Origin of the sequence: Pseudomonas sp. GD03858 (genome assembly GCF_029840925.1) — a bacterium.
Taxonomy (GTDB): Bacteria; Pseudomonadota; Gammaproteobacteria; order Pseudomonadales; family Pseudomonadaceae; genus Aquipseudomonas.
Map to the genome: position 1 here is coordinate 1 of NZ_JAOCDM010000002.1, position 57,671 is coordinate 57,671.

44 protein-coding genes (1 of these 44 running past the window's edge) are annotated in these 57,671 nt (G+C 64.5%); 20 read left to right on the forward strand and 24 right to left on the reverse strand.

Annotated features, from left to right (window positions below; genetic code table 11):
* Together N5D48_RS01060 and N5D48_RS01065 are read right to left on the reverse strand one after the other, a co-directional pair.
* Window positions 1-716, reverse strand: a 716-nt coding sequence (locus tag N5D48_RS01060; RefSeq protein ID WP_279880153.1) for a phasin family protein, incomplete at its 3' end; no start/stop codon positions are given.
* 10 nt (window positions 717-726) lie between these two features.
* Window positions 727-1,146 (reverse strand): phasin family protein, encoded by a 420-nt coding sequence (locus N5D48_RS01065; RefSeq protein ID WP_279880155.1) that lies wholly within the window; start codon window positions 1,144-1,146, stop codon window positions 727-729.
* 180 nt (window positions 1,147-1,326) lie between these two features.
* Here N5D48_RS01065 and N5D48_RS01070 point away from each other — a divergent pair, with 180 nt between their 5' ends.
* Window positions 1,327-6,066, forward strand: coding sequence for a DUF6543 domain-containing protein (locus N5D48_RS01070; RefSeq protein WP_279880158.1), 4,740 nt, complete (start codon window positions 1,327-1,329; stop codon window positions 6,064-6,066).
* A gap of 12 nt (window positions 6,067-6,078) precedes the next feature.
* On the opposite strand, the gene N5D48_RS01075 is transcribed toward N5D48_RS01070, so the two are convergent.
* Window positions 6,079-6,354: a polyhydroxyalkanoic acid system family protein gene (locus N5D48_RS01075; RefSeq protein WP_279880161.1), complete on the reverse strand. Its 276-nt coding sequence runs from the start codon at window positions 6,352-6,354 to the stop codon at window positions 6,079-6,081.
* Window positions 6,355-6,479: 125 nt separating this feature from the next.
* On the opposite strand from N5D48_RS01075, the gene ubiE reads away from it, so the two are divergent.
* The 11 genes from ubiE to N5D48_RS01130 all read left to right on the forward strand — a co-directional run bounded on the left by ubiE (window position 6,480) and on the right by N5D48_RS01130 (window position 16,693).
* A complete protein-coding gene (ubiE, locus tag N5D48_RS01080; RefSeq protein ID WP_050707258.1) occupies window positions 6,480-7,250 on the forward strand; it encodes a bifunctional demethylmenaquinone methyltransferase/2-methoxy-6-polyprenyl-1,4-benzoquinol methylase UbiE in 771 nt (256 codons plus the stop codon).
* Window positions 7,250-7,873, forward strand: a complete 624-nt coding sequence (locus tag N5D48_RS01085; protein ID WP_279880163.1) for an SCP2 sterol-binding domain-containing protein — start codon at window positions 7,250-7,252, stop codon at window positions 7,871-7,873. Before ubiE ends, N5D48_RS01085 begins: the two co-directional genes overlap by 1 nt.
* Window positions 7,870-9,483 (forward strand): ubiquinone biosynthesis regulatory protein kinase UbiB, encoded by a 1,614-nt coding sequence (ubiB, locus tag N5D48_RS01090; RefSeq protein ID WP_279880165.1) that lies wholly within the window; start codon window positions 7,870-7,872, stop codon window positions 9,481-9,483. Before N5D48_RS01085 ends, ubiB begins: the two co-directional genes overlap by 4 nt.
* A gap of 73 nt (window positions 9,484-9,556) precedes the next feature.
* Window positions 9,557-9,949 (forward strand): phosphoribosyl-AMP cyclohydrolase, encoded by a 393-nt coding sequence (hisI, locus tag N5D48_RS01095; protein ID WP_023632585.1) that lies wholly within the window; start codon window positions 9,557-9,559, stop codon window positions 9,947-9,949.
* A 1-nt stretch (window position 9,950) separates the two neighbouring features.
* The gene (locus N5D48_RS01100; RefSeq protein ID WP_050707262.1) at window positions 9,951-10,286 is read left to right on the forward strand and encodes a phosphoribosyl-ATP diphosphatase; all 336 of its coding nucleotides are present in this window, start codon (window positions 9,951-9,953) and stop codon (window positions 10,284-10,286) included.
* A 171-nt stretch (window positions 10,287-10,457) separates the two neighbouring features.
* Entirely contained in the window at window positions 10,458-10,730 is a 273-nt protein-coding gene (locus N5D48_RS01105) for a twin-arginine translocase TatA/TatE family subunit (RefSeq protein ID WP_279880167.1), read from the forward strand.
* A gap of 3 nt (window positions 10,731-10,733) precedes the next feature.
* On the forward strand, window positions 10,734-11,102 hold the full coding sequence (gene tatB / locus N5D48_RS01110; RefSeq protein WP_279880169.1) for a Sec-independent protein translocase protein TatB: 369 nt from the start codon (window positions 10,734-10,736) through the stop codon (window positions 11,100-11,102).
* Window positions 11,099-11,890: a twin-arginine translocase subunit TatC gene (gene tatC / locus N5D48_RS01115; RefSeq protein ID WP_279880171.1), complete on the forward strand. Its 792-nt coding sequence runs from the start codon at window positions 11,099-11,101 to the stop codon at window positions 11,888-11,890. Before tatB ends, tatC begins: the two co-directional genes overlap by 4 nt.
* Window positions 11,887-12,594: a 16S rRNA (uracil(1498)-N(3))-methyltransferase gene (locus N5D48_RS01120; protein WP_279880174.1), complete on the forward strand. Its 708-nt coding sequence runs from the start codon at window positions 11,887-11,889 to the stop codon at window positions 12,592-12,594. Before tatC ends, N5D48_RS01120 begins: the two co-directional genes overlap by 4 nt.
* A 99-nt stretch (window positions 12,595-12,693) precedes the next feature.
* Complete coding sequence (locus N5D48_RS01125; protein WP_279880176.1) at window positions 12,694-14,610, forward strand: methyl-accepting chemotaxis protein; 1,917 nt, start codon at window positions 12,694-12,696, stop codon at window positions 14,608-14,610.
* A gap of 139 nt (window positions 14,611-14,749) precedes the next feature.
* Window positions 14,750-16,693, forward strand: a complete 1,944-nt coding sequence (locus N5D48_RS01130) for a methyl-accepting chemotaxis protein (protein WP_279880178.1) — start codon at window positions 14,750-14,752, stop codon at window positions 16,691-16,693.
* A gap of 88 nt (window positions 16,694-16,781) precedes the next feature.
* On the opposite strand, the gene N5D48_RS01135 is transcribed toward N5D48_RS01130, so the two are convergent.
* From N5D48_RS01135 to pip, 7 genes are all read right to left on the reverse strand, one after another.
* Window positions 16,782-17,516 carry an amino acid ABC transporter ATP-binding protein gene (locus N5D48_RS01135; protein WP_279880360.1) on the reverse strand — a complete coding sequence of 245 codons (735 nt, stop codon included), beginning with the start codon at window positions 17,514-17,516 and terminating at the stop codon, window positions 16,782-16,784.
* Window positions 17,509-18,471 carry an amino acid ABC transporter permease gene (locus tag N5D48_RS01140; RefSeq protein WP_279880180.1) on the reverse strand — a complete coding sequence of 321 codons (963 nt, stop codon included), beginning with the start codon at window positions 18,469-18,471 and terminating at the stop codon, window positions 17,509-17,511. Before N5D48_RS01140 ends, N5D48_RS01135 begins: the two co-directional genes overlap by 8 nt.
* A 111-nt stretch (window positions 18,472-18,582) precedes the next feature.
* Window positions 18,583-19,380: a transporter substrate-binding domain-containing protein gene (locus tag N5D48_RS01145; RefSeq protein ID WP_279880362.1), complete on the reverse strand. Its 798-nt coding sequence runs from the start codon at window positions 19,378-19,380 to the stop codon at window positions 18,583-18,585.
* Window positions 19,381-19,612: 232 nt separating this feature from the next.
* Window positions 19,613-22,180 (reverse strand): glucans biosynthesis glucosyltransferase MdoH, encoded by a 2,568-nt coding sequence (mdoH, locus tag N5D48_RS01150; RefSeq protein WP_279880182.1) that lies wholly within the window; start codon window positions 22,178-22,180, stop codon window positions 19,613-19,615.
* The gene (locus tag N5D48_RS01155) at window positions 22,173-23,909 is read right to left on the reverse strand and encodes a glucan biosynthesis protein G (protein ID WP_279880184.1); all 1,737 of its coding nucleotides are present in this window, start codon (window positions 23,907-23,909) and stop codon (window positions 22,173-22,175) included. The genes mdoH and N5D48_RS01155 overlap by 8 nt, the downstream gene beginning before the upstream one ends.
* Window positions 23,910-24,171: 262 nt before the next feature.
* Window positions 24,172-24,609: a D-aminoacyl-tRNA deacylase gene (gene dtd / locus N5D48_RS01160; RefSeq protein ID WP_062362635.1), complete on the reverse strand. Its 438-nt coding sequence runs from the start codon at window positions 24,607-24,609 to the stop codon at window positions 24,172-24,174.
* Entirely contained in the window at window positions 24,606-25,577 is a 972-nt protein-coding gene (gene pip, locus N5D48_RS01165; protein ID WP_279880187.1) for a prolyl aminopeptidase, read from the reverse strand. Before pip ends, dtd begins: the two co-directional genes overlap by 4 nt.
* 203 nt (window positions 25,578-25,780) lie before the next feature.
* On the opposite strand from pip, the gene N5D48_RS01170 reads away from it, so the two are divergent.
* Window positions 25,781-31,321 carry a DUF6543 domain-containing protein gene (locus tag N5D48_RS01170; protein WP_279880189.1) on the forward strand — a complete coding sequence of 1,847 codons (5,541 nt, stop codon included), beginning with the start codon at window positions 25,781-25,783 and terminating at the stop codon, window positions 31,319-31,321.
* Window positions 31,322-31,365: 44 nt separating this feature from the next.
* Here the strand turns inward: N5D48_RS01170 and hutG are convergent, their stop codons facing one another.
* The 7 genes from hutG to hutC form a co-directional block, all read right to left on the reverse strand.
* Window positions 31,366-32,169: an N-formylglutamate deformylase gene (gene hutG / locus N5D48_RS01175; protein WP_279880191.1), complete on the reverse strand. Its 804-nt coding sequence runs from the start codon at window positions 32,167-32,169 to the stop codon at window positions 31,366-31,368.
* Between the two features lie 112 nt (window positions 32,170-32,281).
* The gene (hutI, locus tag N5D48_RS01180; protein WP_279880193.1) at window positions 32,282-33,487 is read right to left on the reverse strand and encodes an imidazolonepropionase; all 1,206 of its coding nucleotides are present in this window, start codon (window positions 33,485-33,487) and stop codon (window positions 32,282-32,284) included.
* A gap of 18 nt (window positions 33,488-33,505) precedes the next feature.
* Window positions 33,506-34,909 (reverse strand): amino acid permease, encoded by a 1,404-nt coding sequence (locus tag N5D48_RS01185; protein ID WP_279880195.1) that lies wholly within the window; start codon window positions 34,907-34,909, stop codon window positions 33,506-33,508.
* A gap of 121 nt (window positions 34,910-35,030) precedes the next feature.
* Window positions 35,031-36,563: a histidine ammonia-lyase gene (hutH, locus tag N5D48_RS01190; protein WP_279880197.1), complete on the reverse strand. Its 1,533-nt coding sequence runs from the start codon at window positions 36,561-36,563 to the stop codon at window positions 35,031-35,033.
* Window positions 36,564-36,649: 86 nt separating this feature from the next.
* Window positions 36,650-38,323 carry a urocanate hydratase gene (gene hutU, locus N5D48_RS01195; protein ID WP_166885829.1) on the reverse strand — a complete coding sequence of 558 codons (1,674 nt, stop codon included), beginning with the start codon at window positions 38,321-38,323 and terminating at the stop codon, window positions 36,650-36,652.
* Window positions 38,324-38,535: 212 nt separating this feature from the next.
* On the reverse strand, window positions 38,536-39,108 hold the full coding sequence (locus N5D48_RS01200; protein ID WP_279880200.1) for a HutD family protein: 573 nt from the start codon (window positions 39,106-39,108) through the stop codon (window positions 38,536-38,538).
* The gene (hutC, locus tag N5D48_RS01205) at window positions 39,105-39,815 is read right to left on the reverse strand and encodes a histidine utilization repressor (RefSeq protein ID WP_279880364.1); all 711 of its coding nucleotides are present in this window, start codon (window positions 39,813-39,815) and stop codon (window positions 39,105-39,107) included. The genes N5D48_RS01200 and hutC overlap by 4 nt, the downstream gene beginning before the upstream one ends.
* A 144-nt stretch (window positions 39,816-39,959) precedes the next feature.
* Between hutC and N5D48_RS01210 the strand changes: the two genes are divergently transcribed.
* The gene (locus N5D48_RS01210; protein ID WP_279880202.1) at window positions 39,960-41,324 is read left to right on the forward strand and encodes a formimidoylglutamate deiminase; all 1,365 of its coding nucleotides are present in this window, start codon (window positions 39,960-39,962) and stop codon (window positions 41,322-41,324) included.
* A gap of 148 nt (window positions 41,325-41,472) precedes the next feature.
* Here the strand turns inward: N5D48_RS01210 and N5D48_RS01215 are convergent, their stop codons facing one another.
* Window positions 41,473-42,045 (reverse strand): lipocalin family protein, encoded by a 573-nt coding sequence (locus N5D48_RS01215; protein ID WP_279880205.1) that lies wholly within the window; start codon window positions 42,043-42,045, stop codon window positions 41,473-41,475.
* Window positions 42,042-42,296: an outer membrane protein assembly factor BamE gene (gene bamE / locus N5D48_RS01220; protein ID WP_028688397.1), complete on the reverse strand. Its 255-nt coding sequence runs from the start codon at window positions 42,294-42,296 to the stop codon at window positions 42,042-42,044. Before bamE ends, N5D48_RS01215 begins: the two co-directional genes overlap by 4 nt.
* 223 nt (window positions 42,297-42,519) lie before the next feature.
* Between bamE and N5D48_RS01225 the strand changes: the two genes are divergently transcribed.
* On the forward strand, window positions 42,520-44,412 hold the full coding sequence (locus N5D48_RS01225) for a methyl-accepting chemotaxis protein (protein ID WP_279880210.1): 1,893 nt from the start codon (window positions 42,520-42,522) through the stop codon (window positions 44,410-44,412).
* 122 nt (window positions 44,413-44,534) lie between these two features.
* On the opposite strand, the gene N5D48_RS01230 is transcribed toward N5D48_RS01225, so the two are convergent.
* The 3 genes from N5D48_RS01230 to N5D48_RS01240 form a co-directional block, all read right to left on the reverse strand.
* Entirely contained in the window at window positions 44,535-45,131 is a 597-nt protein-coding gene (locus tag N5D48_RS01230; RefSeq protein WP_279880212.1) for a DUF924 domain-containing protein, read from the reverse strand.
* Between the two features lie 3 nt (window positions 45,132-45,134).
* A complete protein-coding gene (locus N5D48_RS01235) occupies window positions 45,135-46,145 on the reverse strand; it encodes a class 1 fructose-bisphosphatase (RefSeq protein WP_050707287.1) in 1,011 nt (336 codons plus the stop codon).
* Between the two features lie 170 nt (window positions 46,146-46,315).
* Complete coding sequence (locus N5D48_RS01240) at window positions 46,316-48,781, reverse strand: glycogen/starch/alpha-glucan phosphorylase (RefSeq protein WP_279880216.1); 2,466 nt, start codon at window positions 48,779-48,781, stop codon at window positions 46,316-46,318.
* Between the two features lie 198 nt (window positions 48,782-48,979).
* Here N5D48_RS01240 and N5D48_RS01245 point away from each other — a divergent pair, with 198 nt between their 5' ends.
* Complete coding sequence (locus tag N5D48_RS01245; protein ID WP_198744613.1) at window positions 48,980-49,384, forward strand: YkgJ family cysteine cluster protein; 405 nt, start codon at window positions 48,980-48,982, stop codon at window positions 49,382-49,384.
* A gap of 199 nt (window positions 49,385-49,583) precedes the next feature.
* Here the strand turns inward: N5D48_RS01245 and typA are convergent, their stop codons facing one another.
* Window positions 49,584-51,404 (reverse strand): translational GTPase TypA, encoded by a 1,821-nt coding sequence (typA, locus tag N5D48_RS01250; protein ID WP_027921032.1) that lies wholly within the window; start codon window positions 51,402-51,404, stop codon window positions 49,584-49,586.
* A gap of 127 nt (window positions 51,405-51,531) precedes the next feature.
* The gene (gene thiI, locus N5D48_RS01255; RefSeq protein WP_279880221.1) at window positions 51,532-52,986 is read right to left on the reverse strand and encodes a tRNA uracil 4-sulfurtransferase ThiI; all 1,455 of its coding nucleotides are present in this window, start codon (window positions 52,984-52,986) and stop codon (window positions 51,532-51,534) included.
* A 488-nt stretch (window positions 52,987-53,474) separates the two neighbouring features.
* Between thiI and glnA the strand changes: the two genes are divergently transcribed.
* The 4 genes from glnA to ntrC form a co-directional block, all read left to right on the forward strand.
* Window positions 53,475-54,881: a glutamate--ammonia ligase gene (gene glnA / locus N5D48_RS01260; protein WP_279880223.1), complete on the forward strand. Its 1,407-nt coding sequence runs from the start codon at window positions 53,475-53,477 to the stop codon at window positions 54,879-54,881.
* A 153-nt stretch (window positions 54,882-55,034) separates the two neighbouring features.
* Window positions 55,035-55,574: a chorismate mutase gene (locus N5D48_RS01265; protein WP_279880226.1), complete on the forward strand. Its 540-nt coding sequence runs from the start codon at window positions 55,035-55,037 to the stop codon at window positions 55,572-55,574.
* Window positions 55,575-55,828: 254 nt separating this feature from the next.
* Window positions 55,829-56,914, forward strand: coding sequence for a nitrogen regulation protein NR(II) (glnL, locus tag N5D48_RS01270; RefSeq protein ID WP_279880228.1), 1,086 nt, complete (start codon window positions 55,829-55,831; stop codon window positions 56,912-56,914).
* A protein-coding gene (gene ntrC / locus N5D48_RS01275) for a nitrogen regulation protein NR(I) (protein WP_279880231.1) crosses the window boundary here: on the forward strand, window positions 56,911-57,671 show its 5' portion. It continues 676 nt past the right edge of the window; the window shows 761 of its 1,437 coding nt (coding positions 1-761); the start codon lies at window positions 56,911-56,913; its stop codon lies off the right edge, out of view. Before glnL ends, ntrC begins: the two co-directional genes overlap by 4 nt.

Below are 57,671 nucleotides of genomic sequence, written 5' to 3' on the forward strand. Positions count from 1 at the left end.
GTGCCGCTGGCCGGAGCCGCGCTTGGTGCCGGCGCTGCAGTGGCGGCCGGTGCCGCAGTGGCGGGCTTGGCCGCAGCCGGCTTGGCTGGGGCCTTCTTCACGGCCGGTTTTTTCGCCGCAGCCGGCTTGGCCGCTGGTTTGGCCGCTACAGGTTTCGCCGCAGGCTTGGCTGCCGGTTTGGCCGCTGCGGTTTTCGCCACGGGCTTGGCCGCCGGTTTTGCTGCAGGCTTTGCCGCGGCTGTCTTGGCAGCAGGCTTGGCCAGTGGCTTGGCCGCCGTCTTGCTCGCGCTGGCCTTGGAGATCGGAGTGACCGAAGCGCCGGTCAGTTTCTCGATCTGCTTGGTCAGCGAGTCGACCTGCTGGTGCAGTGCCTTGATCTCATTGCGGCTGGGCACGCCCAGGCGCGAGATTGCACTGTTCAGACGCTTGTCGAAGGCTTCCTCGAGCTCGCTCCACTTGCCCAGCGCACGCTCCTTGACGTCCGACACCCGCGAGGTGGTCGCCGTCTTGGCGCTGTCGGCGGCCGAGTCGACGTTCTTCTTCGCCTGCTTCTCGGCCTTTTCGCCGTCCTTCACCAGCGAATCGAACAGCTTCGGACCATCCTGGTCGATCTTGGAGTAGATACCCAGGCCCGCCAGCCAGATCTTGCGGGAGTACTTCTCGATCCCGCCGACCCAGGAGCTGCTTTCTTTCTCGGTGTTCTTCTTGCCAGCCATCCTGCTCTCCTTATGGTTTGTGCGCGACGCGCTCGAGCAGCTCGTGCAGCTGTTCAAGCTTGATGGACAACGCCTCAACGTCATGTTTAGACGGAATGCCGAGGCGATTCAAGGCGCGACCGACACGTGCATCGAAGGCTTGCTCGATTTTGTCCAGCTGGACCTCGACCTTGCCACGTACGCGGGTCACTTCACGGGCGGCGTCATCGATCTGTCCATTGGCGGCGTCGAGCTCCTTGTCGAGACGCTTCTTGCCGCGCTTCTCGACGCCTTCGCCGGCCTTGACCAGCTCCTTCAGGTATTCCGAACCTTCCTGGCCGACACGGGCGTAAGCACCCAGTCCCGCCAGCCAGATCTTGCGCGCATAACCACGCACCTCACCCAGGGTGCCCTGGACTTCTTCCTTTTTCTTTACATTCACTTTGGCCATGTTCTGTACCTCATGCTCATGAGTGGAGGGAGGAACCGCCCATGGAGGTTGGGCTTGGCTACACGTTAGAGGCAGAAATTAGAATTCTCACCCTAAGCTCGCACACAGCTCTATCTAACGCAGCCAGGCCGAGCGGACACCCCAGCATGTTCGTCCCTCGATCTCCTGGAGCCTCCAGCAATGCCCGACGCATCCACCACACTCCCGCTATCGTTCAAAAGCCTGGTCAACGCGAGGTTCGCAACGCGACCAAGCCTGCGCCAGGTCGTGGCCAAGGCAGGCTTTGACAAGCTAGCCGACCGTTATCCCTGGATCCGCGTGAACCACCCCGAACTGACGTCGCTCGAGGCATTCACTTTGCTTCAGGCGCCGGATGAGCAAGGCACTGTCCGCCAGACCGCCCTGGTGGACGAGTTGTTCACGCATTTCCTTGCCAACCGCGATCTGGCGTTGAGCCCATCGGATCATCTGAGCATCGCGCCGCCGCTGGTGTTCCAGGCCCAAGCGCAGAGCACCGGTCGCCAACCAGTCGACCTCGACATGTCGATCCTGAACAGCCTCTTCGATGACCTACTGGAAAACCTGGTGGAGATTTTCCTGCAGGCGCAGATCAGCTTCTGGAACGGTAGCGAGAACGCAACGGCCGTGCCGCGTCTGCGCTGGATGGAACAGATCATCAAGGCATCACTGCTCGGCACCATCGAACGACAGGATCTGGACGAGGTCGAGAAGGATGTCCTGTACACACTTGTCAATGGCGGTAACGACACGCTCGCCATCCATGGCCTGCAGGTAACGCTCGGCCAGCAGGACAGCGCCCACGACCTGATACTGCCCGACCTGCTGATCACCGCTCAGCGCGACAATCGCCAACGGGTACTCTGGTGCAAGCCCTCAGGCACCGTGCGCAGCTTCGCCAGCATACCGGCGTTCGCCAATGCCCTGCGCGACGAGCTCGCCGACCTGTATCGCTTCGAGACGATGGCCTGGGCCAGCAACGCACTGACGGACGATACGTTCAGCTATCAGGCCACGCAGCTGCTCAACGCCATGCTGGAGCGCATCGACCGCCTGCAGTTGCACGCGATCGACACTGTCGATGACCTCGAGACGCTTTTCAGCACGCTGAGCGACCCGGGTTCGGCCTTCCCCGACCATGCCGAAGTCTTGCACCAGGCACTCGAGGTCCCGCAGCCGGCTTGGCTGGTCAAAGCCTCGACCGAGGACCGTTTTCAATATCACATGGCATTGCTGGAACTTTCCGCCGCCCAAGTGCTGGCCAAAGGCGTCTCATCACTGGAGGGGATCGACAACCTGCGAGCGTATGCCGCCCGGCGCCTGCGCGAACAGATGCATGCCGATCACCCGGACAAGACGCAACATGACCCTGGCCAGCTACTCATCAGCATTGCCCAGCGGGTACAGATATCGTCCACCGGGCCGGTGCGCCTGGAATACCTGAGAACGGTCACCCTTGTCGACCTGGCGATTTCTCGCCTGAACGACAGCGATCAGGAGGTGGCGACCACGATCGCCATTGCCGGCAAGCAATCCGACGACCTCTGGATCGACCTGGACTATGTGCAGCAACTGATCCACCGCGTGGACATCGGCGGTCAGTACCCGATTTACGTCAACCGCCAGATGCGGGACTCGGCCAACAGTGCCGCGCGCCTGGCACGCTTCAGCACCGAGTGGCGATACGGCCTGCTGCTGAGCGCGTTGCAAGCCAAGATCGAAGGCCAGCTCAAGGAGCGCCCCTGGCAAGTGCTCGCCGACTTCTGTCGCGGCAAGGACGACGCCTCGCCCCGCCTGGGCATGGCGCAGCTGGCGTTTCGTTGCGCGCCGAGGGCGAAGGTCAACCAGGCACACTGCATGTTCGTGATCAAGATCGATAGCCCGCGTACCTGGATTCTCTACCGCCCCCTGAGCGAAGACGGCACCGTGAAGGCGTTCTCCAGCCGGGGCAAACTGATGGCCGCCATCAGCGCCAAAGGCAAGCTGCAAGACAACGTGCTCGCCTGGCTGGATGACAGTGCTCGCCCCATCTATGCCAACGATGGCTTCGAGCGCCCGCACCTGCACCGCCATCTTTCGGAGCTCGCGCACCTGGCAGGGCCTGGCTCGACACTGACCGATTCGCTGCTGTCGATGTTGCAAGGCCCGGCCAGCATCGCCTTCAGACCATGGACGAGCGACCTGGACAAGCAGGTGATGCAAGCAAAGGCCAAGGCAATGGTGCTGCTGGCTTCGCGGCAGAGCGTGTCCAACGCTCAGGAGCGTTGGGCGCTGATCAAGCAGTACGCATGGTTGGCCTTCAACACACTGGCGCCATTGCTGCCTGGGCCGGCAGGCACGCTGGCCTGGCTGGTCGCCACGCTGGTCACCCTCAAGGACGACCTGTCCGCACTGACCGAAGGTAGCACCGCGCAGAAAGTGCTGGCGGGCACCGACCTGCTGATCAACCTGGCCATGCTGCTGCTCCACGCCAGCGTTCCAGGTGAGACGAGCCGTGTGCTGCCCGAACACCTCCAACCGCGCTTCGACGGCCCACAACCGCGCGAACCGGCAACGCTGAGCACCACGGTAACGCCGGCAGCCAGAGCCTGGAAAACCACTGCCGATCCACAGCGAACCGGCGCTGTCGGCTTGAAGCGCTGGCATGGCAACCAGCGCCTGGGCAATCTGCCCGCCGAACTGCTCAAGACCCTGCCCCCTCTACGGGCACGCATCGACCTGGCGGGGCGCACTGCCGTGAAAACCGGGCGCTTGCGCGGACTCTACAAGGTAGGGGAGCAGCACTACGTGAAACTGCAGGACCACCCCTACGAAATCGAAGAGACCTGGGAAGGCTTCCGTCTCATCGGCCCAGACGAGAGCCGTGGAGAATGGACCGATCAATGGGGTGGCAACTGGGATGGTTACTATATTCCTGGCCGTGAACGAAGCCGCGGGCCATGGATGACCCGTTGGAATGGCGAATGGATGCTCGACCTCCGGCTCGCCGGCGGCATGCCCAGAAGCGTGAAGGCCGTTCGTGAAAGCAACAAGAAGACCTTTGAAGCCCTGAGACAGCAGACCAAAGACATCGACGCTCAGCTGAAGATGAACGATGAGCTGGTCGAGCGCTACCTCGGCAAGACCAAGGCTTACGATGTTGCCAGCAAAGCCTTCAAGAAAGCACTGGCTGACCATCCAGGCATCACCCGCGACAACCTGCCCGAGAACCTGCGCCAGCAGCTGCGGAATTTGCAGGACCTGCGCAACAGCCATCGAACCGACCTGTACATGCTGTCGCTAACTTACGAAAAGCTGTCGACCCTACTGACCTCGCAGGTCGAACTGTATGCGCAGCTGAGCGAGCCACGCTTCACCCGCTTCGATCGCACAAATGTCTCCACCTACGCGCGCAGCATATGGTGGGAACAGTTGATAGGGACCGACCTGCGCCTGTTCCACAACCTCTTCGATCTGACGGACTACCGCGTGCTCAAGGAACAATCGCAGGAGCTCGCCTCGCTGCCCTTCGGCGAGCTACAGGCCAACTTGTTCAGCGAATATCGCCTCAACGTGCAGGCCGCGCTGGCCATCCATAAACGCATCCTGGCGACCAGCAAGCGGCTCGACGAGAACATCAGTACCGCGCTCAACGATGTGAATCTTCAGTTCAAGGACAAGAAAAGCACGCTCGACAAAATCATCGCGCAGCGGCATTACTCCATTGTCATCATCCACGCCCAGGTCATCAGCGATCTGAGCCAGCTACTGATCAAGAGGGATCTGCTGACGCCAGAAAACTACGACCAGCTGCTGCGCCTGCAGGCAGATCTGCGCAACCGGGATTTTCATGAAGCACTGCTGAGCCATGACAGCCTGATGGAAACCAACCTGTCCCTTGGCCAACAGGCCGAGGTGCTGAGCACGGCACTGCGCGAGTACGAGGCTTCGCTCGGCAAGGCCAGTTACTTGCTTTCGCTCAAGGATGACGAACCTGCGCTGGATGGCGCCCGGCTGAACGAATACATCGATGCGCTCGGCGCGCTGAAGTCGCTCGCGGAAAGCGAGCTGAGCAATTGCCTGCGCGACAGCGACCAAGGCATTACACCGAAGCCCAGACCGATGACCTACCGGGCGCGCCCGGCCAAGCCTCGACTGATCCATACCCAACGAGGACGAGCGATCCTCGCCGAGCAGGAGCAGGACAGCAACCGGGCGGTACAGACCAATCCCATGACCCAGGTCGCCTACCATTACGAACAGCGGGGCGAGCATTGGGAGAGCGTTGCCGACGCCACGGTGGCGCCAACACGCGGCATGGCCGAGCTGGCCAACACCGCCAGGCGCCTGCTGGCACAGAAGGATGCGAGGATCATCCAGGCATCGCGCCACGCCAACGAACCCAACAGCCTGGCGGACCTGATGGACTGGCAGATCGAGGATATGGCGGATGTCGCGCGGCAGCTCGCGGGCGGTACGGCCAGCGAGAAAGCGTTGGCAGCCCAGCTGGATACGGCGGTCAAGGAGGTGCAGAGCCAAAAACGCCGCATGCTGGTCGACGCCTACTTCGATACCCGCCACCCGGACAGCAGGGCCTTGCAGTTCCTGGTGGACGAGAAGGAAGTCGATATCACGCCGACCACAGACCGCAAACGGCTCAAGGCGAACGACTTTCTCGATGTCTACACCATCACCCGCAAGGCGCCCAGGCAGAAGATCTGGGAAGCCCACTTCCACTACACCAGCGCCCAGGCGCCAGCCCATGCGTTCGCCAAAGGGCACTTGAAGTTCTGGGAGCCGCGCTCGATGAGCCGGGATGAACAGTTGGAGCGCTCGACCAACGCAAAGGAGCGAATTGCCATCTATCGCGGGGATCTTCGCCTGGAACAGGTCAAGGACCTGATTCCGTTCCCCGCGACGTGACGGGCGCCTGGGTCAGGCGAGCGCCTTGTCCAGCGCTCGCTCGATCTCGCCCTTGATGCTGGCGCTCATCATCGACAGCATCATGCCCAGCTTGAGCTCGACGCGAATACGGTCATCGAAGATGTGCACGCTGCCGTTGGCGCCGCTGCGCGACACATCGACGCGGTCGCCGTTCCAGCTGGCCTTGAGGTCGTACTCGCGGGTCAGCTTGTCCACCAGCGCCTCGGCCTTGGCGCGGGCGGCCTCGCGGCCGAGGGTGTGTTTGCGTTCGACGCTGATCTGGGTCATGCGGGTGATCCTGGAGATGAAGACAATGAGCGCATTATGCCCCCGCCCGACCGAGCGCACACCCCGCCAAGACAAATCCGCCCGCAGCCCCTAGAATGGCCGTAATTTTTTTCTGGTGAAGCGATATGACCGACCAGCGCAAAGGCGACCACGCCGAACCCACTACCCACTTCGGCTACCAGGACGTGCCCGAGAGCCAGAAGGCGAAGAAAGTCGCCGAGGTGTTCCACTCGGTGGCCGCCAAGTACGACCTGATGAACGACGTGCTGTCCGGCGGCATGCACCGCCTGTGGAAGCGCTTCACCATCGAGCTGTCCGGCGTGCGCAGCGGCAACCGGGTGCTGGACATCGCCGGTGGCACCGGCGACCTGGCCGCCAAGTTCTCGCGCCTGGTCGGCCCGACCGGCCAGGTGGTGCTGGCCGACATCAACGACTCGATGCTCAAGGTCGGCCGTGACCGCCTGCTCGACCGTGGCGTGGCCGGCAACATCGAGTTCGTCCAGGCCGACGCCGAGAAGCTGCCGTTCCCGGACAACCACTTCGACTGCGTGACCATCGCCTTCGGCCTGCGCAACGTGACCCACAAGGACGAGGCCATCCGCTCCATGCTGCGGGTGCTCAAGCCCGGTGGCCGCCTGTTGATCCTGGAGTTCTCCAAACCGACCAACAAGCTGATGTCCAAGGCCTACGACGCCTACTCGTTCGCCTTCATGCCGCTGGCCGGCAAGCTGATCACCAACGACTCGGAAAGCTACCGCTACCTGGCCGAATCGATCCGCATGCACCCCGACCAGGAAACGCTCAAGAGCATGATGGTCGAGGCCGGCTTCGACCGCGTCACCTACCACAACATGACCAGCGGCATCGTCGCCGTGCACCGGGGGATCAAGCCCTGATGCTCCTGGCCGGCCTGCTCGCCAGCGCCGAGCACGGGCTCAACCGTGTCCTGCGCCTGGACAGCACCGCCCTGCCGCGCCTGGCCGCGCTGGAGGGCAAGGTGATCGAGATCGACTGCGTGCAGCCGGCCCTGAAGCTGTTCGTGCTGCCCGACGAAGAAGGCCTGATGCTCGCCGCCCACTGGGAGAGCGAGGTCGACTGCACCTTGCGCGCCCCCGCCGGGCGCCTGGCGCAACTGGCGCTGGCCCGGGACAAGACCGCCGTGCTGCATAGCCCCCAGGTCGAACTGCATGGCGACAGTGCCGTGCTGCTCGATCTGTTCGGCATCCTGCAGGACCTGGAGCTGGACTGGGAGTACGAGCTGCAGCGCTGGCTCGGCCCGGTGCCCACCGCACTGATCGCCGGCCACCTGCGCCTGCGCGCGCGCTGGACCCGCCAGGGCCTGGCCCGCTTCAGCCAGAACCTCTCCGAATACCTGGCCGAGGAGTCCCGCACCCTGGTCGGCAAACGCGAAGCCGAAGCGGCGTTCAGCGAGCTCGATGCGCTGAAGGTCGACATCGAGCGCCTCGAGGCACGCCTGCGCCGCCTCGCCCACACTCTTGATACCAGCGATAACGCATGAAGCTGCTCGCCGTCCGCCGTCTGTTGCGCATCCAGCGCGTCGTGATCCGCTACCGCCTCGATGACCTGCTGTTCGAACAACCCCTGCTGCCTTGGTGGCTGGCCAGCCTGCGCCTGCTGATGCCCTGGCGCTGGCTGCCGCGCAAGCCTTCGCAGCTGAGCCGTGGCGCGCGCCTGCGCCTGGCGCTGCAGGACCTGGGGCCGATCTTCATCAAGTTCGGCCAGTTGCTGTCCACCCGCCGCGACCTGCTGCCCACCGACATCGCCGACGAGCTGATGCTGCTGCAGGACCGGGTGCCGCCGTTCGACCCTCAGCACGCCGTGGCGCTGATCGAGGAGCAGCTCGGGGCGAAGGTGACCGAGGTGTTCAGCCGCTTCGATGTCGAGCCCCTGGCCTCGGCCTCGGTAGCCCAGGTCCACGCCGCGCGTCTGAAGAGCGGCGAGGAAGTGGTGGTCAAGGTGGTGCGCCCGGGCCTGAAGCCGGTGATCGCCCAGGACCTGGCCTGGCTGTTCCTGATCGCCAAGGCCGCCGAGCGGGCCTCGGCCGATGCCCGCCGCCTGCACCCGGTGGAGATCGTCGGCGACTACGAAAAAACCATTTACGACGAGCTCGACCTGCTGCGCGAGGCGGCCAACGCCAGCCAGCTGCGGCGTAACTTCGAAGGCTCGGAGCTGATGTACGTGCCGCAGGTGTACTGGGACTTCTGCCGGCCCAAGGTGCTGGTGATGGAGCGCATCTACGGCGTCCCGGTCACCGACATGGCCACCCTGGCCGACCAGCGCACCGACATGAAGATGCTCGCCGAACGCGGCGTCGAGGTGTTCTTCACCCAGGTGTTCCGCGACAGCTTCTTCCACGCCGACATGCACCCGGGCAACATCTTCGTCAGCACGGTCAAGCCGTGGAGCCCGCAGTACATCGCCATCGACTGTGGCATCGTCGGCAGCCTCACGTCCGAGGACCAGGACTACCTGGCGCGCAACCTGATCGCCTTCTTCAAGCGCGACTACCGCCGCGTGGCCCAGTTGCACATCGACTCAGGCTGGGTGCCGGCGCAGACCAAGGTCAACGAGTTCGAGGCGGCGATCCGCACGGTGTGCGAGCCGATTTTCGAAAAGCCGCTCAAGGACATCTCCTTCGGCCAGGTGCTGATGCGCCTGTTCCAGACCGCCCGGCGCTTCAACATGGAAGTCCAGCCACAGCTGGTGCTGCTGCAGAAGACCCTGCTCAACATCGAAGGCCTGGGCCGCCAGCTGTACCCCGACCTGGACCTGTGGAGCACCGCCAAGCCGTTCCTCGAACGCTGGATGCGCGAACGCATGAGTCCGAAGGCGGTGATCGGCAACCTGTACAGCCAGGCCGAGCAGCTGCCGCACCTGGCCGACATGACCCGCGACCTGCTCGAGCGCCTGTCGCAACCGCACCTGCACGACGCGCAACTGCCCGAACGACGCCGTGCCGGCGACAACTGGGCGCTACGCCTGCTCGGCGCCGGGCTGCTCGGCGGCGGCGCCACCCTGGCCGCCGGCGCCGCCAGCCTCAGCGCCCCGGCCGCCTGGCCAGCCTGGCTGATGCTCGCCGCCGGCCTGTACTTGATCGTGCGCCGATAGCCAGCCGCGCCGCCGGCTGGCACACTAGCGCACAGGGGCCCGGTACAGGAGCGGGCCCGGTTTGGAGTCGACGATGAAAGACTGGCTGGACGAGATCAAGTGGAACAGCGATGGCCTGGTGCCGGCGATCGCCCAGGACCACAAGACCGGGCGCGTGCTGATGATGGCCTGGATGAACCGTGAATCCCTCGCCCTGACCGCCGCCGAGCATCGCGCCATCTACTGGTCGCGCTCGCGGGGCAAGCTGTGGCGCAAGGGCGAAGAGTCGGGCCATGTGCAGAAACTGCATGAAATGCGCCTGGACTGCGACGCCGACGTGATCATCCTGATGGTCGAGCAGTTGGGCCATATCGCCTGCCATACCGGCCGCGAAAGCTGCTTCTATCGCGTCTTCGAAGACGGCCAATGGAAAATCGTCGACCCGGTCCTGAAGGATCCGGACGCCATCTACAGCGCGGGACACTGACATGAGCGACACCCTGAACCGCCTCGCCGAGGTGCTGGAAGAACGCAAGCACGCGGCGCCGGACAGCAGCTACGTGGCCAGCCTGTATCACAAGGGCCTGAACAAGATCCTCGAGAAGCTCGGCGAAGAGTCCATCGAGACCATCATCGCCGCCAAGGATGCCGCCGCCAGCAAGGATTACAGCGATGTCATCTATGAGACCGCGGACCTGTGGTTTCATAGCCTGGTCATGCTCAGCGCGCTGGGCCAGCATCCGCAGGCGGTGCTCGATGAGCTGGAGCGTCGGTTCGGGCTTTCCGGGCATGACGAGAAGGCCGCGCGTCAGCCTTCTGCCTGAAGAATGCCGGGGGCGCGTTGCGCCCCTTTCGCGACACAAGGCCGCTCCTACAGGCGTCCGCGTCGCCTGACAGATTCGCAATACCCTGTAGGAGCGGCCTTGTGTCGCGAAAGGGCTGCACAGCAGCCCCCAGGGCCCGAAAGACAGACACACATTTTTCAGGAGTACGAAATGGGCATTTTTGACTGGAAACACTGGATCGTCCTGCTGGTCGTCGTGGTGCTGGTATTCGGCACCAAGAAACTGAAGAACCTCGGCAGCGACCTGGGCGAATCGATCAAGGGCTTTCGCAAGGCCATGAACGAAGAAGAAACCAAGCCCGCCGAGCAGACCCCGCCGCCGGCGCAACCGGTTCCCCCGGTGCAGAACACCGCCCAGCAGGCCCAGGGCCACACCATCGAGGGCCAGGCCCAGCCGGTCCAAGAGCCACAGCGGAAAGACTGACCCATGTTCGGCATCAGTTTCAGCGAGCTGCTGCTCGTCGGCCTGGTCGCCCTGCTGGTGCTCGGCCCCGAGCGCCTGCCGGGGGCCGCGCGTACCGCGGGCCTGTGGATCGGCCGCCTCAAGCGCAGCTTCAACGCGATCAAGATGGAAGTCGAGCGCGAGATCGGCGCCGACGACATCCGCCGCCAGTTGCACAACGAGCACATCCTGCAGATGGAGCAGGAAGCCAAGCGCATCCTCAATCCGCTGACGCCATCGGCGCAGCCGCCGGCCAGCGCTGAAACGCCCGCCACACCCGCTGTCGAAGCCGCCCCCACGCAGCCGACCGCGACGCCACCCTCCGAGCAGCCACAACCGCCACGAGCCCCATGAGCGAGAATCCGGAACATGACCAGCCGATGCCGCTGGTCTCGCACCTGACCGAGCTGCGCACCCGCCTGCTGCGCTGCGTCGCCGCCATCTTCCTGATCTTCGCCGGGCTGTTCTCCTTCGCCCAGCAGATCTACACCCTGGTCTCGGCGCCGCTGCGCGCGCACTTGCCGGCCAACGCGACGATGATCGCCACCGACGTGGCCTCGCCGTTCCTGACGCCGTTCAAGCTGACCATGATCGTTTCGCTGTTCCTGGCGATCCCGTTCATCCTGCAACAGATCTGGGGCTTCATCGCCCCGGGCCTGTATCGCCACGAAAAGCGCATCGCCATTCCACTGCTGGTGTCGAGCATCTTCCTGTTCTACGCCGGCATGGCCTTCGCCTACTTCCTGGTATTTCCGCTGATCTTCGGCTTCTTCGCCAGCGCCACGCCCGAGGGCGTGTCGATGATGACCGACATCGCCAGCTACCTCGACTTCGTCATGACGCTGTTCTTCGCCTTCGGCGTAGCGTTCGAGATCCCGGTAGCGGTGGTGCTGCTGGTGTGGATCGGCGTGGTCGATGTGCAGTACCTGAAGAAGATCCGCCCGTACGTGATCATCGGCTGCTTCGTGGTCGGCATGGTCCTGACTCCGCCGGACATCTTCTCCCAGACCCTGCTGGCCGTGCCGATGTGGATGCTGTTCGAGGTCGGCGTGCTGTGTGGCAGCCTGATCCGCAAGCGCAGTCACGAACGCGACGAAGCCCCCAGCGACCACAACGACCAGCCACCTGCGACCCAACCGTGAACCTGTTGCTTCTTGAAGAGGCCGACTTCGTGTCGGCCGACCGTGTTGTCCTGGCCGATCGCCGCTTCATCCACATGCAGGAGATCCACCGCGTGGCGGTGGGCGACAGCCTGCGCGTTGGCCGTATCGGCGGCTTGATGGGCAAGGCCGAGGTCATTCGCCTCGAAGGTCATGAAGCCGAACTGCGGGTAGCTTTCGACCAGGCACCACCGCCCAAGCTGCCACTGACCCTGGTGCTGGCCGTGCCCCGGCCGAAGATGCTGCGCCGACTGTTTCAGACCGTTGCCACGCTGGGCGTGCCACGGCTGATCCTGGTCAACAGCTACAAGGTCGAGAAAAGCTTCTGGCAGACGCCCTTCCTCAACCCCGAGAACATTCGCGAAAACCTGATCCTCGGGCTCGAACAGGCCCGCGACACGGTGTTGCCCGAAGTGATCATCGAAAAGCGCTTCAAGCCGTTCGTCGAGGATCGCCTGCCTGCGATCGCCACTGGCACCCTCGGGCTGGTGGGCCACCCCGGCCCCTACCCGGCCTGCCCGCGCGCCGTGGAAGGCCCGGTAACCCTGGCGATCGGCCCAGAAGGCGGCTGGATCCCGTACGAAGTCGACCTGCTCGGCAAGGCCGGGCTGGCTCCGGTACAGCTGGGTGATCGCATCTTGCGCGTGGAAACGGCGGTCACGGCCTTGCTTTCGCGAATTTTTTGACAGACGGGTCAGATTTTTCTCATCAAGTTTCCCCACCCCACGCCGATGGCCTGTGCAACAGAACAATAATCCGCACTGCCGCACGCCGGGGAGTCGTCTATGTACCGTTGGTTCGCCCAATCACTGGGAAATGTAAGCGTCAATCGCAAGTTGGGGGTCGGCTTCGGCCTGGTGCTGCTGCTCACCCTCGGCATCACCTTCACCGGCTGGCTGGGCATCGACAGTGTCACCAGCCGTGGCGACAAGCTCGGCAACATCTCGGTGATCCACCAGTACACCCAGGACCTGCGCATCGCTCGCCAGCACTATGAGCGCAGCCGTGACGACGCCGCCGTGGCCGAGTTGGAGAAAGCCCTGGCCAACCTCGAGCGCCAGGTACGGTTCATGCTCGAGCAGATCGAGCTGCCCGCCGACCGCCAGCGCCTGGACCAGCAACAGGACGCCGTGCGCCAGTACCAGCAGGCCTTCGCCGAGCTCAGGCAGGCGGGCCAACGCCGCGAGGCCAGCCGCGGCGTGCTGGGCGATAGCGCCGACCAGGCCGCCGAACTGATCGGCAAGGCCCAGCAGCGCCTGCTGCAGGGTGGCGATATCCAGCAGTACCAGGAAGCCGTGCAAGTCGCCGCCCTGCTGCAGCAGGCGCGCTTCCAGGTGCGCGGCTACACCTACAGCGGCAAGGCCGAATTCCAGCAGACCGCACTGTCCGCCATCGACCAGGCCATGGCCGTGCTCAAGACCCTGCCGGCCAAGCTCCCGGCCGAGTTCGCCAGCAGCCTCGACGACGCCGCCGTGGCGCTGGCGGGCTACCGCGACGCGGTGAACCAGTTCGGCAGTGCCCAGGCCGCCAGCGAGCAGGCCCTGGCGCACATGGCCGAACAGGGCCAGATCCTGCTCGGCACCAGCGAAGCGATGACCGTTTCCCAGACTGAAGTTCGCGACCAGGGCACGCAGCAGGCCAAGACCCTGCTCGCCGGCGCCAGCGGCCTGGCCTTGCTGCTGGGCGTGCTGGCCGCCTTCGCCATCACCCGGCAGATCATCGTCCCCTTGCGCCAGACCCTCGCCGCCGCCGAACGCGTGGCTGGCGGCGACCTGCGCCAGGACCTCCTGGTGCAACGCCGCGATGAACTGGGCCAGTTGCAGGCCAGCATGCAGCGCATGACCCAGAGCCTGCGCGAGCTGATCGGCGGCATCGGCGATGGCGTGACGCAGATTGCCAGCGCCGCCGAAGAACTGTCGGCGGTGACCGAGCAGACCAGCGCCGGGGTCAACAACCAGAAGGTCGAGACCGACCAGGTCGCCACCGCCATGAACGAGATGGCCGCCACCGTGCAGGAGGTCGCGCGCAATGCCGAGCAGGCCTCGGAGGCCGCGCTGATGGCCGATCAACAGGCCCGCGAGGGTGACAAGGTGGTCGGCGAGGCGATTGCCCAGATCGAGCGCCTGGCCGGCGAGGTGGTGAACTCCAGCGAGGCGATGAACCAGCTCAAGGCCGAAAGCGACAAGATCGGCAGCGTGCTCGACGTGATCAAATCGGTGGCCCAGCAGACCAACCTGCTGGCGCTCAATGCCGCTATCGAAGCCGCCCGTGCCGGCGAGGCCGGGCGCGGCTTCGCGGTGGTCGCCGACGAGGTGCGCAGCCTGGCCCAGCGCACCCAGCAGTCCACCGAGGAAATCGAAGAGCTGATCGCCGGCCTGCAGAACGGCACCGAACGCGTGGCCAGCGTCATGGACAACAGCCGCGCACTCACCGACAGCAGCGTCGAACTCACCCGCCGCGCTGGCGGCTCGCTGGAGACCATCACCCGCACCGTGTCGTCGATCCAGGCGATGAACCAGCAGATCGCCACTGCCGCCGAGCAGCAGAGCGCCGTGGCCGAAGAGATCAACCGCAGCGTGATGAACGTGCGCGACATTTCCGACCAGACCTCGGCGGCCAGCGAAGAAACAGCCAGTTCCAGTGTCGAGCTGGCGCGCCTGGGCACTCACCTGCAAGGGCTGGTGGGCCGATTCAAGCTCTGATCAGAAGGCAAATCCTTCGAATTGCAGGGAATTTTCCTACTCAGTTTGCAGGTCCAGTCCGACGCCCTCTCTGCCGATGAAAAAGGCCATGGCGGCAATTTGCCGGCATGACCTTTTCTCAACTGGATGGAGACCTGTCATGTTCGCCTACCTCGATCGCAAACTCGGCAACCTGAACGTCGGGCTCAAGCTCGCCCTGGGCTTCGCCGTGGTGTTGCTGCTCACCCTGGCCACCACGCTCAGCGGCTGGCGCGCCCTGGATGGCGCCATCAACCGTTCGGAGCAGCTCAGCGATATCAGCGAGCTGAACGACCTGACCCGCGACCTGCGCGCCGAGCGCATCACCTACCGGGTACTCGCCGACGATGCCAGCAAGGCGCAGATCACCCGGATCCTCGAACACTTGCACAGCCGTCTCACCCTGTTGCAGCAACGCAGCCAGGTCGATCAGTCAAGGCAGATGCTGAAGCAGAAACTGCAATTGCTCGAGCGCCTGCAGCAGGACTTCGCCGCGTTGCAGCGCGCGGTCGACAGTCGCCAGAGCCTGCGCACGGCCATGCAGGAACAGGCCATCGCACTGGAAAAGGTGATTGACGAACTACAGACCCAGGCGCTGCTGAAAATGCCGGCCGATGGCCAGCAAGGCACCATCATCGGCTCGATGGACACCCTGAGTCGCCACGTGGACAGCGCCGGCCAACAAAGCCAGGTACCGGCCTACGCCTTCGCCTCGCGCGATGCCTTTGCCCTCATGGGCGATGCCGCGCTGGATGCCGCGGACACCAGCCTCGCCCAACTGCTGCGGGGCATAGCGCCATTGGCGCTGCCACACACGCTGACCCAGCGCCCCAAGGCCGAACTGGACCGCTACCGCACCGCCCTGCGCCAGTACCGCGATGCGGCGCTGGAGGTCGAACGGCTGCAAGACGACATGGAAAAGACGGGAGCGCAGCTCCAGGCAATCAGCATGGAACTGGCCGAGCGCAAGGTCGAACAGCGCGACAGCGAAGCCGTGGCCGCACGTTCGCTGCTCACCACCGTGGCCGTCCTGGCCCTGCTGGTCGGCGTGCTCGCGGGCTGGCTGATCACCCGGCAGATCACCCACCCGCTGCGGCAGGTACTGGCCCAGGCATCGCGAATCGCCGCAGGCGACCTCAGCCAGCGGGATGCAGTGCGGCGCCGCGACGAGATGGGCCAACTGCAGGGCCGCATGCACGAGATGACATTGAGCCTGCGCGAGCTGCTGGGCGGTATCGACAATGGCGTTGCGCACCTGTCGCGATCGGCCAGCGAACTTGCCAGCTCCAGCGCGGACACCCGCGAACGCATCAGCCAACAGCGCGATGAGACCGACCAGGTGGCCACCGCGATGAACCAGATGAGCGCCACGGTTCAAGAGGTCGCGCAAAGCGCCGAGCAAGCCTCCGTGGCCGCCACCACCGCCGACGGCCAGGCCCGGCAGGGCGACCAGGTGGTCGCTGAAGCGGTAGCACGCATCGAGCAGCTGGCCGGACAGATGGACCGCTGTCTCGAGGCGATGGGGCATCTGGCCGGCGAAAGCCAGCGCATCGGCTCGATCCTCGACGTGATCAAGTCGGTATCCGAACAGACCAACTTGCTGGCCCTCAACGCGGCCATCGAGGCGGCGCGGGCGGGCGAGGCCGGGCGTGGCTTCGCCGTGGTGGCCGACGAAGTACGCGGGCTGGCCCAACGGACCCAGCAATCGACCGAGGAAATCGAGCAACTGATCGACAACCTGCACCGCGGCACCGACGAGGTCACCGGCCTGCTCGACAACAGCAAGCGCCTCACTGAACAGAGCGTCGAGCTCAGCCGCAAGGCCGGCGATGCCCTGGGGCAGATCAGCGCGACAGTGTCGACCATCCAGGGCATGAACCAGCAGATCGCCACGGCCAGCGAAGAGCAGAGCGTGGTCGCCGAGCAGATCAACCGCAGCGTCATGAATGTCCGGGATGTCTCGGACCGCACCAGCGTGGCCAGTGAACAGACGGCGGCATCGAGCGGCGAGCTGGAACAGCTGGGGCAGCAGCTGCGCGGGATGGTGGGGCGCTTCAGTCTCTAGACGTGCGTCGCTCGCTTCGCGGGTAAACCCGCTCCCACACCGCAGGCCATGCCTTGCCTCCGTGGGAGCGGGTTTACCCGCGAAGGGGCTAAAGCACCTGGCGCAGGAACGCCTGGGCCCGCGGGTCCTTCGGCGCCGCGAAGAACTGCTGCGGTGGCGAGTCTTCCAGCAACTTGCCGTGGTCGAAGAACAGCACGCGGTCCGCCACTTCCCGGGCGAAGCCCATCTCGTGGGTCACGCAGACCATGGTCATGCCTTCCTGGGCCAGGGTCTTCATCACGTCCAGCACCTCGCCGACCATCTCCGGGTCGAGCGCCGAGGTCGGCTCGTCGAACAGCATCACCTTCGGTTCCATCGCCAGGGCCCGGGCAATGGCCACCCGCTGCTGCTGGCCGCCCGACAGGCGCGAAGGGTATTCGTTGGCCTTCTGCGCGATGCCGACCTTTTCCAGCAACGCCCGGGCCTTGGCTTCGCGCTCGGCCTTGTTGCGCTTGCGCACCACCTTCTGCGCCAGGCACAGGTTTTCCAGCACGGTCATGTGCGGGAACAGGTTGAAGTGCTGGAACACCATGCCGACTTCGCGACGATAGGCGTTGATATCGGTCTTGGGGTTGTCCAGCTGCAGCCCGTCGATGGACACATGGCCCTCGTCGAAGTGCTCCAGGCCGTTCAGGCAGCGCAGGAAGGTCGACTTGCCCGAACCGGACGGGCCGAGCACCACCACCACCTCGCCCTTGGCGACCTGGGTGGTGACGTTGTCCACCGCGCGCACGACGTGGCCACGGGTGTCGAAGACTTTCAACAGGTCACGGACTTCAATCACTTTGCGCAAGCCTCCGCTCGAGCCGGCTGGCGATGTGCGACAGCGGCAGGTTGATCAGCAGGTACAGGCCCGCCACGCAGAACCAGATCTCGAAGGTCGAGAACGAGGTGGTGATGGCCTCGCGGCCGCTCTTGGTCAGCTCGGTGATGGCGATCACCGAGACCAGCGAGGTGTCCTTGACCAGGCTGATGAACTGCCCGGCCAGCGGCGGCAGCACGCGCTTGAACGCCTGGGGCAGGATCACATGACGCATCGACTGGGCGCCGTTCAAGCCCAGCGAGCGCGCCGCCTCGTTCTGCCCCTTGGCGATCGACTGCACGCCAGCGCGGACGATCTCGGCCACGTAGGCGCCGGTGAACAGCGCCAGCGCCGCCACCCCGGCGAACTCGCGGGACAGGTTGAGCACGGTGCCGATGAAGAAGTAGAAGATGAAGATCTGCACCAGCAGCGGCGTGCCGCGCACCAGCTCGACGTAAACCGTGGACAGGTCACGCAACGTGGGGTTGCTGGACAACCGGCACAGCCCGGCGACCAGGCCGAGCACCAGGCCCAGGGCACCGGAGATCACCGAGATCCACAGGGTGGTCCACAAGCCCCAGGCCAAGGGGCCGGCAGCCCAGTGGCGGGTGACGCCGATGGCATCGCCCTCGGCGACGTCGTCGCCCCGGGCCAGCAGCATGCTGTCCTTGGCCACTTCGACGACCTGGGTGTCGCCGTTCTCGTCCTTCAGGGTGACCCGGGCGTTGTCGCCGGATACCACGATTTCCTCGACCGTGCCTGGGTTGGCGGCACGCTGGGTTTCCTCGGCCTTGTAGGCGAAGTATTGCGGAACGCGGTTCCAGCGCCACTCGTAGGAAATCATCGAGGTGGCCAGGTACAGGCTGAACGCCAGGCCCACCAGGACCAGCGCGGTCAGCCCATGCCAGGGCCACTGTGCTTTCTTGTGTTTGATCACGTACTCACTCCAGAAAGCGACAAGCCGCAAGCCACAAGCGGCAAGAAGAAGCGGGCCTCACTGCGGCCTGCTACGTCTTGTCGCTTGCAGCTTGCGGCTTGAAGCTGCCGCTTATTCCATTTCCTTCAGCCAGTCCTTGCTCTTGAACCACTTGTCGTGAATACGATCGTAGGTCCCGTCATGCTTGATCTGGTGCAGGAAGTTGTTGATGAAGTTGATGCTGTCGTAGTCGCCTTTCTTCAGGCCGAAGGCCAGCGGCTCGTAGGTGAAGGGCTCTTCCAGGAACACCAGCTTGCCGGCACCGGCCTTCTCCACCGCCACCACGTTGTACGGCGAGTCATAGACGAAGGCATCGGCCTTGCCGTTGACCACGTCCATCACGCCTTCCTGCTCGTTGTCGTAGCCGTGGTACTTGGCCTTGCCGATCAGCTTCTTCGCGACCATCTCGCCAGTGGTGCCGAGCTTGGAGGTGAGGCGGTACTTCTCGTTGTTCAGGTCCTTGTACGACTTGATTTCACCCGCCAGCTCCTTGCGGATCAGCAGGGTCTGGCCAACGACGATGAAGGGTTCGCTGAAGTTCAGGCGCAGGTTGCGCTCCTGGGTCAGGGTCATGCCGCTGCCGATGAAGTCGAACTTGTCGGTCATCAGGGCCGGGATAATGCCGTCATAGGCGGTGGAGACCATTTCCAGCTTGACGCCCATGGCCTTGGCCATGGCTTTGAGGATGTCGACTTCGAAGCCGATGATCTCGCCGCGCTTGTTGGTCATTTCGAACGGCATGTAGGTCGGGTCCATGCCCACACGCAGAGTGCCGCGCTTGACCGCATCATCGATGGCGCCGGCCTGGGCGGCGGTCACCGCGATCAGGGCGGTCGCGCCGACCAGCAGTCGCGACAGGAATTTCTTCATCATCACCAAGTCCCCTAGCAAGAAGTACGCAGATTTTTCTTGTAAGCACGGCCTGACAGACCGATGCGTAATGTCGGGTGGGATGCTAACGCATGCGTGGCCTGGGACCTAGAGCCGGGGGGGACTTTGTTGGCCAAAATCGACCAGAAAGCATCGCGGGGCCAGCCCGCTCCCACGCACCGCTGACAGGGCGTGGGAGCGGGCTGGCCCCGCGATTATCGGAGCAACGGGCTCAAGCCAGGGCTGGCTGGGCCACGTTTTCCGGATGCAGCGGCAGCAGCGGCGAGTGCGGATCGTTGGCGATGGACGCCCGCCACACATCGATCCACGCCGTGTTGTGCCCGGCCCACACCTGCTCGTGCAGACGCGACAGCGCCACCGGGTCGCTGAGCAGCGCCAGGCGGGTGCTCAGGTCCAGGCCTTGCGGACCGACTTCAAGTGCCTTGGCCACGCGCTCGGCGCGCAGCGCCTCGATCGGCGCGGCCTGGCCATGCCGCGCCGTGGCCATGGCGCAGGCCAGGGCGTTCTGGCGCGGGTCGACCACGGCACGGACGAAACCGTCGTGCATGGCATGCCAGCGGTTCTCGTGGGTGTACTGGTCGGTCGCCAGCAGCTCCTGCGGCGTCGCGTACTCCTCGGGGATGAGGAACAGTTTCTCGTCCTTGGCCGCCAGGCCCAGGCGCGTGCGGCTGGAGATCACCGACACCGGGATCGACAGCACCAGCGAACCGACGATCGGTGCCAGCCACCACAGGAAGCTCGGGTTCAACCAGGCGACCAGCGCGGCCCAGGCGATGCCCAGCAGGGTCTGCGGACCATGACGGCGCACCGCTTCGCTCCACGGGGTGGAGTCGTCGTCACGCTGCGGCGAGTTCCAGGTCGCCGCCCAGCCGAGGAACGCCGCCAGTACGAAGCGGGTGTGGAAGATCATGCGCACCGGTGCCAGCAGCATGGAGAACAGCATCTCCAGCAGCATCGACAGGGTGACCTTGATCCGCCCGCCGAACTCGATCGCGCCCTTGGCCCAGATCAGGATGACGCTGAGCAGCTTGGGCAGGAACAGCAGCACGATGGTGGTGGAGAACAGCGCGATGGCCTTCTCCGGATGCCATTGTGGCCACAGCGGATAGAGCTGGAACGGCTCGATGAAGTATTGCGGCTCCATCAGGGTATTGGTCGCCAGCAGCGCGGTCGACAGCACCAGGAACAGGAACCACAGCGGCGCCGACAGGTACGACATCACCCCGGTGAGGAACACCGCGCGGTGTACCGGGTGCATGCCCTTGACCAGGAACAGGCGGAAGTTCATCAGGTTGCCGTGGCACCAGCGGCGGTCGCGCTTGAGCTCGTCGAGCAGGTTCGGCGGCAGCTCTTCGTAGCTGCCCGGCAGGTCGTAGGCGATCCACACGCCCCAGCCGGCACGGCGCATCAGCGCGGCTTCGACGAAGTCGTGGGAAAGGATCGCACCGGCGAAAGCGCCCTTGCCCGGCAACGGCGCCAGGGCGCAATGCTCGATGAACGGCTTCATGCGAATGATCGCGTTATGGCCCCAATAGTGCGACTCACCGAGCTGCCAGAAGTGCAGGCCGGCAGTGAACAGCGGGCCGTACACACGGGTGGCGAACTGCTGCATGCGCGCGTACAGGGTGTCCATGCCCGAGGCTTTCGGCCCGGTCTGGATGATGCCGGCGTCCGGATTGGCCTCCATCAGGCGCACCAGGCTGCTCAGGCATTCGCCGCTCATCACGCTGTCGGCGTCGAGCACGACCATGTACTTGTAGTCGCCGCCCCAGCGCCGGCAGAAGTCGTCGAGGTTGCCGCTCTTGCGCTTCACCCGGCGCCGACGGCGGCGGTAGAAGATGCGGCCGAAGCCCTTGGTCTCGCGGCATACGTCGAGCCAGGCCTGTTGCTCGGCGACGGCGATGTCGGTGTCGTTGGTGTCGCTGAGCACGAAGAAATCGAAGCGGTCGAGGTTGCCGCTGGCGGCCACCGACTCGAAGGTCGCGCGCAGGCCGGCGAACACCCGTGGCACGTCTTCGTTGCAGATCGGCATCACCAGCGCGGTGCGGGCATCGGCGGCGATCGGCTCATTGCCGGCGCTGCTGCCGGAAATACGGTATTTGTCGCGCCCGGTGAGCAGCTCGAGGAAGCCCATCAGCGCGGTCCAGAAGCCCGCCGACACCCAGCAGAACAGGATGCCGAAGAGGATCAGGATGGAGGTCTGCAAGGCATAGGGCCAGACCTGCACCACGGTGTCCCAGAGCGGCTGGTTGAGGATTTCGTCGAGGTCGACGAACGACCAGCCCTGGTACGGCAGGATGCCCTTCATGTACCAGCCGGCGACGAGTGTCTGGCCGATCATCAGGGTCAGCAGGATATAGCGGCGGATCGAGCCGACCGTGCGCCAGCGCGCCGGCGGCAGCTCGCGCTTGGGCGGCTGCGGGGCATTGGTGCGGCCGGTCATGCGCCGCCACATGCGAATCAGGATGTTGGTGCGCCAGGGCTCGGGCACGACCTTGGTGCGCTTGATCGGCGGCGCGATCTTCAGGCACAGCCGGCCACCGGCATCGACGCCGAGCATCTCGGCCTCCTCGAGCTCGGCGGCGCTGCCGACGGTAAGGCGCGAGCCCACCGAAGCCTGGGCGGCCTCGGCGGTGCCGGCGGCCGGTTGGGCCGCCAGGCGTTGGTGCAGTTCGCTGAACGAGGCGCAGCGGGCGAGTTCCGCGCGCTGCTCGTCGTTCAGGGGAAGGTGGGCCAGGTACTCGCCAAGCGATTCCGGCCTTGCGCTTGAGTTACTCATCGGCAGGCAACTGATAGCTCCAGGTCTCGGTCAGCACTTTCTCGGTGGTGGCCGGGGTCCCGTTGGTGGATGCCGCGTCGGCGGCGGGTTGCTCGGCGGCTGCCTCGGCCTTGGCCTTCTCGGCCTTGGCGTGAGCATGCTTGGCCGCGGCCTTGTCCTGCTTGGCGTCCTTGGCCGGCTTGGGCTGCTCGACCGGCACGTCGCGCAGCAGCGCGGCGCGCATCTCGGTCGACTTCTTCGGATCCTGCACCTTCAGGCGCAGGGTCAGGCGCCAGCCCTTGGTCTCAGGGTTATAACGCAGGTTGTTCTCGACCAGCTCGGCGTTGTCGCCAACGCTCACCTGGCTGCGCACGGCGGTGTCGGCCGGCAGGCTGGCCAGGTTCGGGCCGACGAAGTCGACCAGGAAGGCAACGGTGCCATCCGCCTGGCGGATCAGGTTGGACTGCTTGACGTCACCGGTGGAGCGCAGGGTCTGCTTGACCCAGCCCAGATCCGGCGAGTGCAGCTGGTCTTCCTTGATGGTCCAGCGCAGGCGGTAGTCGTACTCGAACGGCTTGCCTGGCTCAGGCAGCTTCTCCGGGCTCCAGAAAGCCACGATGTTGTCGTTGGTCTCGTCGGCGGTCGGGATCTCGACCAGGTCGACGGTGCCCTTGCCCCAGTCGCCTTTGGGCTCGATCCAGGTGCTCGGGCGCTTTTCGTATTCGTCGTCGAGGTCTTCGTAGTCGCTGAAGGCGCGCTGGCGCTGCAGCAGGCCGAAGCCACGCGGGTTCTCGACGCTGAAGTTACTGACGGCCAGGTGTTTCGGGTTGTTCAGCGGACGCCACAGCCATTCGCCGTTGCCAGCGTGGATCGACAGACCCTCGGAATCGTGCAGGGCCGGACGGTAGTTCATGACCTTCGACGGCTGGTTGGGGCCGAACAGGTACATGCTGGTCAGCGGTGCGATGCCCAGGCGGCTGACCTGATCGCGCAGGTACACGCGCGACTTCACATCGACCAGGGTGTCATCGCCCGGACGCAGGGTCAGCTTGTAGGCGCCGGTGGAACGCGGCGAATCCAGCAGCGCGTAGATCACCAGGTGCTTGTCGTTGGGCTTGGGCTTCTCGATCCAGAACTCACGGAAGCGCGGGAACTCCTCGCCGGACGGCAGCGCGGTGTCGATGGCCAGGCCACGGGCCGACAGACCATAGCGGTGGCCCTTGCCGACCACGCGGAAGTAGCTGGCGCCAAGCAGGGTCATGATCTCGTCCTGCTTGTTCGCCTTGTTGATCGGATAGAGCACGCGGAAACCGGCGTAGCCCAGATCCTTGGTGGCATCGGCGTCATGCGGCACGTCGCCGAACTCGAAGCGGCTCGGGTCGTACTTGATTTCCTCGACCGTGCTGGCGGTGACCTCGTTGATTTTCACCGGCGTGTCGAAGTGCATGCCCTGGTGGTAGAAGGACAGCTTGAACGGCGTCTTGTCCTTGGCCCACTCGGCCTTTTCCTGGATGAAGCGGATCTTCTGGTAGTCGGCGTACTTCATGTCGCGGAACACCGGCGGCAGGTTGCTCTTCGGTGCCTCGAATTTCTGACCGGCCAGATCCTTTGCCTTGGCTGCAACATCGTCCAGATTGAATGCCCACAGCTGGCCCGCGCTCAGCAGGCCAACCATCGCCACGCCGGCCAGCATGGCCTTGCGCAACCGATTGCCGGGGATTCTTGGTGCAATACAGGGGCTTACAATCACGAGCAATCCTCGCCGAAAACAGATCATGAAACCAACGGCCAGCGACCAATGCCGGGTTGGCGAGCACTGTTCGGACCCCGTGAGGGCCTAATGATTCCCCAAACGGATCCAGACAATGCTCGAGTCAAAGTGAAACGAACCTGCGAACGCAGGTTCATGCAGCGCGCGATTATCCAGCAGGTCGCGTTACAACGCATCAGGCTGAACAAACTATTTATCGTACAAAACCCCTTGTTTTCGACAAACAAAGGGTTTTTTGACCTCATATTTGTAACATAAATGTTACCGGGCCATCATTGACCAAATGCACCTGCATGTCAGCGCCGAAGCGACCACTGGCCACGACCGGGTGCTGTCCCTGTGCCTGGCGCAAAAGATAGTCGAAAAGCTCGGCGCCGAGTGCCGGCGGCGCCGCCGTCGAAAAGCTCGGGCGCATGCCGTTGCGGGTATCGGCGGCCAGGGTGAACTGCGACACCAGCAGCAGGCCGCCGCCGACATCCTTGAGCGAACGGTTCATCTTGCCCTGCTCGTCGCTGAACACCCGGTAGTTCAGCAGTTTGTGCAACAGCTTGTCGGCATGTTCGGGGGAATCTTCAGGCTCGACCGCCACCAGCGCCAGCAAACCCTGGTCGATGGCACCGACGATCTCCCCCGCCACTTCCACCCGGGCGCCACGCACGCGCTGGATCAGCCCCTTCATGCTTCTTCCAGGGGCAGGTCGAGCAGGCGTCGGGCCATCTGATCGGCGGCTCGCACCAGGGCATCGGTGATGCCAGGCTCGGAAGCGGCGTGGCCGGCATCGCGAATGACTTTAAGCTCGCTGTTCGGCCAGGCCTGGTGCAGCTCCCAGGCGTTGTCCAGCGGACAGATCACGTCGTAGCGGCCATGCACGATCACCGCCGGCAGGTGGGCGATCTTCGGCATGTCGCGGATCAGCTGGTCCGGCTCGAGGAATGCGTTGTTGGTGAAATAGTGGCATTCGATGCGGGCGATCGACAGCGCGCGCTGCGGCTCGGAGAAGCGGTCGACCACCAGCGGGTTCGGGCGCAGGGTGGCGGTACGGCCTTCCCAGGTCGACCAGGCCTTGGCGGCATGCATCTGGGCGATCTGGTCGTTGCCGGTCAGGCGCTTGTGGAAAGCCGCGACCAGGTCGCCGCGCTCTTCCGGCGGGATCGGCGCGATGTAGTCCTGCCAGTAGTCGGGGAACAGGCGGCTGGCGCCCTCCTGGTAGAACCAGCTGATCTCCTGCGGGCGGCACAGGAAGATGCCGCGCAGGATCAGGCCATGCACGCGCTCGGGGTGGGTCTGGGCATAGGCCAGGGCCAGGGTCGATCCCCATGAGCCGCCGAACAGTACCCACTTGTCTATACCCAAGTGCTCGCGAATGCGCTCCAGGTCCTCGACCAGGTGCCAGGTGGTGTTGTTCTCCAGACTCGCATGGGGCGTGGAACGACCGCATCCGCGCTGGTCGAAGGTGATGATGCGGTAGAGGTTCGGGTCGAAGTAGCAGCGGCTCTGGGCATCGCAGCCAGCGCCCGGGCCACCATGGATGAACACCACGGGCAGACCTTCCGGCGAGCCGCTTTCATCGACATACAGCACATGCGGCGCTTCCACGGCCAGATCGTGTCGGGCGTAAGGTTTGATCTGCGGGTACAGGGTCTGCATTGCGCACTCCGTGTGAGGTTTTAATCTGCCGCCTGGCATCATAAACCCGAATTGCGCTTTGAGCATGCATCCATGGCAACCATCGTGCTCGACCGGCCTCGCCCCGGGCCAGGCGTACCCGGCGCCTGGCAGACCTATCTACCCCACCACGCCACCAAGCCCCCCTCATAGTCCGTGTCCCATTGATCATGACGGACTACTTGATGACCACCCCGAACGACACCTCTCATCCGCGCCGCAGCATTCATTACAGCACTGTCGAACGCCAGCTGCCCCAGTGGTTGAAAACCGCCTCACCGGAGCTTCGCACGGCCATGCGCGAGCGGCCACGGCCACCGGCCTGGCTGGAAACGGCAATCCAGGAAAAGCCCAGCATCGCCAAGGCCTGGAGCGAAGAGCACGCCAAACTGCGCGAGCGCCAGGCGCAGGTCGCGAAGTTGTTCGAGCAACTTCCAGACCTCGCGACATTCGCCAGGCAGCAGTTGAGCGAAGCCGTGACCAAGCGTTTCGGCCTCACGCTCGATGTGGATGCGACCTATCTTGTGGACGCCCGCCTGATCGACGCCTCGACCGCCATCGACGCTCGCCAGGCTGTCGACCGGGCAACCCGCTCCCTGCTGCAAAGCGCCCTGCACAACTTCGATGCCGCAGCCACCGAGGCTGGCGGCATGGACGCCGCCGTGGCCCCGCTGAAGCGGTCGGTCATCCTCGATCATCGCCGGTTCATGGGGACCGTTCCGATCGGCAATGCCCTGAACCTTGACCCAGAGGCTTTCGCCGATCTGTGCCGCACACTGGATATCGGCGGCCAGTATCACGACAGGCTCCACAGCATCTATTACCCCACAGACGAATCGGGCAAGCCCGAGGATGCGACAGCGTTGGCGGTCTACCAGACCCTTGGTCGGGCCGAGGAATCGGCATTCCGGCAAGCCCTGCACTTCGCCCGACTCAAAGGTGACATAGACCAGCCCTTTTACGATGCCGCTCTCGCCACCGCGCTGGATCAGGAAGATTCAGCTGCCACCAGCGGTACCGTCGAGTTCAGTCTGCTCTCGCTCTGGGAAGTGGAACTGGTCGGTATCGCGCTCGTGACCCTGCAGGAGCAAGCGTGCAAGACCGTGGCGCTGTACACGCCCGACGACAGCGAAACGCCGATCAAGGCATTTGCCTCCCAGCAGGATTTGCAAGACGACTTGCGCGACCGGCTGCGGGCGAACATCCATTATCTGGACAAGCATGTCGCCGAGCGCGACAAGGCATCGTTCAGCAGCAGGCTTGCCGATCGCCTCACCCCTCTGGGGTGGAGCCGTCGAGGCCTGCGCGAACGCGTATCGGCGCCATCCGCCGGCCTGGCTCCGGTGGCACCCCCCTTTGGCTACTCGTTTCTCGGCACAATGGCGTTCCAAAAGGTCGAGCGCCACGAGAAAGACGCCATCTTCCACGCAGTGCCGACACACGTCGTCGACCTGCAGAGCGCCAAGGCGCACCATGCGTTGATCGCCACACGCGTGCTCACGGCCCTCAACATCGCCGGCTTCTTCGTGCCAGGCCTGGGCGAGGCGATGCTCGCCGTGTGTGTCATGCAGCTGGCGTACGAAGTCTACGAAGGCTTCGAGAGCTGGCAGAACGACGAGCAGGACCTGGCCTGCAAGTACCTGGTGGACGTGGCCGAGAACATCGCGCTCATGGCGGCGATGGCCGGCGTCGCCAAGATTGTGCGTGGCAACGGCGGGACCGAGGCCATTGACGACGCGCAACAGCCAGAGGCAGAGGCAGAGGCAGAGCGGCCCACCGTGGAGACACCGTCCTTCATCGAGGAGCTGGAGGATGTCGAGATGCCCGACGGCCAGGTTCGTCTGTGGAAACCTGACCTGACGCGCTATCACTCCGACCAGTCGCTGCCCGAGACCCTCGAGCCGGATGAAAACGGCCTGCGCGACCACCAGGGCCAGCGCTGGCTGGTGATCCAGGGCGCCCAGTACCGGGTCGAGCAGGCGACGCCGAGCGCCCAGTTCCGCCTCATTCATCCGACCAAAGCCTCAGCAGCACGCCCCGCCGTGCGCCACAATGGCGCCGGCGCCTGGCTGCTGCCGCGCGAGAATCCCATGCAATGGACACGCGACAAGCTGTTGCAGCGCATGGACCTCTCGACCACCCACCTCGGCACCGACACCGCCCGCCACATGCTGCAGGTCAGCGGTATCGAGGAGGACGCGCTGCGGCGCACGCTCACGGAGAACGAACGGTTACCGGCCGTGCTTCAGGACACGATTGCACGCTTCAAGCTGGACCAGGCCACACAACGCCTGCCGGGTGACCTCGTGCTGTCGAAGGAGTTCGAGCGGGCCTACGAGCGCCTGCCCGCCAGCCAGGCGCCAGGAGCCGCCGTGATCCGGCGGGTGTACCCGAAGCTCCCGACACCGGTCATCGATGAACTGCTGGACAAGGCCAGCCCTGCCGAGCTGCAGGCGCTCGACGCCGACAAGGTACCCCTGCGCCTGGCCGAGGAAATTCGCGTCTACCAGCAGCGGATTCGCCTGGCCAGGGCCTACGAAGGGTTGTACCTCAAGAGCGTGCGCAGCCGGGACAGCGAGCGCCTGCTCATGCATACCCTCGAACGCCTGCCAGGCTGGCCTGCAGAAACCCGGCTGCTACTTCAGCAACTGCGTTACTTGCCTGGCGAGCACATCGACATAGGTCCGACGGACACCTCCTTACGCAGGATCATCAGTAGTGTCGAGGCTGGCTATCTCGTCACTGGCGTGGATAACGCCGACACCGCTCTGACGCCCAGCGCGACCCTCCATGCCGCGTTGTGCCGGGCGTTGCCCGAAGCCATGACGCAACTGGGCATCACCGATGAGGACGGGCTGCGTCGATTGCTGCAGGAGCACCCGCTGCCACGCGCGACGGCAAGGCAAGTACTGGGGATGCAAGCTGTACGCCCTGGCTATCGCTCGCCCATGCGCCTGGCCGACGGTCGCCTGGGTTATCCACTGAGCGGTGGCCTGCCGACGGAACAGGGCATCACCCGCCAGACCTTGCTCGATACCATTGTCGCGACGGGCTTGACCGAACACACCCGGCGATCGGCAGCCGAGATACTGATGATCATCACCAGCCCTGGCCGCACCCAGGCCCAGGTGCTCGCCCGGCTGCAGACCTTGCTCGAACAACGCAGCGAGCTGCAAAGCAGGCTCGATGACTGGAGCGAAGCGATCTCGCCCAGCTCCGACGAAGCCGCGCAGAACTACGAGACCCTGCGCACGGCCATCATGCAGCACTGGTACGACACCGCGCTGGCCGAGAATGGCGAGCACACGGCGGAGTTGTCGATCCAGGGTGTGCCACTGACCGACGTCCCAATGACGTTGCCTGCGTTCTTCACCTCGCGTATCCATCGACTGCGCCTGCTCAATCTCCCCTCGGGCAGCCTGGCTGGCTGGGCGCAGCACGAGCGCTTGCTGCAGCGTCTCCTGCAACAGGTCCCGCAACTTCGGGAGCTGGAAGTCAGTCGGCCCTACAACCGCATGGGCACACCAACGCCCTTCAAGCACAGCCTCTCTGTCATCGCCGAGCAATTGCCCAATCTGCAGACATTGCTCCTGACCAACCAGAACGTTCCCCTTACCGCCAATGATGTCGGGCGACTGGCGGGACTGAACCAGCTGCGACGCCTCGACCTGAGCGGCAATCGCTTCGCACAGCACACCAGCCCTGACTTCGACGGTTTTTCCCTGGACTATCTGGGCCTGGACAACATGCAACTGGGACAATGGCCAACCGGCCTTGGCAGGACGTCCCTGGGACGGATCGCCCATGTGTCGCTGCGCAACAACAGCCTCAGGTCGCTGCCCGCGTTTCTGTTCGAGGCGCCAGACACCACGAGCAATCTCCCCCTGCTCTCGCTGGAGGGCAATGACATCAACGCGCACCACCTGCAGCGCTTGCTGCTCAACGAGCGCGGCACGGTGTCACGGGTGCGGGCCGACGTGCCAGCGGACGTCACCGCACAGCTCGAGCGCGCTCAGCGTGAGCGGCAACAGCTGCAGGAAGCGCTCGACGGCTGGCGAGATGCCTCGAGCTCCTCGGCCCCACTGACACAGGCGGCTCAACAGGACAGGCGCGGTATCGAACAGGCCATCAACACGTTCTGGGCGAACCAGGAGCGTGGCCAGCGTTACCTGCGGCTGCGCTTCGAGGATGTGGCGCTGGAAAACTTCCCCAGGCGCCTGCCAGGTTTCTTTGGCGGACGGCTGGAATCCCTGGTGCTGACCCGCGTGAGCGGCTCCGCCACGCAGCTGGGCGAGCTGCTCGATCGCTTCCCCAACATTACCCGCCTGACCATCGATGCACACGCTGCCCCGACCTCCGCGCTGGCTGGAGTGCTGTCCCGCCTGACACGGCTCACCCACCTGGAGTTTCGCAACATGGGCCTGGAAATCGACCAGGCCATGCTCGAAGCCTTTGGTCGCCTACCGCGTCTATCGTCGCTGGACTTGTCCGGAAACCGAATCGGCGCCATCACCCAGCCTCCAGGCAGCCTGTCCAGCAACCTGACATCGCTCTACCTGAGCAACATGAGCCTGCAGGCCTGGCCGACCTGGTGCGATCGCCTGCTGCCCCTGGAGTTCCTCGACCTGAGCAACAACAACATCACGCAACTGCCCGATCATATTCTGGAGACCATCCAGAGTCCGATGCCAATCTCCTCGGTATCGCTGTTCGGCAATCCGCTGTCGGAAGACACTATCGAGCGTGTCCGCACCTATTCGGACAGCCAGCACAGCCGTTCCTTCGCCATGGACCTGCCTGACAACCTGATGCTCGTCGACTCCTCGGACGAGGGATCGCTGCTCGATCACCACCACTTTCCCGTACCTGGCGCCATGGATGACACACCGACACGCGCAGACTGGATGCTGGGCACCCAGGCGCAGAACGACGCCTTGAGCGATGCCTGGGCCACGCTCGAACCGCTCGAGGATGGCAACATCCTGCTACGCCTGGCTGGTCGCTTGCGCAATGCCGCGCCGTATCTAGATCCAACCACGCGAGCCGCGTTCTGCGAGCGCGTGCGCATGATGCTGGTGACAGCGGCAGCCAATGATGCCGAGCGCCCCATCATGAGTGCCATCGCCGAGGCCGCCCTGCCAGATCCGAAGACCCGCTCGCAAACCTGCCACGACGGAGTACTCCAGGAGTTCAACAACATCGAGCTGCTGATGATGAACAACCGTGTGCTGGCAGATGCAGGCGACACCTTGGAAAGCCTGCATCAGCGCTATCGGCAGTTTTTCCGCATGGGCGAGCTTGAGACGCTGGCCAGCCAGCGTACCCGCCCAGGAGATCGGGCATCGGTGCGCTTGACCTACCGTCACGACCTCGGTCGCGAACTTGACCTACCGCTTTGCGACAATCTGCGTCATCGCAGTGCCGCTCAACTGGACAGCGATGAATTGGCCGATGTGCTGGCGCAGGTAAGGGAGAGGGAAAGCAGTGACGCATACCTCGAATACCTGCTGAAAATCGACGCCTGGACCAGCCGTCTGCGTGGGGAGTATCAGGACCGCTTCAGCGAAATCGAGCAGCGCTTCGGTGAATGGGTGCAGGCAGTGAGCGAGCTCGACCTACCGCTGGCGGAGGAGCTGGCCCTGCAGCAGAACCTGCAGGCCGACAAAGAGCAGCATGAGAAGGCGTTACTCCTGGAACTGACCATCTTGCACGTCCGGCATGAGTGATACCGTCCGAGGCCGGCCCGTCCAGACGGGCCGGCCATCGACGGTCAACGGCCGTAGCGGTCCTTGCCCCAGGCGATCAGCGCTTGCAGCAGCTTGCGCAAGACGGCTTGAGTCGGTTGCGCCAGGTCTTCGCGGTAGGCGAATGGCACCACTTCCTCCATATAAGTGCTCTGCGCCAGTTCCAGCTGTATCGCATGGATATGGCTGGCCGGGTCGCCGTAGTGGCGGGTGATGTGCCCGCCCTTGAAGCGGCCGTTGAGCACATGGCTGTAATCCTTGGCCTCGACGCATACGCCCACTAGTCGCTCGGCCAGCTCCGGATCGCAACTGGCGCCGTTGAAGGTGCCCAGGTTGAAGTCCGGCAGCTTGCCGTCGAACAGGTGCGGGATGTGCGCACGGATCGAGTGGGCATCCCACAGCAGCGCATAGCCGAACTCTGTGCGCAAGCGCTCCAGTTCGCGACGAATCGTGTCGTGGTACGGGCGCCAGATCCCTTCCAGGTACGTCGCCCGCTCATCGGCGCTCGGCACCTGGCCATCCTTGAACAACGGCTCGCCATCGAACAATGTCGCCGGGTACAGGCCCGTGGTGGCGCCGGCGTACAGCGGCTTGTCGTCATCCGGGCGATTCAGGTCGATGACGAAGCGCGAATACTCCGCCGCCACCACACTGGCGCCCAGCTCGCGGGCGAAGTCGTACAGGCGCGGAATGTGCCAGTCGGTGTCCGGCAGGCTGCGTGCCTGATCGACCAGGCCGTCACGCACCTTGTCGGTCAGACCCAGCCCGGCGTGGGGCATGCTGATCAGCAATGGCAGCCGGCCTTGGTGAAAACTCAATACCTTGTCCATATGACTCCTACAGCGTATCTGATTGACCGTCGTGGGAGCGGGCTTGCCCCGCGATGGATGGCCCCGGCTTCTCCGGTATCGCGGGGCAAGCCCGCTCCCACGAAACCACCGTTCAGTTGGATATCTCGTGCCCCAGGCGCACCACGCGCTTGGGCAGGTCGCCGCCGAGCCAGTAGCTGAGGTCGGCCGGGCGTTCGATCTGCCAGGCGATGAAGTCCGCCACCTTGCCCACTTCCAGCGAGCCGTGGCTGTCGCCCAGCCCCAGCGCCGTGGCGGCATGCACGGTGACGCCGGCCAGGGCTTGCTCGGGGGTCATGCGGAAACAGGTGCAGCCCATGTTCAGCATCAGGCGCAGCGACAGACCCGGCGAGGTGCCGGGGTTGAGGTCGCTGGCCAGGGCGATCTTCACGCCGTGTCGGCGCAGGGCGTCCATCGGTGGCAACTGGGTTTCGCGCAGGAAATAGAACGCCCCTGGCAGCAGCACGGCGACTGTACCGGCTGCGGCCATGGCGATGGCGTCTTCCTCGGTCATGAACTCCAGGTGGTCGGCCGACAGCGCCTGGTAGCGCGCCGCCAGGCTCGAGCCATGCAACGACGACAGCTGCTCGGCATGCAGCTTGACCGGCAGCCCCAACTCGCGCGCCTTGATGAACAGGCGCTCGACCTGGGCCGGGGAGAACGCCAGATGCTCGCAGAAGGCATCCACCGCATCCACCAGCCCCTCGGCGGCCAGCGCCGGGAGCATCTGCTCGCAGATATGGTCGATGTAGTCGTCCGCCCTGCCCGCGTATTCCGGCGGCAAGGCGTGCGCAGCCAGGCAGGTGCTGCGCACGGTGACCGGCAGCTCCTCGCCCAGGCGCCGGGCGACGCGCAGCATCTTGCGCTCGTTGTCGAGGTCCAGGCCGTAGCCAGACTTGATCTCGATCGTGGTCACACCATCGCGCATCAGCGCCTGCACCCGCTGGCGAGCACTGGCCAGCAGCTCGTCCTCGCTGGCCGCGCGGGTGGCCCGCACGGTGCTGGCGATGCCACCGCCCTGGGCGGCGATCTCGGCATAGCTGACACCCTGCAGGCGCTGCTCGAACTCGCCGCTGCGGTTGCCGCCAAACACCGCGTGGGTGTGGCAGTCGATCAGCCCCGGGGTGACCCAGGCCCCGCCCAAGTCGACGATGCGGTCGGCCGCGACCGGCGGCACGTCAGCGCGGGGACCGATCCATTCGATCAGGCCGGCGCTGGTGACGATCGCCGCATCCTCAATGGCCGAGTAGCGGCCCTCGGTCATGGTCGCGGCGTGGCAGTGCTGCCAGAGGGTTCTCATCAGGATCTCCTTTCTAATTCAGCGGTGCAGCTCGGCAGGCTCCCGGAGCGGCTCGCCACTACCGGCGCGTGGCTTGCACCACAGCAGGTAGGACGCCACCAGGAACACCACCCAGATCACCCCGACGATCAAGGCCGCCTGGGTATCGGGGAAGTAGCCGAGCACACCGAAGATGAACACCATGAAGGCAATGGCCATGGCCGGGCCATAAGGCCAGAACGGTACCGGGAACTTGAGCTGGGCGACTTCCTCGCGGCTCATGCTGCGACGCATGGCGACCTGGGTGATCAGGATCATCAGCCACACCCACACGGTGGCGAAGGTGGCGATCGAGGCGATCAGCAGGAACACGTTCTCCGGGATCAGGTAGTTGAGCAGCACGCCGATCAGCAGCGCCGCACCCATCACCACCACGGTCATCCACGGCACGCCATGCTTCGACAGTTTGCCGAAGCCGCGTGGCGCCTGGCCGTGCTGGGCCAGGCCGTACATCATGCGGCCGGCGCCGAAGATGTCGCTGTTGATCGCCGAGATGGCCGCAGAGATCACCACGATATTGAGCACCGCCGCAGCCGAGCCGATGCCCAGATTGCTGAAGATCTGCACGAACGGGCTGCCCTGGCTGCCGATCTGCGGCCACGGGTACAGGCACATCAGCACGAACAGGGTGAGCACGTAGAACAGCAGGATGCGCAGCGGTACAGCATTGATCGCCTTGGGGATGACGCGCTGAGGGTCTTTCGCCTCACCAGCGGTGACGCCGATGATCTCGATGCCACCGAAGGCGAACATCACCACCGCGAACGAGGCGATCAGGCCACTGACGCCATTGGGCATGAAACCACCGTGGTCGAACAGGTTGCTCACCCCAACCGCGTGCCCGGTGCCCACCTGGCTGAAGCCGAAGGCCATGATGCCAAGGCCGGCCAGGATCATCGCGACGATGGCGCCGACCTTGAGCAGCGACAGCCAGAACTCCATTTCACCGAAGACCCGCACGTTGCACAGGTTCAGGCCGCCGATCAGGAACACGATGCCCAGCACCCAGATCCAGCGGGCGACCTCCGGGAACCAGAAGCCCATGTAGATACCGAAGGCGGTGACGTCGGCGATGGCGACGATGACCATCTCGAAGGCGTAGGTCCAGCCGAGGATGAAGCCGGCCATGGGGCCGAGGTAGGTGCTGGCGTAATGGCCGAAGGAGCCGGCCACCGGGTTGTGCACGGCCATCTCGCCGAGGGCGCGCATGACCATGAACACGGCAGCGCCGCCGATCAGGTAGGCCAGCAGCACGGCCGGACCAGCCATCTGGATGGCCGAGGCCGAACCGTAGAAAAGCCCGGTACCGATTGCCGAACCGAGCGCCATGAAACGGATATGCCGGGCCGATAGCCCGCGCTTGAGACCTTGAGCTTGTTGCATGTCACGTCCTTATTGTTGTTCTGGTCGTGAGATCGGATTGGGGCTGCTGCGCAGCCCATCGCGGGTGAACCCGCTCCCACAGGTTCACCCGCGATGGGCCGCACAGCGGCCCCCAGGTGCATTACAGGCTAGGCAGGACCCCAGCCGGCAGCAGGCCAGTCAAGGTGCCTTTGGCCAGCAGCGCCGAGGCCGCCTCGATATCCGGCGCGAAGAAGCGGTCGCGGTCATAGTGCGGCACTTCACGACGCAGCGCCTGGCGCGCCTGCTCCAGCTTGAGCGAGGTCTTCAGCCCCTTGCGCAGGTCCAGGCCCTGGCAGGCACCCAGCCATTCGATGGCCAGCACGCCACGGGTGTTCTCGGCCATTTCCCACAGACGCTTGCCAGCGGCCGGGGCCATCGACACGTGGTCTTCCTGGTTGGCCGAGGTCGGCAGGCTGTCGACACTGTGCGGGTGCGACAGCGCCTTGTTCTCGCTGGCCAGCGCGGCGGCGGTGACCTGGGCGATCATGAAGCCGGAGTTGACCCCGCCGTTCTCCACCAGGAACGGCGGCAGCTGGGACATGTGCTTGTCCATCATCAGCGAGATGCGCCGCTCGCTCAGCGAGCCGATTTCGGCGATGGCCAGGGCGAGGTTGTCGGCGGCCATGGCCACCGGCTCGGCGTGGAAGTTGCCACCGGAGATCACATCGCCTTCGGCGGCGAACACCAGCGGGTTGTCCGATACCGCGTTGGCCTCGATGCCCAGCACCTCGGAGGCCTGACGGATCTGGGTCAGGCAGGCGCCCATGACTTGCGGCTGGCAGCGCAGCGAGTACGGGTCCTGGACCTTGTCGCAGTTCTTGTGCGACAGCGACACTTCGCTGGAGTCGCCCAGCAGGTCGCGGAAGCAGGCGGCGGTGTCGATCTGACCGCGCTGGCCACGCACTTCATGAACCCGGGCATCGAATGGCGAACGCGAACCCAGTGCGGCTTCCACGCTCAGGCCGCCACAGGCAATGGCCGCGGCGTACAGGTCTTCGGCCTGGAACAGGCCGCGCAGGGCATAGGCGGTGGAGGCCTGGGTGCCGTTGAGCAAGGCCAAGCCCTCTTTCGCGGCCAGGGTCAGCGGCTCCAGGCCGGCGACGGCCAGGGCTTCGGTCGCGGGCAGCCACTGGCCCTTGTAGCGGGCCTTGCCTTCACCCAGCAGCACCAGCGACATGTGCGCCAGCGGGGCCAGGTCGCCGGAGGCGCCGACCGAGCCCTTGAGCGGAATGTGCGGATAGACTTCAGCGTTGACCAGGCCGATCAGCGCGTCGATGACCTTGCGGCGGATACCGGAGAAGCCGCGGCTGAGGCTGTTGATCTTCAGCACCATGATCAGGCGTACCAGGTCGTCGTCCAGCGGCGCGCCGATCCCGGCGGCGTGGGACAGCACCAGCGAGCGCTGCAGGTTCTCCAGGTCGTGGCTGGCGATGCGGGTCGAGGCCAGCAGGCCAAAACCGGTGTTGATGCCATAGGCGGTGCGGTCTTCGGCGATGATCTGCTCGACGCAGGCGACGCTGGCGTCGATGGCCGGCGCGGCGCTGCCATCCAGTTGCAGGCGCACCGGGGCGGCGTGGATGGCGCGCAGCTGAGCCAGGGTCAGGGTGCCGGGCTTGAGGGTCAGTTCGGTCACTTCGCTACTCCAATCGCTTGGGGCCTTCAGGCCCCTAAATTGTTGTTCAGTATCACCCTTGAAGGGTGCGATCCAAAGCGCGGCGATCAGCCGGTGATCATCGGCAGGTCCAAGCCCTGCTCCTTGGCGCAGTCGATGGCGATCTGGTAGCCGGCATCGGCGTGGCGCATGACGCCGGTCCCCGGGTCGTTGGTCAGCACGCGGGCGATACGCGCGGCGGCCTCGTCGGTGCCATCGCAGACGATGACCATGCCCGAATGCTGGGAGAAGCCCATGCCCACGCCACCGCCGTGGTGCAGCGAAACCCAGGTGGCGCCGCCCGCGGTGTTGAGCAGGGCATTGAGCAGCGGCCAGTCGGAGACCGCGTCGGAGCCGTCGCGCATGGCTTCGGTCTCGCGGTTGGGGCTGGACACCGAACCCGAGTCCAGGTGGTCACGGCCGATGACGACCGGCGCCGACAGCTCGCCGCTGCGCACCATTTCGTTGAAGGCCAGGCCGAGCTTGGCGCGCAGGCCCAGGCCGACCCAGCAGATACGTGCCGGCAGGCCCTGGAAGCTGATGCGCTCGCGGGCCATGTCCAGCCAGCGATGCAGGTGGGCGTCGTCCGGGATAAGTTCCTTGACCTTGGCGTCGGTCTTATAGATGTCTTCGGCGTCGCCGGACAGCGCGGCCCAGCGGAACGGACCGACGCCGCGGCAGAACAGCGGACGAATGTAGGCCGGCACGAAGCCCGGGAAGTCGAACGCGTTGGCCACGCCCTCTTCCTTGGCCATCTGGCGAATGTTGTTGCCGTAGTCGAAGGTCGGGATGCCTTGCTTCTGGAAGTCGAGCATCGCCTGGACATGCACGGCCATCGACTGCTTGGCGGCTTTCACCACGGCAGCCGGGTCGGTCTGGGCGCGGTCGCGGTACTGCTCCCAGGTCCAGCCGGCCGGCAGGTAGCCGTTGAGCGGGTCGTGGGCGCTGGTCTGGTCGGTGACCATGTCCGGGCGTACGCCACGCTTGACCAGCTCCGGCAGGATCTCGGCGGCGTTGCCGTGCAGGGCGATGGAGATGGCCTTGCCTTCGGCGGTGTACTTGGCAATGCGCGCCAGGGCGTCGTCCAGGTCCTTGGCCTGCTCATCGACGTAGCGGGTTTCCAGGCGGAAATCGATGCGGCTCTGCTGGCACTCGATGTTCAGCGAGCAGGCACCGGCCAGGGTGGCGGCCAGTGGCTGGGCGCCGCCCATGCCGCCTAGGCCCGCGGTCAGTACCCACTTGCCTTTCAGGCTGCCGTTGTAGTGCTGGCGGCCGGCCTCGACGAAGGTTTCGTAGGTGCCCTGGACGATGCCCTGGCTGCCGATGTAGATCCAGCTGCCGGCGGTCATCTGGCCGTACATGGCCAGGCCCTTGGCGTCCAGTTCGTTGAAGTGTTCCCAGTTGGCCCAGTGCGGCACCAGGTTGGAGTTGGCAATCAGCACGCGTGGGGCGTTGCTGTGGGTCTTGAACACGCCGACTGGCTTGCCCGACTGCACCAGCAGGGTTTCGTCGTCTTCCAGGCGGGTCAGGGTCTCGACGATCTTGTCGTAGCACTCCCAGTTGCGCGCGGCGCGGCCAATGCCGCCGTACACCACCAGCTCTTTCGGGTTTTCGGCGACCTGCGGGTCGAGATTGTTCATCAGCATGCGCAGCGGGGCTTCGGTCAGCCAGCTCTTGGCGGTCAGCTTGTTGCCACGCGGGGCACGGATTTCTACGTCACGGTATTTGTTGTTGTCAGTCACGGGAGAGGTCCTCTGCGGTCGTCCGCGGGCGGGTATGTCGTGGTCAATATACAAACACACCTTTACTTGTATGTACAAGCATGGACAACCAAAAAAATTAGACCTCTCCGCTGAGCGGCTGAAATAGCTGGGGCCGCGTCAGCCAGGGCAAACGCGGACAGTGTAGGAGCGGCCTCGTGTCGCGAAAGGGCTGCGCAGCAGCCCCGGCTATCTCAACGTGTAATGAGCTCTATCAGGCAGAACCGCCCTTGCACATCCATTTCCAGCAACCCCTCGTTGCCATCGACCCGCAGGCAGTCATATCGCCCAAGCTGCTGCGCACTCTCCCCGGCCAACCCCACCTCGACATGATTGCCAGCGGCAAACAGCAACAGCGTCGCCGCCGAACTGAACACCCGGTTGCCGCCATCGAACCACTGCAACCGCGCCCGATACCGCTGCGGCGCATAGATCAGGTTGAAATCGCGGATCGCCCCGCCCAACAGCTTGCAGCTGACCTGGCTTTCACCACTGAAGGCGAACGCATCGAACGGCAGCAGTGGCCGACTGGCCTGGCCATCGACCAGCAAACGCATGCCATCGCCCTGCAGCACGGTGATGATCCGCTGGTACCCGGCGAAGGTGGAAAAACCACCGGACTCCTCGATGTCGGCGATCGACAGGCGCCAGCCGAAACCGTCGAGGCTGTCGCCAGCGTCGCGGGTGATCTCCTCAGTGAAGCCCCCACCATTTTTCCAGGGCATGCGCGGGTAATCCTGGGCGCGCAACAGCTGCAACTGGGTCATTTGCTGAACCTTCCTTCCAAGCGATGACGGGAACCGGGGTGGATCAGGCGCGCGGCGGTTACCGGTTGGCGGCCCGACCAGGTGCGACGGCGGATCAGCAGGCACGGCTCGCCCCGCTCGATCTGCAACAGCGTGCATTCTTCAGGCTCGGCGAGGATGGCCTCGACCACGTGCTCGCCCTCGGTCAGCGGCGCGACCTGCGACAGGTAGGCGTAGGGCGTCTGCCGGGTGAAATCCTGCTTGAGGTAATCCGGGGCGATGGCGGCGTTGACGTAGCGGTCCTCGATCTGCACCGGCACGCCGTTCTCGTAATGCACGATCAGCGAGTGGAACACCCGCTGGCCTTCGCGCATGTCCAGGGCCAGGGCGCGCTCGGAACCAGCCGCCTCTTCGGCCAGGGTGATCACCTGGCAGCTATGCTGGTGGCCACGGCCAGCGATCTCGTCGGCGATGTTGTTGACCTCGAACAACGCCGAGCGGCTCTTGGGTTCGGCGACGAAGGTGCCGACGCCCTGCATGCGCACCAGCAGGCCTTCGGCGGTCAGTTCGCGCAAGGCGCGGTTGATGGTCATGCGGCTGAAGCCCAGCTCGCTGACCAGCTCGCTCTCCGAAGGCACCCGGTGATGAGGCGGCCAGTTGCCGCTCTCGATCTGCTGGATGATCATCTGTTTCACCCGGGCGTAGAGCGGCGCCGGCCCTTCGCCCATCTGGGCAACCAGCGCGGAGACAGGAGGTGTCGGCACGGCGTTGAATCCTTGTACGGTTGGCGTGAACGGTAGCTTGCCGGAGTTTACCCGGCAGGCAAACGGCTGTATATGTATATACAAGTTAACAATAACAGGATTTCACCGATGTCCGCCTATTTCGCCGAACGCGCCCTGCTGCCCTCGGGCTGGGCCCGCAATGTCCGCCTGGAGGTCGCCGCCGACGGCCGACTGGCCTCGATCGAGGCCGATGCCAGCGCCGCCGGCGCCGAGCGCCTGGCCGGGCCATTGCTGCCAGGCATGCCCAACCTGCATTCGCACGCGTTCCAGCGGGCCATGGCGGGGCTGGCGGAAGTGGCCGGCAACCCCAACGACAGCTTCTGGACCTGGCGCGAGCTGATGTACCGTCTGGTCGGCCGGATCACCCCGGAGCAATTGCAGGTGATCGCCCGCCAGCTGTACATCGAGATGCTCAAGGCTGGCTACACCTCGGTGGCCGAGTTCCATTACGTGCACCATGACCAGAACGGCCAGGCCTACGCCGACCCTGCCGAGCTGTCGCGCCGCATCAGCGCCGCCGCCAGTGCCAGCGGCATCGGCCTGACCCTGCTGCCGGTGCTGTACAGCCATTCCGGCTTCGGCGGCCAGGCCCCCAACGACGGCCAGCGACGCTTCATCAACGCCACCGAGCAGTACTTGCGCCTGCAACAGCAGCTTGCCCCCTTGCTGACGCAACAACCGGCGCAGGCGCTGGGACTATGCTTCCACTCCCTGCGTGCGGTGACGCCGGGCCAGATCGCCGATGTGCTGGGCGCCGGCGATGCGGCCTGCCCAGTGCATATCCACATTGCCGAGCAGCAGAAGGAAGTCGATGACTGCCTGGCCTGGAGCGGCCGCCGTCCGCTGCAGTGGCTGTACGAACACGTCGATGTCGATCAGCGCTGGTGCCTGGTCCACGCCACCCACGCCGAAGCCGACGAAGTCACCGCCATGGCCCGCAGCGGCGCGGTGGCCGGATTGTGCCTGACCACCGAGGCGAACCTGGGCGACGGTATCTTCCCGGCGGTGGACTACCTGGCCCAGGGCGGGCGTATGGGCATTGGCTCGGACAGCCATGTGTCGCTCAGCGTGGTCGAGGAGCTGCGCTGGCTGGAGTATGGACAGCGCTTGCGCGACCAACGGCGCAACCGGTTGTATCGCGGCGACCAGCCGATGGTTGGCCGCACCCTCTACGACGCCGCGCTGGCGGGTGGCGCCCAGGCGCTGGGGCAGCCGATCGGCGAACTGGCCGTGGGCAAGCGCGCGGACTGGCTGGTGCTCGATGGGCAGGATCCATACCTGGCCGTGGCCGACGGCGATGCCATCCTCAATCGCTGGCTGTTCGCGGGCGGCGATCGCCAGGTGCGCGATGTGATGGTCGACGGACGCTGGGTGGTACGCCAGGGGCGGCATGGCCAGGAAGAGGAAAGCGCGGCGGCGTTTGTCGAGGTATTGCGCCAGCTTCTAGCCTGAACGCCGGCTCTGTAGGAACGCCCTTGTGTCGCGAAAGGGGTGCGAAGCGCCCCCAGGGTTTCAATGTCAATGCACATATCGCCGGGGCCGCTCTGCGGCCCTTTCGCGACACAAGGCCGCTCCTACAGGGGACGAGTCAGCCTGCTGCTCAATGCCGGGCGACGATCTCTCTGTCGGGCGTGCGCCAGATCAGCCGATTGGTGTCATACCCCTGCTGCCGAGCCTTGGCCAGCAGGCTCTCGCGCTCCCAGGCCGGCAGCGAAGGCGAGCGCGACAGAATCCACAGGTACTTGCGGTCCGGACTGCCGACGATCGCCGTGCGGTAGCGCTCGTCGACGAACAGGATCCAGTAGTCGCCCTTGGCCACCCCCGGCACCAGGCGGGTGAACCAGTTGTCGAACTCCACCCACAGCTTGTCGGTGTGCCCGGCCTCCTGCTGCGTGGCATGGCCTTCGGCGCGCAGCCACTCGTCGCCCAGGGTGCGGCAGCGATTGAGCACGCCGACCGTGCCATCGGGCTTGAGGTTGTAATGGGCCTCGGACTGGGCGCAGCCGTCCTGGTACTTCATCGGCAGGCGCGCCAGCTCGAACCATTTGCCCTGGTAACGCTTGAGGTCGACCGCACCCGCGGTCTTCGGCGCCAGCGGGTCGGTGGCCGAGGTGGCGCAGCCACCCAGCAGCATCACCAGGCACACGCCCAGCAGCAGGTGCAGACGCCTCATTTGAGGCCCTGCCCGGAATACATCAGGACCTTGTCCGCGGCGTACTGCACGCTGATGAAGCTCTTCTCGTCACCCCAGGTGCAGCTGCTCATGCCCAGCGCGCCGGAACACTCCTTGGGCGAGCCCAGCAGTTGCTCGACCTCGGCCTTGTTCATGCCGGCCTTGAGCTTGGAATAGTTTTCCTGGTTGATCTTGCTGCAGGCGGTCAGGACGACGCACAAGGACAACAGGGCGAGGGAACGCAACGACATGAAGGACACTCCTGGAGGTGGATACGCAGGGACGAGAACCTGCAGGGAGCTTAGAAGGGAAAATGGCTCCTCGGTTCCCTGCGCCCCCAGGTTTAGTAGTGCTCCGTTGGTCGGCTGGCGCGCAAACGATTAATGTTTTATCCCGGCGTGACGACATAGAGCGGTGGCGTGGCCTTTTGCCGCACCCACCTCTTTTTAGTGCCCGTGCGCAGACTTCAAAAAAATGACCAAGAACCTCAAGTTCAGCCACAAGATCCTGCTGGCCGCCGCTTTGGTGGTGGCCGTCGCCTTTACCTGCTTCGTCCTGTTCAACGACTACCGACAGCGCCAGTCGCTGCGCAGCGACACCGAATCGACATTGCAGTCACTGGGCAACCTGACCGCGGGCAACATCCGCACCTGGCTCGACAGCCGTATCCAGCTGGTGAACTCGGTGGCCCAACAGATCGCCGTCGACGGACCGACCAAGGGCAGCCTCGAGCGCATCCTGGCGTTGCCGGTGTACAGCGGCAACTTCATCCTCACCTACTTCGGCGGCCAGGACGGCAGCATGCAGTCGGTGCCGCTGGGCAACCGCGCCGCCGACTACGACCCGCGCGTGCGCGGCTGGTACAAGGCGGCCAGCGCGGCAGGCCAGACGATCGTCACCGAGCCATACATCTCGGTCTCGGCCGGCAAGTTGGTGATCACCCTGGCCACCCCGGTGCAGCAGGGCGGGCGCATGATCGGCGTGAGCGGTGTTGATACCGACCTGCAGACCATCAGCAACCTGATCAACACCCTGGACTTCGGCGGCCACGGGCACGCGTTCATCGTCAACGGCGAAGGCAAGGTGCTCATCCACCCCAAGGGCGAGCTGGCGCTCAAGACCCTGGCCGATGTCTACCCCGGCAACGATCTGCGCATCGGCAGCGGCCTGAAAGAAGTCGAGATCGAGGGTCGCCGGCAGTTCATCAGCTTCACCCATGTCGACGGTGTGCCATCGGCGGACTGGTACGTGGCGCTGGTGCTGGACCAGGATGCGGCCTTCGCCATGCTCGGCGAATTGCGCAGCTCGGCGGTGGTGGCGACGTTGATCGCGGTGGTGGTGATCATCGCCCTGCTCGGCCTGTTGATCCGCGTGCTGATGGAGCCGCTGCACGTGATGGGCCGCGCCATGCGTGACATCGCCGAGGGCGAAGGCGACCTGACCCGCCGCCTGAACATTCACGCCCAGGACGAGTTCGGCAGCCTGGCGCAGTCGTTCAACCGCTTCGTCGAGCGCATTCACGAGTCGATCCGCGAGGTGGCCTCGGCCACCGGCCAGGTGAATACCGTGGCCAGCCAGGTGGTGAGCGCCTCCAATGCCTCGATCCACAACGCTGACCAGCAGTCGAGTCGTACCAGCAGCGTGGCCGCCGCCATCAACCAGCTGGGCGCAGCCGCCCAGGAGATCGCCCAGAACGCCGCCCTCGCCTCGCAGCACTCCAGCGCCGCCCGTGGCCTGGCCGAAGAAGGCCAGCAGGTGGTCGGTGAGACCATCGAGGTGATGAACCAGCTGTCGGCACGCATCAGTGACGCCAGCGGCAATATCGAGACGCTGAACAACCACACGGCGAACATCGGCCAGATCCTCGATGTGATCAGCGGCATCTCGCAGCAGACCAACCTGCTGGCGCTCAACGCCGCCATCGAGGCCGCCCGCGCCGGTGAGGCTGGCCGCGGCTTCGCGGTTGTGGCGGACGAGGTGCGCAACCTGGCCCACCGTACCCAGGACTCGGCGCAACAGGTGCAGCGGCTGATCGAGGAACTGCAGGCCGGCGCCCAGGTGGCGGTCAGCACCATGAACCAGAGCCAGCAGCACAGCGACCGCAGCGTCGGCATCGCCAACCAGGCCGGCGAGCGCCTGGGCAGCGTCACCCAGCGTATCGGCGAGATCGACGGCATGAACCAGTCGGTGGCCACCGCCACCGAGGAGCAGACGGCCGTGGTCGAGTCGATCAATGTCGACATCACCGAGATCAACACGCTGAATCAGGAAGGGGTGCACAACCTGCAGAGCACCTTGCGTGCCTGCAGCGACCTGGAGCATCAGGTCGAGCGGTTGAAGCATCTGGTGGGGAGTTTCAGGATCTGATTCGAAGGCCCTGGGGGCCGCTTTGCGGCCCATCGCGACACAAGGCCGCTCCTACAGGGGAATGCGATTTCCTGTAGGAGCGGCCTTGGGTCGCGAAAGGCCTGCGCAGCAGGCCCGGCTATTCAGAAGCGGGACCCAGGCTCCAGCAAGAAATCCATCTCCTCGCTGGTGCTCGGCCGCTCCAGCACCAGGTTGCGGTGCGGGAAGCGCCCGAAGCGGGCTATCACCCGCTGGTGTTGCTCGGCATAGTCGAGGAAACCTTCGAACAACCGGCGATTGGCTTCCGGCTGCTCGTCCAGCAACGCCTGATAACGCTCGACGCACAGGTTCTGCCAGTCCAGCACCTCGGCATGCTCCAGCACCAGCAGCACGAATACCCGCTGGATCGGCAGCAGCTGGTAGTCCCAGCCTTTCTGCAGGCCCTGCATCGCCACCACCTGGGCCCGCCGATCGCCTTCGAAGGCGCGCGGCGTGTCGCGATGGATCATGCGTGGCATCTGGTCCAGCAAGATCAGCAAACCCAGCCAGCCCTGCGGACTCTGCTGCCACTCGTCGAGCCCGCCCGCCAGGGCCTGCTCGGTGAGATCGCCGAACAGCGCCTGGGCATCGGCATCGTGGTGCTTGCCGAACCACAGCGTGCTCTTCTCGTCAGCCACGGCCTGGGGACTGGAGCCCCAACCGAACCACCACTCCAGCAACGGCTGCCAAGGTGCCAGCATGACTTACTCCTTGTGGTAGGCGGTGACGCGCTCTACCTCTTCCTTCGAGCCGAGAATCACCGACACGCGCTGGTGCAGGCTCTCCGGCTTGATATCGAGGATGCGCTCGTAACCGTTGGTGGAAGCGCCACCGGCCTGTTCGATGATGAACGACATCGGGTTGGCTTCGTACATCAGGCGCAGCTTGCCCGGTTTGCTCGGCTCGCGGGCATCGCGCGGGTACATGAACAGACCGCCACGGGTCAGGATGCGGTGCACGTCGGCCACCATCGAGGCGATCCAGCGCATGTTGTAGTTCTTCTTCAGCGGACCGGTCTCGCCGGCCAGCAGCTCGCCCACGTAGCGCTGTACCGGGGCTTCCCAGTGACGCTGGTTGGACATGTTGATGGCGAACTCGGCGGTGGTTTCCGGTACGCGGATGTTTTCGTGGGTCAGGACGAAGCTGCCCAGCTCGCGGTCCAGGGTGAAGCCCTTGACGCCGTTGCCCAGGGTCAGGATCAGCATGGTCTGCGGGCCGTAGATGGCGTAACCGGCGGCGACCTGCTCGGTGCCTGGCTGCAGGAAGGCATTCTCGTTAAGGCTTTCGTTCTGGCTCAGGTACTGGTTAGGGCAACGCAGTACCGAGAAGATGGTGCCGACCGACACGTTGACGTCGATGTTCGACGAACCGTCCAGCGGGTCGAAGACCAGCAGGTAGGCGCCTTTCGGGTACTTGCCCGGGATCTGGTAGGCGTTGTCCATTTCCTCGGAGGCCATGCCGGCCAGGTGGCCGCCCCACTCGTTGGCCTCGAGCAGGATGTCGTTGGAGATCACGTCGAGCTTCTTCTGCACTTCGCCCTGCACGTTTTCGGTGCCCATGCTGCCCAGCACGCCGCCGAGGGCACCCTTGGACACGTGGTGGCTGATCTCCTTGCACGCACGCGCCACCACTTCGATCAGGAAGCGCAGATCGGCAGGGGTGTTGTTGCTGCGGGTCTGCTCAATCAGATAGCGACTCAGGGTAACGCGGGACATGTATGGCTCCGAAGTGGAAAGGGGGAGAAAAACCCCCGCAGTTTACAGGGAGAGTTGCGGGCTAGCGAGCAAAGAGACTCGTCGGGTGAGGTTGAGTTCAGCAAGCAGCCGGCCGGTGGTCGGTTCGACAGCCATCGCGGCGGCCCGACTTGCCCCGCGATGCCCCTGGCTCAATCCAACGCCTTCCAGATCTCGGTCGCATACTCGCGAATGGTCCGGTCCGACGAGAACCAGCCCATCCGCGCGGTGTTGAGCACCGCCATGCGCCACCAGTCCTGCGGTGAATGCCACAGTTCCTCGACCCGCCGCTGGGCATCCCAGTAGGCATCGAAGTCGGCGCATACCAGAAAGCGATCATAGGCGATCAAGCCATCCACCAACCCGGCATAGCGCGCCGGGTCGTCCGACGAGAACACCCCGCTGCGGATCGCCTGCAGCACATCACCCAGGCGATGAGAGGCGGCGATCGCCGCGGCGGCGCCGAAATCGCCGCTGCGCTTGCGCGCCTCCACCTGCTGGGCGGTCAGGCCGAAGATGAACATGTTCTCGGCGCCCACCTGCTCGCACATCTCGACATTGGCGCCATCCAGGGTGCCGATGGTCAGCGCGCCATTGAGGCCGAACTTCATGTTGCTGGTACCGGACGCCTCGTAGCCAGCGGTGGAGATCTGCTCGGACAGATCCGCTGCCGGGATGATGCTCTCGGCCAGGCTGACGTTGTAGTTGGGCAGGAACACCACCTTGAGCAGGCCGCGCACGGTCGGGTCGTTGTTGACCACCCGGGCGATGTCGTTGGCCAATTTGATGATCAGCTTGGCCTGGTGGTAGCTGGCCGCCGCCTTGCCGGCGAAGATCTTCACCCGCGGCACCCAGTTGGTGCCGGGGTCGTTGCGCATGGCCTGGTACAGCGCCACGGTGTGCAGCAGGTTGAGCAGCTGGCGCTTGTACTCGTGGATGCGCTTGACCTGGACATCGAACAGCGCCTCCGGGTTGACCGTCACGCCCAGGCGGTCCTGGATGATGCTGGCCAGGGCACGCTTGCTGTGCAGGCGCTGAGCGGCGAACTGCTTGCGGAAGGTGGCCTTGTCGGCGAAGGGCGCCAGGCCCTTGAGCTTGCCTTCCGGGTCGTCCAGCACCTCCGGCCCCAACGCCTCGATCAACATCGCCGTGAGTTGCGGGTTGGACTGGTACAGCCAGCGGCGGAAGGTGATGCCGTTGGTCTTGTTGTTGATGCGCTGCGGATAGAGCTTGTGCAGTTCGGCGAACACCGTGCTCTTCATCAGCTTGCTGTGCAGCGCCGACACGCCGTTGACGCTGTGCGAGCCGAGGAACGCCAGGTTGCCCATGCGCACCCGGCGGCCATTGTCCTCTTCGATCAGCGACACCGCGCGCAGCACGTCGAAGTCGTGCAGGCCTTTGGCGCGCAAGGCATCGATATGGTAGGCATTGATCAGGTAGATGATCTGCATGTGCCGGGGCAGCATGCGCTCCATCAGCGCCACCGGCCAGGTTTCCAGGGCCTCGGGCAGCAGGGTGTGGTTGGTGTAGGCCAAGGTCCCGACGGTCAGCTCCCAGGCTTTGTCCCAGGGGATTTCGTGCTGGTCCACCAACAGGCGCATCAGTTCGGCCACGGCGATCGACGGGTGGGTGTCGTTGAGCTGGATGGCCGCGGCGTCCGGCAGGTTGAGCAGGTCCTTGTGCATGTTCAGGTGACGGCGCAGCAGGTCCTGCAGCGAGGCGGAGACGAAGAAGTACTCCTGGCGCAGGCGCAGCTCCTGGCCGGCCTCGGTGCTGTCGGCCGGGTACAGCACCCGCGAGATACTCTCGGCGCGGGCCACCTCGGCCACCGCGCCCAGGTGGTCGCCGGCATTGAAGCGTTCCAGGTGCAACTCCTCCAGCGCCCGAGCCCGCCACAGGCGCAGGGTGTTGACGCTGGCGCCGCGCCAGCCGACCACCGGCGTGTCGTAGGCCACCGCCCGCACCGTCTCGCCCGGCCACCAGACCTGGCGCTGCTGGCCATTGCTTTCATGCACGGTCTCGACGCTGCCGCCGAAACTGATCGGATAGATAACCTCGGCACGCTCGAACTCCCAGGGGTTGCCGAAATCCAGCCAGTTCTCGGTCTGTTCCTGCTGCCAGCCATCGACCACGGCCTGGCGGAACAAGCCATGCTCGTAGCGGATGCCGTAGCCGTGGGCGGCAATGCCCAGGGTCGACATGCTCTCCATGAAGCACGCTGCCAGGCGTCCCAGGCCGCCATTGCCCAGTGCCGCGTCGGGCTCCAGCAGGCGAATGCGCTCCAGGTCAACGTCCAGCCCTTGCAGCGCCTCGCGCGCGATCTCCAGATAACCCAGGTTGCTCAGGCTGTCGTACAGCAGACGGCCGATGAGGAACTCGAGGGAGAGGTAGTAGACGCGCTTCTGGCTGCGCCGATAGGCCTGGCGGGTGTGATCCATCCAGTGATCGACCATATGGTCGCGGGCGGCCAGGGCGATGGCCTCGAACCAGTCGTGGTCGAAGGCGTGTTCCGGGTCCTTGCCGACCGCGTAGGTCAGCTTGGCCAGCACGGCGGCACGAAAGGCCGCCACCTCTGCACTATGGTCCTTTTCGTCACGGGCTTCGGTTTCCTGGGACATGAGGCATCCTCGGGCAAATGGGCGAAAGCGCAGGGAGATTGTTCAGCCTAGACGCTCTGACACGGAGCGACAGCGACGGTTCGCGGTTTTCACCAACCGCTCGCCGAACCGGCAAAAGGTTGTTCACAATTTGAACAACTCCGGTATGATCGCGCGCCCCAAAACCGTGATTTCCCTTGCAAGAATAAAACCGCAACCATGAAACCGACCCTGATCGCCGCCGCCGAAGTCGACCGCCTGGAGACCTGGCAGCGCTATGCCAGCCATATGTGCGGTGGCTGCCACTCGACCTGCTGCACCCTGCCGGTGGAGGTGAAGATCAAGGATCTGATCCGCATCGGCGTGGTGGACGAGTTCGAGAAGGACGAGCCGCCGAAGAACATCGCCAAACGCCTGCAAAAGGACGGCATCATCGAACGCTTCAACCAGAAGTCGGGGATCTTCACCCTGACCCGGATGAGCAACGACGACTGCCTCTATCTGGACCGCAAGAGCCGGCTTTGCACCATTTATGACAAGCGCCCGGATACCTGCCGCAATCATCCCAAGGTCGGGCCGCGTCCGGGGTATTGCGCGTACAAGCCCAAGGTGGCTACCCGCTGATCCTGCTTTGCTTTTGAAATCCTGGGGGCTGCTTTGCAGCCCATCGCGACACAAGGCCGCTCCTACAGGGGGCCGCGATCTCCTGTAGGAGCGGCCTTGTGTCGCGATGGGCCGCAAAGCGGCCCCAAAATCTGAAGGCAAACAAAAACGCCCCCGGCCTTTCGACCGGGGGCGTTTTCATTCAGCCTGAACCAATGACTCAGTTCTTGGCTTTCTTGGCAGCGCGGGTACGCTCGCCTTCGTCGAGGATCTTCTTGCGCAGACGGATCGACTTAGGAGTAACTTCGCACAGCTCGTCGTCCTGGATGAATTCCAGGGCCTGCTCGAGGGTGTGGCGAACCGGCGGAACCAGGGCGATGACTTCGTCCTTGCCCGAAGCACGCATGTTGTCGAGCTTCTTGCCTTTGGTCGGGTTCACGCCCAGGTCGTTGTCACGGCTGTTCAGGCCGATGATCTGGCCGTTGTAGATCTCCTGGCCGTGCTCAACGAACAGCTTGCCGCGAGCCTGCAGGGTTTCCAGCGAGTAGGTCAGTGCCTTGCCGGTCTCGACCGAAACCAGGACACCGTTCAGACGGCCGGACATCTGGCCCGACTTCATGGTGTCGTAGCGATCGAAGATCGAGGTCAGGATGCCTGCACCGTTGGTCAGGGTCAGGAACTGGTTACGGAAACCGATCAGACCACGGGCTGGAATGTTGTATTCCAGGCGAACACGGCCCTTGCCATCCGGCACCATGTTGGTCAGGTCGCCTTTACGCAGACCCATCTCTTCCATGACCTTGCCCTGGGATTCTTCAGGGATGTCGATGGTGACGTTCTCGAACGGCTCCTGCTTGACGCCGTCGACTTCACGGATGATCACTTCAGGACGGCCAACAGCCATCTCGAAGCCTTCGCGACGCATGGTTTCGATCAGTACCGACAGGTGCAGCTCGCCACGGCCCGATACCTTGAACTTGTCAGGGGAATCGGTTTCCTGAACGCGCAGGGCAACGTTGTACAGCAGCTCTTTGTCCAGGCGGTCCTTGATGTTACGGCTGGTGACGAACTTGCCTTCCTTGCCGCAGAACGGCGAGTCGTTGACCTGGAAGGTCATCGAAACGGTTGGCTCGTCGACGGTCAGCGGCTTCATCGCCTCTACCGCGTCCGGGGCGCACAGGGTGTCGGAAATGAACAGCTCGTCGAAGCCGCTGATGCAGACGATGTCGCCAGCCTGGGCTTCCTCGACGTCGACGCGGTGCAGACCGTGGTGACCCATCAGCTTCAGAATACGGCCGTTACGCTTCTTGCCGTTGGTGTCGATGGCGACGACCGGGGTGTTCGGCTTGACGCGACCACGGGCGATGCGGCCAACACCGATAACGCCGAGGAAGCTGTTGTAGTCCAGTGCCGAGATCTGCATCTGGAACGAACCGTCACGGTCGACGTCCGGGGCCGGTACGTTGTCGACGATCGACTGGTACAGCGCGGTCATGTCTTCGCCCATGGCGGTGTGGTCCAGACCGGCGATGCCGTTCAGGGCCGAGGCGTAGACGACTTTGAAGTCCAGCTGTTCGTCGGTGGCGCCGAGGTTGTCGAACAGGTCGAAGATCTGGTCCAGAACCCAGTCAGGACGCGCGCCCGGACGGTCGACCTTGTTGATCACGACGATCGGCTTCAGACCGGCTTCGAAGGCCTTCTTGGTCACGAAGCGGGTTTGCGGCATCGGGCCGTCCTGGGCGTCGACCAGCAGCAGCACCGAGTCGACCATCGACATTACACGCTCGACCTCGCCACCGAAGTCGGCGTGGCCGGGGGTGTCGACGATGTTGATGTGGTAGCCGTTCCAGTTGATGGCGGTGTTTTTCGCCAGAATGGTAATGCCGCGCTCTTTTTCCTGGTCGTTGGAGTCCATGACGCGCTCGTCGTTGAGCTCGTTGCGCTCCAGGGTGCCGGACTGGCGCAGGAGTTTGTCGACCAGGGTGGTTTTACCATGGTCAACGTGGGCGATGATGGCGATGTTACGCAGATTTTCGATCACAACTGTATCTCGATCAGAGGATTCGGTTGCCGCCAGTGTAGGCGGCCAATGTGTACGGTTTGCGGCTCAGCGGGCCCGGTGGTCGGGAGGGCGATGGCGGATGCTGCCGCCATACAGCCCTGGGGTCTTATGTCGGACGATAAACACGCACATTGGCATGTCCCTCACTGAGCAGGTGGTGTGCGTGCAGACGGCTCATCACACCCTTGTCGCAATACAGCAGGTACTGGCGGTTGGCATCCAGGTGCTTGAACTTACTGTTGATCGCGTAGAACGGCAGGGCCTGGACTTCGATGCCCTCGATCACCAGGGGTTCATCTTCCTGAGCGTCGGGGTGGCGAATGTCGATGACGATCTGGCCCGGCAGGGCCTCGGCCACCTCTTCGATTTCGACGTCCTTGCCCAGTTCGTCGATCACATGGTCGATGGAGATGAACTTGGCGCGCTCCAGGGCGCGCTCCAGCACCGCCATGTCGAACTGCTTCTCTTCGTGCTCCATGCGATGACGCTTGGCATGGGTGGTCGGGTTCACCGAGATCACGCCGCAGTACTCGGGCATGTGCTTGGCGAAGTCGGCTGTACCGATTTCGGTGGCCTGGTCGATGATGTCCTGCTTGTGGCTGGCCAGCAGCGGGCGCAGCACCAGCTTGTCGGTGGCCGAGTCGATGATCGACAGGTTCGGCAGGGTCTGGCTGGAGACCTGGGAGATCGCCTCGCCGGTGACCAGGGCATCGATCTGCAGGCGCTCGGCCATGCGCTCGGCGCCGCGCAGCATCATGCGCTTGAGGGTCACGCCCATGTAGCTGTTGTCGACCTTGTTGAGGATTTCGCCGACCACTTCCTCGAACGGCACGCTGATGAACAGCACACGCTGGCTGCTGCCGTACTTTTTCCACAGGAAGTGGGCCACTTCCATCACACCCAGTTCGTGGGCTCGGCCACCGAGGTTGAAGAAACAGAAGTGAGTCATCAGGCCGCGGCGCATCATCTGGTAGGCGGCCACGGTGGAGTCGAAGCCACCGGACATCAGCACCAGGGTCTGCTCCAGGGCGCCCAGCGGGTAGCCGCCGATGCCGTTGTGCTGGTTGTGGATCACGTACAGGCGCTGGTCGCGGATCTCGATGCGCACCAGCACTTCGGGCTTCTTCAGCTCGATGCCGGCGGCGCCGCACTGCTGGCGCAACTGGCTGCCGACGTAGCGGTCGACGTCCATCGAGGTGAAGTCGTGGTGGCCGCCGCGCTTGCAGCGCACGGCGAAGTGCTTGCCGGCCAGCAGGTGGCCGAAGTGGTGCTTGCACTTGGCGACGATGTCGTCGAAGTCGCCCAGCGGGTACTCCTCGACCTGCAGGAAGTGGGTGATACCCGGGGTGCAGGTGAGGCGCTCGATCATCTCGCGCTGGATCTTCTCGTCCTCGACGCGGGTGACCACCTCGAGATTGTCCCAGACACCATCGACCGCGAGCTCAGGATCGAGGTCCTTGAGCACGTTGCGGATGTTCTTGCCGAGCTGGCGGATGAAGCGCTTGCGCACCGGCCGGCTCTTGATGGTGATTTCCGGGAAGACTTTGACGATAAGTTTCATTGGTTTAACAGCGCGCGCAGGGCCTGCCAAAAATAGGGGGCGCGAATTATAGCGGAAATCGCTCAAGGTTTGAGCAACTTTTGATCAGAAGCTTTGCAATGAATGCGACAGGGGCTTCTGCAGCGCCTGTACCGGCCCTTTCGCGGGCAAGCCCGCCCCCACAGGGATCGCACAATCATTGCAACCAGTGGAGATCCTGTGGGAGCGGGTTCACCCGCGAAAGGGCCTCCGAAAGAAGCACAAAGCCTCAGGCATGCACCAAAATAGTGCCTCGCATTCAAAAAGCGCCTTTTAAGGGTGCATTCTTTCCACCCCGCCACCTCGCAAATGCCCGCCTACGCCCCCTTTTATCCCACGCTCGCCATTTTTGGGCACTGGCATGCAATTTGCTCCCTTGTGAGGCAGGTAAGCTTGGCCGACTATCCGCGCCCGGCAACACCCTTTTTCCAGGGCAGCGGCTAAGCGCCCTAGACCATCCGGAGGACAACATGTCGAAGTCGGTTCAACTCATCAAAGATCATGACGTCAAGTGGATTGATCTGCGTTTCACGGACACCAAGGGCAAGCAGCACCACGTCACCATGCCGGCTCGCGATGCGCTGGATGAGGACTTCTTCGAAGCCGGCAAGATGTTCGACGGCTCGTCGATCGAAGGCTGGAAAGGCATCGAAGCCTCCGACATGATCCTGCTGCCGGACGACTCGTCCGCCGTGCTGGACCCGTTCACCGAAGAGCCGACCCTGATCCTGGTCTGCGACGTGATCGAGCCGTCCACCATGCAGGGCTACGACCGCGACCCGCGCGCGATCGCCAAGCGCGCCGAAGAGTTCCTGAAATCCACCGGCATCGGTGACACCGTACTGGTGGGCCCGGAGCCAGAGTTCTTCATCTTCGACCAGGTCAAGTTCAAGTCGGACATCTCCGGCTCGATGTTCAAGATCTACTCCGAGCAAGGCTCGTGGATGACCGACCAGGACGTCGACGGCGGCAACAAGGGCCACCGTCCGGCCGTCAAGGGCGGCTACTTCCCGGTTCCGCCGTGCGACCACGACCACGAAATCCGTACTGCCATGTGCAACGCCATGGAAGAGATGGGCCTGGTCGTCGAAGTTCACCACCACGAAGTGGCCACCGCCGGCCAGAACGAGATCGGCGTGCGCTTCAACACCCTGGTGACCAAGGCTGACGAAGTCCAGACCCTGAAGTACTGCGTGCACAACGTGGCCGACGCCTACGGCAAGACCGCCACCTTCATGCCGAAGCCGCTGTACGGCGACAACGGCTCGGGCATGCACGTGCACATGTCGATCTCCAAGGACGGCAAGAACACCTTCTCCGGCGAAGGCTATGCCGGCCTGTCCGACACCGCCCTGTACTTCATCGGCGGCATCATCAAGCACGGCAAGGCCCTGAACGGCTTCACCAACCCGGCCACCAACTCCTACAAGCGTCTGGTGCCTGGCTTCGAAGCCCCGGTCATGCTGGCCTACTCGGCCCGCAACCGTTCCGCCTCGATCCGTATCCCGTACGTGTCCAGCCCGAAAGCCCGCCGTATCGAAGCGCGCTTCCCGGACCCGGCCGCCAACCCGTACCTGTGCTTCGCCGCCCTGCTGATGGCTGGCCTGGACGGCATCCAGAACAAGATCCACCCAGGCGACGCGGCCGACAAGAACCTGTACGACCTGCCGCCCGAAGAGGCGAAAGAGATTCCACAGGTTTGCGGCAGCCTGAAGGAAGCCCTGGAAGAGCTGGACAAGGGCCGTGCGTTCCTGACCAAGGGCGGCGTGTTCTCCGACGACTTCATCGATGCCTACATCGAGCTGAAGTCCGAAGAAGAGATCAAGGTCCGCACCTTCGTCCACCCGCTGGAATACGACCTGTACTACAGCGTGTGATGTAGGCGACGCCTTGGCGTCACCGGCATCGCTGTGAAACGGCCTCCCTCGGGAGGCCGTTTTCATTTTCACGCTCGCAGAATCGGACTAAACCTATGGCCGACTTCGCTCGTTTGCTGAGACTCAGGTCTCCATTCAATCCAGGAGATCGCCATGCGTACCGCCCTTGTCCTGACTTGCAGCCTGGCCTTGTCCGGCTGTGCCTCCCCAACATCGCCCGATCCGGCACTCGAGCACCTGCTCGACACCCTCGAGCAGCGCCTGGACCTTGCCGAAGCAGTCGCCCTGCACAAGTGGGACCAGCGCCAGCCGGTGCAGGCCAGCGCGCGCGAAGCCCAGGTGCTGGCCAGCGTGCGCCAGGCCGCTCCCGCCCATCACCTGGCGCCCGCTCGGGCCGAAGCCTTCTTCGCCGACCAGATGGAGGCGAACAAACTGCTCCAGTATCACCTGCTGGATACCTGGCACCTCGCGCGGCAGGCGCCCAACCTTCCCCGGCGCGACCTGGGCAGCGACGTACGCCCCGAACTGGACCGCCTGCAAGGCCAACTGCTCGCCGCCCTCGCCCGCTTCGACCAGGCACCATCCACTGCGTGCGGTGAGCGCCTCGCCGATGCCCTGCAGCAGCGCACGGACGATCCTGGCCGCCATCTTGCCCTGGTCCGCGCCAGCGGCCAGCTGTGCAAAACGCCCTGATCGCCCTATGCTCCATATTGGTGCACGAGAAAGCAACGCGCCCCATCATGCACCCCAATTTGGTTCACAAGAATCGATAAACCAGGGCTTTCTGGCCCGAATTCGCGCAAACCCAGGGCTTTATCGGCAAATTCCGCTTCTTTTCGGAGCCTTGGTTTGGTTCTTGCATTTTCACTGCATCCAGCACGTCATCCGTGCGCGCTCCTGGCCAGCCCCGGGAGCGCCAATGTGCCAAAAGAGGTCAACGACGCCTTATGACCATCAGCGATGCACAGCACCGTCTGCTCCTGGACAACCTGACCACCGCCACGCTGCTGCTCAATGGCGAGCTGCGCCTGGAGTACATGAACCCGGCCGCGGAGATGCTCCTGGCCGTCAGCGGCCAGCGCAGCCATGGGCAGTTCATCAGCGAGCTGTTCACCGAGTCGACCGAGGCGCTCAACTCGCTGCGCCAGGCGGTGGAACAGGCGCACCCGTTCACCAAGCGCGAAGCGCAGCTGACCTCGCTGACCGGCCAGACCATCACCGTCGACTACGCCGTGACGCCGATCCTGCACCAGGGCCAGACCCTGCTGCTGCTCGAGGTGCACCCCCGTGATCGGCTGCTGCGTATCACCAAGGAAGAGGCCCAGCTGAGCAAGCAGGAAACCACCAAGATGCTGGTGCGCGGCCTGGCCCACGAGATCAAGAACCCGCTGGGCGGGATTCGTGGCGCGGCGCAGCTGCTGGCCCGCGAACTGCCGGAAGACGGCCTGCGCGACTACACCAACGTGATCATCGAAGAGGCCGACCGCCTGCGCAACCTGGTCGACCGCATGCTCGGCTCGAACAAATTGCCCTCGCTGGCCATGACCAACATCCACGAAGTGCTCGAGCGCGTGTGCAGCCTGGTCGAGGCCGAGAGCCAGGGCGGCATCACCCTGGTCCGCGACTACGACCCGAGCCTGCCGGACGTGCTGATCGACCGCGAACAGATGATCCAGGCCGTGCTCAACATCGTGCGCAACGCGATGCAGGCCATCGGTAGCCAGAACGAGCTGCGCCTGGGCCGTATCAGCCTGCGCAGCCGCGCCGTGCGTCAGTTCACCATCGGCCATGTACGCCACCGCCTGGTGGCGCGGGTCGAGATCGTCGACAACGGCCCCGGCATCCCCGTGGAACTGCAGGACACCCTCTTCTATCCCATGGTCAGCGGCCGCCCGGACGGCACCGGGTTGGGCCTGGCCATTACCCAGAACATCATCAGCCAGCACCAGGGCCTGATCGAGTGCGAAAGCCACCCCGGCCATACCGCCTTCTCGATCTACCTGCCCCTGGAACAAGGAGCTACCGCCCCATGAGCCGAAGTGAAACCGTCTGGATCGTCGATGATGATCGCTCCATCCGCTGGGTCCTGGAAAAAGCCCTGCAACAAGAAGGCATGACCACCCAGAGCTTCGACAGCGCCGACGGCGTGATGGGCCGCCTTGCCCGCCAGCAACCGGACGTGATCATCTCGGATATCCGCATGCCGGGCGCCAGCGGCCTCGACTTGCTGGCGCAGATCCGCGAACAGCACCCGCGCCTGCCGGTGATCATCATGACCGCCCACTCCGACCTGGACAGTGCCGTGGCCTCGTACCAGGGCGGCGCCTTCGAGTACCTGCCCAAGCCGTTCGACGTCGACGAGGCGGTATCGTTGGTCAAACGCGCCAACCAGCATGCCCAGGAGCAGCAGGCGCTGGACGTGCCCCAGGCCCTGGCCCGCACCCCCGAGATCATCGGCGAAGCCCCGGCGATGCAGGAGGTGTTCCGCGCCATCGGCCGCCTCAGTCACTCCAACATCACCGTGCTGATCAACGGCGAGTCCGGCACCGGCAAGGAGCTGGTGGCCCACGCCCTGCACCGCCACAGCCCGCGCGCGGCGGCGCCGTTCATCGCCCTGAACATGGCGGCGATTCCCAAGGACCTGATGGAGTCCGAGCTGTTCGGCCATGAAAAAGGCGCCTTCACCGGCGCCGCCAACCTGCGCCGTGGCCGTTTCGAGCAGGCCGACGGCGGCACGCTGTTCCTCGACGAGATCGGCGACATGCCCGCCGACACCCAGACCCGCCTGCT

Bases quoted from the DNA above. Each gene is read 5' to 3' on its own strand.
- N5D48_RS01065 (WP_279880155.1), bottom strand. From the start codon at position 1,146: ATGGCCAAAGTGAATGTAAAGAAAAAGGAAGAAGTCCAGGGCACCCTG.
- N5D48_RS01070 (WP_279880158.1), top strand. From the start codon at position 1,327: ATGCCCGACGCATCCACCACACTCCCGCTATCGTTCAAAAGCCTGGTC.
- N5D48_RS01075 (WP_279880161.1), bottom strand. From the start codon at position 6,354: ATGACCCAGATCAGCGTCGAACGCAAACACACCCTCGGCCGCGAGGCC.
- ubiE (WP_050707258.1), top strand. From the start codon at position 6,480: ATGACCGACCAGCGCAAAGGCGACCACGCCGAACCCACTACCCACTTC.
- N5D48_RS01085 (WP_279880163.1), top strand. From the start codon at position 7,250: ATGCTCCTGGCCGGCCTGCTCGCCAGCGCCGAGCACGGGCTCAACCGT.
- ubiB (WP_279880165.1), top strand. From the start codon at position 7,870: ATGAAGCTGCTCGCCGTCCGCCGTCTGTTGCGCATCCAGCGCGTCGTG.
- hisI (WP_023632585.1), top strand. From the start codon at position 9,557: ATGAAAGACTGGCTGGACGAGATCAAGTGGAACAGCGATGGCCTGGTG.
- N5D48_RS01100 (WP_050707262.1), top strand. From the start codon at position 9,951: ATGAGCGACACCCTGAACCGCCTCGCCGAGGTGCTGGAAGAACGCAAG.
- N5D48_RS01105 (WP_279880167.1), top strand. From the start codon at position 10,458: ATGGGCATTTTTGACTGGAAACACTGGATCGTCCTGCTGGTCGTCGTG.
- tatB (WP_279880169.1), top strand. From the start codon at position 10,734: ATGTTCGGCATCAGTTTCAGCGAGCTGCTGCTCGTCGGCCTGGTCGCC.
- tatC (WP_279880171.1), top strand. From the start codon at position 11,099: ATGAGCGAGAATCCGGAACATGACCAGCCGATGCCGCTGGTCTCGCAC.
- N5D48_RS01125 (WP_279880176.1), top strand. From the start codon at position 12,694: ATGTACCGTTGGTTCGCCCAATCACTGGGAAATGTAAGCGTCAATCGC.
- N5D48_RS01130 (WP_279880178.1), top strand. From the start codon at position 14,750: ATGTTCGCCTACCTCGATCGCAAACTCGGCAACCTGAACGTCGGGCTC.
- N5D48_RS01145 (WP_279880362.1), bottom strand. From the start codon at position 19,380: ATGAAGAAATTCCTGTCGCGACTGCTGGTCGGCGCGACCGCCCTGATC.
- mdoH (WP_279880182.1), bottom strand. From the start codon at position 22,180: ATGAGTAACTCAAGCGCAAGGCCGGAATCGCTTGGCGAGTACCTGGCC.
- dtd (WP_062362635.1), bottom strand. From the start codon at position 24,609: ATGAAGGGGCTGATCCAGCGCGTGCGTGGCGCCCGGGTGGAAGTGGCG.
- pip (WP_279880187.1), bottom strand. From the start codon at position 25,577: ATGCAGACCCTGTACCCGCAGATCAAACCTTACGCCCGACACGATCTG.
- N5D48_RS01170 (WP_279880189.1), top strand. From the start codon at position 25,781: ATGACCACCCCGAACGACACCTCTCATCCGCGCCGCAGCATTCATTAC.
- hutG (WP_279880191.1), bottom strand. From the start codon at position 32,169: ATGGACAAGGTATTGAGTTTTCACCAAGGCCGGCTGCCATTGCTGATC.
- hutI (WP_279880193.1), bottom strand. From the start codon at position 33,487: ATGAGAACCCTCTGGCAGCACTGCCACGCCGCGACCATGACCGAGGGC.
- N5D48_RS01185 (WP_279880195.1), bottom strand. From the start codon at position 34,909: ATGCAACAAGCTCAAGGTCTCAAGCGCGGGCTATCGGCCCGGCATATC.
- N5D48_RS01200 (WP_279880200.1), bottom strand. From the start codon at position 39,108: ATGACCCAGTTGCAGCTGTTGCGCGCCCAGGATTACCCGCGCATGCCC.
- hutC (WP_279880364.1), bottom strand. From the start codon at position 39,815: ATGGGCGAAGGGCCGGCGCCGCTCTACGCCCGGGTGAAACAGATGATC.
- N5D48_RS01210 (WP_279880202.1), top strand. From the start codon at position 39,960: ATGTCCGCCTATTTCGCCGAACGCGCCCTGCTGCCCTCGGGCTGGGCC.
- N5D48_RS01215 (WP_279880205.1), bottom strand. From the start codon at position 42,045: ATGAGGCGTCTGCACCTGCTGCTGGGCGTGTGCCTGGTGATGCTGCTG.
- bamE (WP_028688397.1), bottom strand. From the start codon at position 42,296: ATGTCGTTGCGTTCCCTCGCCCTGTTGTCCTTGTGCGTCGTCCTGACC.
- N5D48_RS01225 (WP_279880210.1), top strand. From the start codon at position 42,520: ATGACCAAGAACCTCAAGTTCAGCCACAAGATCCTGCTGGCCGCCGCT.
- N5D48_RS01230 (WP_279880212.1), bottom strand. From the start codon at position 45,131: ATGCTGGCACCTTGGCAGCCGTTGCTGGAGTGGTGGTTCGGTTGGGGC.
- N5D48_RS01235 (WP_050707287.1), bottom strand. From the start codon at position 46,145: ATGTCCCGCGTTACCCTGAGTCGCTATCTGATTGAGCAGACCCGCAGC.
- N5D48_RS01240 (WP_279880216.1), bottom strand. From the start codon at position 48,781: ATGTCCCAGGAAACCGAAGCCCGTGACGAAAAGGACCATAGTGCAGAG.
- N5D48_RS01245 (WP_198744613.1), top strand. From the start codon at position 48,980: ATGAAACCGACCCTGATCGCCGCCGCCGAAGTCGACCGCCTGGAGACC.
- thiI (WP_279880221.1), bottom strand. From the start codon at position 52,986: ATGAAACTTATCGTCAAAGTCTTCCCGGAAATCACCATCAAGAGCCGG.
- glnA (WP_279880223.1), top strand. From the start codon at position 53,475: ATGTCGAAGTCGGTTCAACTCATCAAAGATCATGACGTCAAGTGGATT.
- N5D48_RS01265 (WP_279880226.1), top strand. From the start codon at position 55,035: ATGCGTACCGCCCTTGTCCTGACTTGCAGCCTGGCCTTGTCCGGCTGT.
- glnL (WP_279880228.1), top strand. From the start codon at position 55,829: ATGACCATCAGCGATGCACAGCACCGTCTGCTCCTGGACAACCTGACC.